This is a genomic window from Perlabentimonas gracilis, from assembly GCF_011174675.1.
Lineage (GTDB): Bacteria > Bacteroidota > Bacteroidia > Bacteroidales > Tenuifilaceae > Perlabentimonas > Perlabentimonas gracilis.
The window spans coordinates 1-46,840 of record NZ_JAANIG010000035.1; the positions used below are offsets into that span (position 1 = coordinate 1).

The 46,840-nt window shown below is 42.9% G+C and carries 45 protein-coding genes; 34 read left to right on the forward strand and 11 right to left on the reverse strand.

The window, feature by feature from the left end; all coding sequences use genetic code 11:
• The first annotated feature begins 258 nt into the window (after positions 1 to 258).
• The 4 genes from G8O23_RS13560 to G8O23_RS13575 all read left to right on the forward strand — a co-directional run bounded on the left by G8O23_RS13560 (position 259) and on the right by G8O23_RS13575 (position 4,052).
• Positions 259 to 933 (forward strand): porin family protein, encoded by a 675-nt coding sequence (locus G8O23_RS13560; protein ID WP_166365734.1) that lies wholly within the window; start codon positions 259 to 261, stop codon positions 931 to 933.
• Positions 934 to 959: 26 nt separating this feature from the next.
• Complete coding sequence (locus G8O23_RS13565) at positions 960 to 1,514, forward strand: DUF7010 family protein (protein WP_166365736.1); 555 nt, start codon at positions 960 to 962, stop codon at positions 1,512 to 1,514.
• Between the two features lie 31 nt (positions 1,515 to 1,545).
• Positions 1,546 to 3,198, forward strand: a complete 1,653-nt coding sequence (locus G8O23_RS13570; RefSeq protein WP_166365738.1) for an NAD+ synthase — start codon at positions 1,546 to 1,548, stop codon at positions 3,196 to 3,198.
• Between the two features lie 152 nt (positions 3,199 to 3,350).
• Positions 3,351 to 4,052 (forward strand): Crp/Fnr family transcriptional regulator, encoded by a 702-nt coding sequence (locus G8O23_RS13575; protein ID WP_166365740.1) that lies wholly within the window; start codon positions 3,351 to 3,353, stop codon positions 4,050 to 4,052.
• 71 nt (positions 4,053 to 4,123) lie between these two features.
• On the opposite strand, the gene G8O23_RS13580 is transcribed toward G8O23_RS13575, so the two are convergent.
• The gene (locus G8O23_RS13580) at positions 4,124 to 4,492 is read right to left on the reverse strand and encodes a DMT family protein (protein WP_166365742.1); all 369 of its coding nucleotides are present in this window, start codon (positions 4,490 to 4,492) and stop codon (positions 4,124 to 4,126) included.
• Between the two features lie 110 nt (positions 4,493 to 4,602).
• Between G8O23_RS13580 and G8O23_RS13585 the strand changes: the two genes are divergently transcribed.
• The 18 genes from G8O23_RS13585 to G8O23_RS13670 all read left to right on the forward strand — a co-directional run bounded on the left by G8O23_RS13585 (position 4,603) and on the right by G8O23_RS13670 (position 17,046).
• On the forward strand, positions 4,603 to 5,184 hold the full coding sequence (locus tag G8O23_RS13585; RefSeq protein WP_166365744.1) for a class I SAM-dependent methyltransferase: 582 nt from the start codon (positions 4,603 to 4,605) through the stop codon (positions 5,182 to 5,184).
• Positions 5,185 to 5,316: 132 nt separating this feature from the next.
• Complete coding sequence (locus G8O23_RS13590) at positions 5,317 to 5,889, forward strand: DUF134 domain-containing protein (protein WP_166365746.1); 573 nt, start codon at positions 5,317 to 5,319, stop codon at positions 5,887 to 5,889.
• A gap of 13 nt (positions 5,890 to 5,902) precedes the next feature.
• Positions 5,903 to 6,217: a NifB/NifX family molybdenum-iron cluster-binding protein gene (locus G8O23_RS13595; protein ID WP_166365748.1), complete on the forward strand. Its 315-nt coding sequence runs from the start codon at positions 5,903 to 5,905 to the stop codon at positions 6,215 to 6,217.
• A gap of 114 nt (positions 6,218 to 6,331) precedes the next feature.
• The gene (locus G8O23_RS13600; protein WP_166365750.1) at positions 6,332 to 6,517 is read left to right on the forward strand and encodes a DUF5320 domain-containing protein; all 186 of its coding nucleotides are present in this window, start codon (positions 6,332 to 6,334) and stop codon (positions 6,515 to 6,517) included.
• Positions 6,518 to 6,642: 125 nt separating this feature from the next.
• Positions 6,643 to 6,876, forward strand: a complete 234-nt coding sequence (locus G8O23_RS13605) for a DUF5320 domain-containing protein (protein WP_166365752.1) — start codon at positions 6,643 to 6,645, stop codon at positions 6,874 to 6,876.
• 205 nt (positions 6,877 to 7,081) lie between these two features.
• The gene (locus G8O23_RS13610) at positions 7,082 to 7,450 is read left to right on the forward strand and encodes a NifB/NifX family molybdenum-iron cluster-binding protein (protein ID WP_166365754.1); all 369 of its coding nucleotides are present in this window, start codon (positions 7,082 to 7,084) and stop codon (positions 7,448 to 7,450) included.
• 11 nt (positions 7,451 to 7,461) lie between these two features.
• The gene (locus G8O23_RS13615) at positions 7,462 to 8,316 is read left to right on the forward strand and encodes a damage-control phosphatase ARMT1 family protein (RefSeq protein WP_262888071.1); all 855 of its coding nucleotides are present in this window, start codon (positions 7,462 to 7,464) and stop codon (positions 8,314 to 8,316) included.
• Between the two features lie 14 nt (positions 8,317 to 8,330).
• Positions 8,331 to 8,774, forward strand: coding sequence for a CGGC domain-containing protein (locus tag G8O23_RS13620; protein WP_166365758.1), 444 nt, complete (start codon positions 8,331 to 8,333; stop codon positions 8,772 to 8,774).
• Complete coding sequence (locus G8O23_RS13625) at positions 8,767 to 9,645, forward strand: nucleotide-binding protein (protein ID WP_166365760.1); 879 nt, start codon at positions 8,767 to 8,769, stop codon at positions 9,643 to 9,645. The genes G8O23_RS13620 and G8O23_RS13625 overlap by 8 nt, the downstream gene beginning before the upstream one ends.
• A 143-nt stretch (positions 9,646 to 9,788) precedes the next feature.
• A complete protein-coding gene (locus tag G8O23_RS13630; protein WP_166365762.1) occupies positions 9,789 to 10,652 on the forward strand; it encodes a 4Fe-4S binding protein in 864 nt (287 codons plus the stop codon).
• 1 nt (position 10,653) lies between these two features.
• A complete protein-coding gene (locus G8O23_RS13635) occupies positions 10,654 to 11,586 on the forward strand; it encodes a radical SAM protein (RefSeq protein ID WP_166365764.1) in 933 nt (310 codons plus the stop codon).
• 6 nt (positions 11,587 to 11,592) lie between these two features.
• Entirely contained in the window at positions 11,593 to 12,123 is a 531-nt protein-coding gene (gene def, locus G8O23_RS13640) for a peptide deformylase (protein WP_166365766.1), read from the forward strand.
• 3 nt (positions 12,124 to 12,126) lie between these two features.
• The gene (locus tag G8O23_RS13645) at positions 12,127 to 12,915 is read left to right on the forward strand and encodes a DUF4405 domain-containing protein (RefSeq protein WP_166365768.1); all 789 of its coding nucleotides are present in this window, start codon (positions 12,127 to 12,129) and stop codon (positions 12,913 to 12,915) included.
• Positions 12,915 to 13,523: a DUF169 domain-containing protein gene (locus tag G8O23_RS13650; RefSeq protein WP_166365770.1), complete on the forward strand. Its 609-nt coding sequence runs from the start codon at positions 12,915 to 12,917 to the stop codon at positions 13,521 to 13,523. The genes G8O23_RS13645 and G8O23_RS13650 overlap by 1 nt, the downstream gene beginning before the upstream one ends.
• 6 nt (positions 13,524 to 13,529) lie before the next feature.
• On the forward strand, positions 13,530 to 14,048 hold the full coding sequence (gene cobO / locus G8O23_RS13655) for a cob(I)yrinic acid a,c-diamide adenosyltransferase (RefSeq protein ID WP_166365772.1): 519 nt from the start codon (positions 13,530 to 13,532) through the stop codon (positions 14,046 to 14,048).
• Between the two features lie 26 nt (positions 14,049 to 14,074).
• Positions 14,075 to 15,439 carry an FAD-dependent oxidoreductase gene (locus G8O23_RS13660; RefSeq protein WP_166365774.1) on the forward strand — a complete coding sequence of 455 codons (1,365 nt, stop codon included), beginning with the start codon at positions 14,075 to 14,077 and terminating at the stop codon, positions 15,437 to 15,439.
• Positions 15,440 to 15,447: 8 nt separating this feature from the next.
• Positions 15,448 to 16,248 (forward strand): Mrp/NBP35 family ATP-binding protein, encoded by an 801-nt coding sequence (locus tag G8O23_RS13665; protein WP_166365776.1) that lies wholly within the window; start codon positions 15,448 to 15,450, stop codon positions 16,246 to 16,248.
• 18 nt (positions 16,249 to 16,266) lie between these two features.
• The gene (locus tag G8O23_RS13670) at positions 16,267 to 17,046 is read left to right on the forward strand and encodes an MBL fold metallo-hydrolase (protein ID WP_166365778.1); all 780 of its coding nucleotides are present in this window, start codon (positions 16,267 to 16,269) and stop codon (positions 17,044 to 17,046) included.
• Positions 17,047 to 17,048: 2 nt separating this feature from the next.
• Here G8O23_RS13670 and G8O23_RS13675 read toward each other — a convergent pair whose 3' ends face one another.
• From G8O23_RS13675 to omp85, 3 genes are all read right to left on the reverse strand, one after another.
• A complete protein-coding gene (locus G8O23_RS13675) occupies positions 17,049 to 19,013 on the reverse strand; it encodes a glycoside hydrolase family 97 protein (protein WP_166365780.1) in 1,965 nt (654 codons plus the stop codon).
• Between the two features lie 122 nt (positions 19,014 to 19,135).
• Entirely contained in the window at positions 19,136 to 22,303 is a 3,168-nt protein-coding gene (locus tag G8O23_RS13680) for a glycoside hydrolase family 2 TIM barrel-domain containing protein (RefSeq protein WP_166365783.1), read from the reverse strand.
• A gap of 11 nt (positions 22,304 to 22,314) precedes the next feature.
• Complete coding sequence (gene omp85 / locus G8O23_RS13685) at positions 22,315 to 23,616, reverse strand: Omp85 family outer membrane protein (RefSeq protein WP_166365785.1); 1,302 nt, start codon at positions 23,614 to 23,616, stop codon at positions 22,315 to 22,317.
• Between the two features lie 311 nt (positions 23,617 to 23,927).
• On the opposite strand from omp85, the gene G8O23_RS13690 reads away from it, so the two are divergent.
• The 5 genes from G8O23_RS13690 (at position 23,928) to G8O23_RS13710 (ending at position 28,555) form a co-directional block, all read left to right on the forward strand.
• The gene (locus G8O23_RS13690) at positions 23,928 to 24,932 is read left to right on the forward strand and encodes a GntR family transcriptional regulator (protein ID WP_166365787.1); all 1,005 of its coding nucleotides are present in this window, start codon (positions 23,928 to 23,930) and stop codon (positions 24,930 to 24,932) included.
• A gap of 56 nt (positions 24,933 to 24,988) precedes the next feature.
• Positions 24,989 to 26,626 (forward strand): sodium/sugar symporter, encoded by a 1,638-nt coding sequence (locus G8O23_RS13695; protein WP_166365789.1) that lies wholly within the window; start codon positions 24,989 to 24,991, stop codon positions 26,624 to 26,626.
• Positions 26,627 to 26,687: 61 nt separating this feature from the next.
• A complete protein-coding gene (locus G8O23_RS13700) occupies positions 26,688 to 27,845 on the forward strand; it encodes a galactokinase (RefSeq protein ID WP_219932526.1) in 1,158 nt (385 codons plus the stop codon).
• A gap of 55 nt (positions 27,846 to 27,900) precedes the next feature.
• On the forward strand, positions 27,901 to 28,227 hold the full coding sequence (locus G8O23_RS13705; RefSeq protein WP_235942291.1) for a nucleotidyltransferase family protein: 327 nt from the start codon (positions 27,901 to 27,903) through the stop codon (positions 28,225 to 28,227).
• The gene (locus G8O23_RS13710) at positions 28,217 to 28,555 is read left to right on the forward strand and encodes a HepT-like ribonuclease domain-containing protein (protein ID WP_166365791.1); all 339 of its coding nucleotides are present in this window, start codon (positions 28,217 to 28,219) and stop codon (positions 28,553 to 28,555) included. The genes G8O23_RS13705 and G8O23_RS13710 overlap by 11 nt, the downstream gene beginning before the upstream one ends.
• 177 nt (positions 28,556 to 28,732) lie before the next feature.
• Here the strand turns inward: G8O23_RS13710 and G8O23_RS13715 are convergent, their stop codons facing one another.
• From G8O23_RS13715 to G8O23_RS13725, 3 genes are read right to left on the reverse strand one after another with little or no spacing between them, the layout of a single operon-like run.
• Entirely contained in the window at positions 28,733 to 29,392 is a 660-nt protein-coding gene (locus tag G8O23_RS13715) for a carotenoid biosynthesis protein (protein ID WP_166365793.1), read from the reverse strand.
• 1 nt (position 29,393) lies between these two features.
• Complete coding sequence (gene crtD / locus G8O23_RS13720; RefSeq protein ID WP_166365795.1) at positions 29,394 to 30,854, reverse strand: 1-hydroxycarotenoid 3,4-desaturase CrtD; 1,461 nt, start codon at positions 30,852 to 30,854, stop codon at positions 29,394 to 29,396.
• 43 nt (positions 30,855 to 30,897) lie between these two features.
• Positions 30,898 to 32,808 carry a RecQ family ATP-dependent DNA helicase gene (locus G8O23_RS13725; protein WP_166365797.1) on the reverse strand — a complete coding sequence of 637 codons (1,911 nt, stop codon included), beginning with the start codon at positions 32,806 to 32,808 and terminating at the stop codon, positions 30,898 to 30,900.
• 134 nt (positions 32,809 to 32,942) lie between these two features.
• Here G8O23_RS13725 and guaB point away from each other — a divergent pair, with 134 nt between their 5' ends.
• The 5 genes from guaB (at position 32,943) to G8O23_RS13750 (ending at position 40,472) form a co-directional block, all read left to right on the forward strand.
• Positions 32,943 to 34,415 (forward strand): IMP dehydrogenase, encoded by a 1,473-nt coding sequence (gene guaB, locus G8O23_RS13730; protein ID WP_166365799.1) that lies wholly within the window; start codon positions 32,943 to 32,945, stop codon positions 34,413 to 34,415.
• Between the two features lie 38 nt (positions 34,416 to 34,453).
• On the forward strand, positions 34,454 to 36,418 hold the full coding sequence (locus tag G8O23_RS13735) for a peptidylprolyl isomerase (protein ID WP_166365801.1): 1,965 nt from the start codon (positions 34,454 to 34,456) through the stop codon (positions 36,416 to 36,418).
• Positions 36,419 to 36,493: 75 nt separating this feature from the next.
• Entirely contained in the window at positions 36,494 to 37,354 is an 861-nt protein-coding gene (locus G8O23_RS13740; RefSeq protein WP_166365803.1) for a hypothetical protein, read from the forward strand.
• Between the two features lie 14 nt (positions 37,355 to 37,368).
• The gene (locus tag G8O23_RS13745) at positions 37,369 to 38,727 is read left to right on the forward strand and encodes a peptidylprolyl isomerase (protein WP_166365805.1); all 1,359 of its coding nucleotides are present in this window, start codon (positions 37,369 to 37,371) and stop codon (positions 38,725 to 38,727) included.
• Between the two features lie 17 nt (positions 38,728 to 38,744).
• Positions 38,745 to 40,472, forward strand: a complete 1,728-nt coding sequence (locus tag G8O23_RS13750) for an OstA-like protein (RefSeq protein WP_166365807.1) — start codon at positions 38,745 to 38,747, stop codon at positions 40,470 to 40,472.
• On the opposite strand, the gene G8O23_RS13755 is transcribed toward G8O23_RS13750, so the two are convergent.
• The 4 genes from G8O23_RS13755 to G8O23_RS13770 all read right to left on the reverse strand — a co-directional run bounded on the left by G8O23_RS13755 (position 40,453) and on the right by G8O23_RS13770 (position 43,568).
• Positions 40,453 to 40,674: a DUF2795 domain-containing protein gene (locus G8O23_RS13755; RefSeq protein WP_166365809.1), complete on the reverse strand. Its 222-nt coding sequence runs from the start codon at positions 40,672 to 40,674 to the stop codon at positions 40,453 to 40,455. The two genes, G8O23_RS13750 and G8O23_RS13755, sit on opposite strands and share 20 nt — an antisense overlap.
• A 75-nt stretch (positions 40,675 to 40,749) precedes the next feature.
• Complete coding sequence (locus G8O23_RS13760; protein WP_166365811.1) at positions 40,750 to 41,301, reverse strand: cob(I)yrinic acid a,c-diamide adenosyltransferase; 552 nt, start codon at positions 41,299 to 41,301, stop codon at positions 40,750 to 40,752.
• Positions 41,302 to 41,989: 688 nt separating this feature from the next.
• The gene (locus G8O23_RS13765; RefSeq protein WP_166365812.1) at positions 41,990 to 42,721 is read right to left on the reverse strand and encodes an ABC transporter ATP-binding protein; all 732 of its coding nucleotides are present in this window, start codon (positions 42,719 to 42,721) and stop codon (positions 41,990 to 41,992) included.
• A gap of 46 nt (positions 42,722 to 42,767) precedes the next feature.
• The gene (locus G8O23_RS13770) at positions 42,768 to 43,568 is read right to left on the reverse strand and encodes an O-methyltransferase (RefSeq protein WP_166365814.1); all 801 of its coding nucleotides are present in this window, start codon (positions 43,566 to 43,568) and stop codon (positions 42,768 to 42,770) included.
• Positions 43,569 to 43,713: 145 nt separating this feature from the next.
• On the opposite strand from G8O23_RS13770, the gene recG reads away from it, so the two are divergent.
• Positions 43,714 to 45,819 carry an ATP-dependent DNA helicase RecG gene (gene recG / locus G8O23_RS13775; RefSeq protein WP_166365816.1) on the forward strand — a complete coding sequence of 702 codons (2,106 nt, stop codon included), beginning with the start codon at positions 43,714 to 43,716 and terminating at the stop codon, positions 45,817 to 45,819.
• A gap of 13 nt (positions 45,820 to 45,832) precedes the next feature.
• Positions 45,833 to 46,720: an SPL family radical SAM protein gene (locus G8O23_RS13780; protein WP_166365818.1), complete on the forward strand. Its 888-nt coding sequence runs from the start codon at positions 45,833 to 45,835 to the stop codon at positions 46,718 to 46,720.
• Positions 46,721 to 46,840 lie beyond the last annotated feature (120 nt).

Here is a 46,840-nt window from a genome sequence, read left to right on the forward strand (position 1 = left end):
GGGGTGAAGGCGGCGTAGCCGCCTTCACCCCCTCACCCCATACAGCGTAACAGCCTGTCATTTCGAGCGAAGCGAGAAATCTATTACATTATTATCATTGTAAAAAAGACTTAGTCGGACACTAGTGAAAAATTATAATTTAAACTTAAACAGTTTCTTAGATATTTTCTATGTTGGCTTAATGTTTGCTTAAAAAATATATTTTTAAACCCAAACTTTTAAAATAACTTTGCCAACACTGACAAACACTTACACTATATGAAAACTAAAGGTGCAATTCTATCTGCTTTCATCGTAATTTTTACGCTAACCTCATTGGAGCTAAAAGCTCAGTATATCGCCTTTGGCGTGTATGGCGAGCCTCAGCTATCATGGTATAGATCAGACACCAAAGCATTTTCATCCGATGGCGTTGTTGTTGGGTTTAATGCAGGTTTTAGCCTCGAAAGGTATTTTGCCGATAGGTATGCCCTAACCACTGGTGCTTCCATTGCCAATATTGGAGGTAATTTTGTATTTAATAATGCTGGCGACTCAATTGTCACCCTCGATGACGTGTACTATGTAAATCAAGGTGTTAGCGCCAAGGTTAAGGGGCAGTACATCAGCATCCCGCTGGGCCTTAAGTTCAAAACCAATGAGATTGGGTACACCACCTTTTATGCCGATTTGGGTTTAAAAGCAAATGTAAGGCTTAAGGGCTTTGCATGGATAGACGAAATGGATGTTGACCGTGAGGTGCTCGAGAAAACTCATATGCAGTTTGCATACATATCGTACTATTTTGGTGCTGGTGTACAGTATTCATTAGGAGGGCCGTCCGCTATCCTTGTAGGCCTCACTTTTTCCAATGGGCTTACCCATCCTCTTAAAGAGTCGTACAAAGGATTGAATGTGGGTACTTTTGGGCTAAAAGTGGGTTTAGTTTTTTAATGTCAACTTTGTAAACTATCCCGTTTATGGATGAAAAAGAACTGGCTGGTCTGAAGTACGAGCTTTCAGTTAAGGCCAAAAATGGAGTTGATTTTATCATCTCATCAAGCTTTATTTGGATACTAATTGCAATCATCTGGAGTCTTTCACTCGATTCGTATAACAAGAGCGTACTTACCTTTATGGTGGGTGCATTAATGCTTCCAATAGCCTTGCTAATGTCGAAGGTGCTGAAAACCCAATGGAAAATTGCTGGCAATCCATTGCAACCCTTAGGCTTGTGGTTAAATTTTGCCCAGCTATTCTACTTTCCATTTCTGATCTTTATGCTCATTAAAATGCCAAGCCATTTTGTTATGACCTATGCAATTATCACTGGTGCACATCTTTTCCCATACGCTTGGTTTTACAACGAAAAATCATACGCTATTGGGGCAGGAGTTATCTCTGTGGGGTCTTTGATTTTAGGTTTAACCCTAAATTCCTCAAGAGCCTTCATTTTACCCCTAATGGTAGCCATGGCTATGGTCTTCTTGGCTGTGATTTTAGCAAGGTCGTATCGAAATAAAATATCAATGTAAAAGGTTCTATTGCACAATATCTGGTACTATTATGAAAATTGCCCTTGCACAGCTTAACTATACGGTCAATTATTTTGACCTTAATGTTCAAAAAATTATCGACGCTATCGATTCTGCCAAGAATCGCGGTGCCGAACTTGTGATCTTTTCTGAGTTGGCTATATGTGGATACGCCCCACAGGATCTGTTAACTCGCCCCGATTTTATTGAACGTTGTGGAATGGCGATGGATAAGGTTGCCGAGGCGTGTAATGGGGTTGCAGCAATTGTGGGTGGCCCCAGCTACAACAACAACCCGACTGGTAAACCTCTTTTCAACTCTGCATTCTTCTTAAAAGATGGTAAAGTACAAAGCACCCATAACAAGGCACTGCTTCCAACCTACGATATTTTTGATGAGTATAGATATTTTGAGCCCAGTCGTAGTTTTCAGGTAGCCGAGCTAAATGGTAAGCGTTTGGCCATTACGGTATGCGAGGATGTATGGGACGACCAGCCTCCCTCATCGGGAATGGGGCGTGGCAAGCTATACTCAATGTCGCCTATGCAGGAGTTAACCAAACAGCAACCCGACATTATTATCAATGTGGCAGCATCTCCCTTTGCCTGTGGCAATCTTAGCCGGCGGCTATCTGTATTCCAAGGTAATGTGAAACGATATGGAATGCCCCTTATTACCGTAAATCAGGTAGGTGCCAATAACGATTTAGTCTTCGATGGACGATCCCTGGCCATAAACGCCAACGGTTCTGTTGCCCTTAAGATGAAGGATTTTGAGGAGGACATTCAAATTGTTGACACCGATGATTTGGAGGCGAACCAAACCGAGCAGCAGATTGAGGCAGAAGACAGTATTGCCTTAATTCATGATGGACTTGTACTTGGTATTCGTGATTACTTTGCCAAGCTGGGTTTTACAAAGACTACATTAGGATTATCAGGAGGTATCGATTCGGCAGTAACGCTTGTATTGGCTCAAAGAGCATTGGGTAGCGATAATATTAGGGTACTTCTGTTGCCCTCGCAATATTCATCGGATCATTCAATAGATGATGCCAAATCGCTGGCCGAGAACCTAAATGTCCAGTACGACATTGTGAGCATTGCTAATACATTTGATACGCTTCGCGCTGGTATGGCGGATATCTTTAGGGATCAGCCCGAGAACCTGACTGAGGAGAATATTCAGGCACGTATCAGGGGTGTGATGCTGATGGCGCTATCCAATAAGTTTGGCCATTTACTTTTGAATACATCCAATAAAAGCGAATCAGCAGTGGGTTACGGAACTTTGTACGGCGATATGTGTGGAGCCTTATCGGTGCTTGGTGATGTTTACAAAACACAGGTTTTTGAACTTGCCCATTACATCAATAGGGAAGGGGAAATTATCCCTTTAAATACCATAGCCAAACCACCATCAGCTGAACTTAGGCCAAACCAAAAGGATTCCGATTCGCTGCCCGAGTACGATGTGCTTGACCAGATACTTTTCCAATATATTGAGGAGCACAAGTCGCAGGACGAGATAATTGCCATGGGATTTAGTGCCGAGCTGGTTATCAGAACTCTCAGAATGGTTAACATTAGTGAGTATAAGCGATATCAAACGGCACCAATTCTAAGGGTTTCATCTAAGGCCTTTGGTTCAGGCCGCCGAATGCCACTTGTTGCAAAGTACTAGATTGAGCAATTTTTTCCTTTTTCTGCTGTAAAACATTTTTGTTATCTTTGCAGATCTTTTAATCAACCCTTTTAATTGTCTTTTATTGTTCTTTGTTGATTATTAGATTCTTAATTGCAATCGTTTGTTGGATTTAAAAAAATAATATAAGTATGGCCCATCCAACCATTGATATCCAAAGTGCCTTTGAGGGCGTCTGTTCCCTTTTCAATAATCTAAGAGCACGTGAAAAAGAGCAACTATTCAGGGGTTTCTCTTGTTCTTACTACCGCAAGGGCGAAATTATTTATCGCGATGGCGATGTGCCCAAGGGGTTGGTTTGCCTAACAAAAGGAAAAGTTAAGATATTTAAAGAGGGTGTAGGGGGGCGCGATCAAATTGTGCGAATGGCCAAACCCGTAGGTTTTATTGGATATAGAGCTCTTCTTGCCGATGAGAATCATATTGCCTCTGCCGAAGCGCTGGAGGATTGTATAATCGCCACTATCGACAAGAGTGCATTCATAAAAATTCTTCAGTCGAATGCCCCGTTGACTTATCATATACTAAAATCCGTCGCAACGGAGTTGGGGATGTCCAATAGCCGTACCGTTACGCTTACCCAAAAGCACATTCGCGGTCGACTGGCAGAGTCGCTTGTTTTTCTTCGCGACACCTATGGTTTCGAGGAGGATAATCAAACCCTTAGGGTGTATCTATCGAGAGAAGATTTGGCAAACCTTTCGAATATGACCACATCCAATGCTATTAGAACCCTTTCGGCTTTTGCCAACGAGGAGATCCTTGAACTTGATGGTAGACGGGTGAAGATAATTGACCCCTATAAGCTTGAGAGAATAAGCGATTTAGGTTAATTACACTTACAACATACAGAAGAAGGGGCGCAAAATTTTGCGCCCCTTTTCTTTATTTCTATAGCAATGAGCTACTTCTTAAATATAAAGAATACTGCAAGTACTAGGAACACAAATCCGATTAGGTGATTCATCCTAAACGATTCGGTTTTAAAAACCAGTAGGGTAAAAATCATAAAAACTATAAGCGTAATAACCTCCTGAATTACCTTTAACTCCACTAACGAGAAAGGGCCTCCGTTTCCCTTAAAGCCAATTCTATTTGCTGGAACTTGGAATATGTACTCATAAAAAGCGATTCCCCAGCTTATCAGAATAATTGAGAATAGCCCTAGTCCCTGCGACCAGCTCATCTCCTTAAATTTAAGATGGCCATACCATGCAAGGGTCATGAAGGTGTTCGATAGCACCAGCAGAATTATTGTGTATATTGCACTCATATGTTTTTGAGAAAAAGTGAGCAAATATATGCAAAAAGCAATTTGGTTGTCCCTTTGCACATTATCATATGTAAACTTGTGAAATTATTTTCAACCCATACAACTAAATTATGGCATATAAGAACTGGTACGATATTTTAATATCACCCTTGCTTAGCGGACTAACTAAACGGATTGCTTTGCAAATTGAGGAGGGAGCCAATCTTCTTGAGGTTGGATGTGGAACCGGTGAGTTGGCCAGCGCTCTCCACTATAAGGGGGTAAAATCATACCTAGGCGTAGATTTAACTCCAAAGATGATTGAAGCAGCAAGAGGTAAGGTTGCTCATCCAAACTTTACATTTATTGCTGATGATTTTCTCATAATCAATATCAACTCCCAATTCAATTACGCTGTATTTTCAATGATTATTCATTCAGTAGATGAGGAACTTGCCAATAGACTTATTTGTAAAGCAAAGGCTTTGAGTAGTATGATTGTATTTGCAGATTATCTTGTGCCTCAGCCCAAAGGATTTAAGGGGTTTTTGGTTAAATTGATAGAAAGGCTTGCAGGCAAAGAGCATTACACAAATTTTACCTATTTCAAAAGTTTAGGAGGAATCGACCACTTCGTGAGAACCAACAAGCTTACTATTGTTAAACAGCTCGATTATGAGGTATTCAGAATAGTTGTTACAGCAGTAGCCTAGATATTGCAGATTATCATTACGTAAAGGGCTGGAAATTTTCAGCCTTTTTTTTTTGTGAAATAATAGAAGAAAATTTTGCCAAATGAACATATGTTCATTAACTTTGCAGTGAACAAATGTCAATAATGCTGTATGTCGCCACGAATAAAAAAGCCTAGAAAGGTTGTGAATCCGCCGCCCATTAAGGGCTTTAAGCCCTACGGCCCCGATTTGGATAAAGCAGGGAAAGAGCCAGTACTTATGCATTTCGAGGAGTATGAAGCCTTAAGGTTGTGCGATTACGATATGTACAACCACCATCAGGCATCGGCAGCCATGGGTGTTTCGCGGCCAACCTTTACTCGCATTTATGCTTCGGCAAGGCAAAAGGTGGCAAAAGCATTTGCCGAGGGACGACAGATAAGTATCGACGGGGGGAAGGTTTATTTCGATAGCGATTGGTACAGCTGCAAAAGTTGTAAGTGCTATTTCAACAATCCGCAAAAGGATGTTCAGATTACCCAATGCCCTCTGTGCGGAAGTGATAAGGTTTTAAGCTGCGATGTGGAGACCGACTGCCTTGATGCAGAAAATGAGCGTTGCGCCGATTTTTGTGTATGCGTAGGATGTGGATATGAGGTTTTGCACAATCACGGTAAGCCTTGCAATCACTACGTTTGTCCGCAGTGTGGTAAGCGTATGACCAGGAAACAGAAATCTAACTAAAATTATATATCCTATGAAAGTTGCAATTACATCAACTGGTGATTCTTTAGATTCTAAGCTCGATGAACGTTTTGGTCGCTGCTCATTCTTTGTGGTTTACGATACCGAGAGTAAATCAACAGAATTTATTCCCAACCCAAACAAGGAGGCTGAGAATGGTGCAGGACCCGCATCGGTTCAGGTGGTTGCTTCCCGCAACGTGAGCAAAATTGTGTCGGGCGAATTTGGTATGAAGATAAAATCGTTGGTAGATAGCCTGCAAATACAGATGATTGTTGTGAAAGAACCCAAAACCATTAGGGAGATAATACAGATGTTGAATCATTGATGAATAACGAATATCGATTGAAGATTTTTGATTTACGAGTTTAAAAAACATCCAAAATCAAATCTAAGATCTTCAATCTTCAATCGGTATTCTTAAATCAAAGAGGAGGAACTTATGCCAAAAATGGATGGAACAGGCCCCGAGGGGAAAGGTTCTCGCTCAGGCCGAAAATTAGGAGAGTGCGCAGATTTAGCTGAAATCGAAAAACTTGCCAAACTTGGCAAGGGAATGGGCAAAGGCCGTAAATCAGGTTCTGGGCAGGGAAAGGGAAAGAGGCTGAGGAGCGGGGAGAAGGGGTGAATGTTTTAAAATAAAATAATTTCGAATTTCGATTAACGAATTATGATTTAGGAAGTTAACATCTCAAATAAATCATAAATCTAAAATCGTTAATCAGAGTTCTTAAATCAAAAGAGGAGGTCGTTATGCCAGGATTAAACCAAACAGGTCCAGTTGGACAAGGTCCAATGACTGGCCGCAGAATGGGAAAATGCACCAATTTTGGTGCTGGAAAAATTACTCAAACCGATGAGCCTAACCAGGCTCCCGAAAATATGCCTCAAGGCTTTGGCCGAGGAATGGGTTTTGGCCGAGGTGCTCGTGGTCGAGGTTTTCGTGGCCGAGGATTAGGCCAGCAGAATAGGTTTAGAGGAGTTTAAACTTAATTTTTTAGTATTCATAAGGCTCTCTAAAAAGTGAAGAATTAATTAAATTTTCTTTGTGTTCCTTTGAGACTTCTTTGTGTATCCTTTGTGCTATAATTAGTTAGGGGTATCGCAAAAGACACAAAATCCTCACAGACTCCCACAAAGTTACTTTTCAGACAGCCTTATGAGTGAAAACAAAAACCATTAACCAATTAAAATGAACAAAAAAATTGCCTTACCATTAGAGAATGGTATCCTTTGCGCCCACTTTGGGCATTGCCAACAGTTTGCTGTTGTTGAAGTTAAAGATGGAGCTATCGCCGATATTCAATTACACACGCCCCCCGAGCACGTGCCAGGCTTATATCCACGTTGGGTTGCTCAGTTTGGCGTTTCGGATGTTATTGCCGGCGGAATGGGGCAGAAAGCAATCGCCCTATTTCATGAGCAGAATATCAACGTGTTTATTGGTGCGCCTATGATCGAGCCCAAAGAAATCGTTTCACAATTTATCGACAATAAGTTAGAGCTAAGCGCTAACTACTGCAATCACGGAGAAGGCCACGATCACGGTTGTAGCCATTAATTTTTGCATGTATGGTTGATCAAAGGTGCGTTCCCTGTTTTTTGACAACTTATAAGCGCCTATTCCGGAAATTTGATGTAAGCGAAACGCAGCAAAAGGTTTTTCTCGAGTATTTCTATACTACCATTGAAAATGATGGTAGCGGATTTGCACCCATTATTCAAAGGAATCTGAATAAAACATTTTGTCGAATCCTAAATATTGAAGACCCCTTTAAGGAGGAGAAGGACGAAAGTAATAGGGTTGCCCTTGAACTTTACGATAAGTGGAAACCCAAGGTTATCGAATCGGAAAGCCCATTCAATTTGGCTCTAAAGCTAGCCATAGCTGGCAATATTATGGATTACGGCGCCAGCAAAAGTTTCGATATTCATAAAACCATAGATAGGGTTATTGCTTCCGATTTTACAGTTGATAAATCGGAGCTGCTTAAGCAAGGATTAAAGAAAGCCCGCAAGGTGCTTTACCTTGGCGATAATGCTGGCGAAATTGTGTTCGACAGGCTGTTTATAGAAACCATTATGCACGGCAATATCAACTTTGCTGTTAAGGGTGAACACGTGTTGAATGATGTAACAATGGACGATTCGGTTCAGGTGGGAATGCATTACGCTGCCGATGTAATATCCAACGGCTACGATGCTCCCTCAACCATCCTCGAAAGGTGTAGCAGGGAGTTTCAGGAAGATTTCCGTTCGGCTGACCTAATTATATCAAAAGGGCAGGGTAATTTGGAAGGATTACTGAGCGAGAGTGATCCAAGGATATTCTTTTTGCTAATGGTTAAGTGCGATTTAATTGCCGAGACCTTAGGGGTTAAAAAAGGCGATTTTGTTGTCTTTAATCAACTTAAGCAAAGTAACTAAACCAATATAGTGCTATGGAAAAAGTGAAAATTGGTATTATAATTTGCCACAGGTACCATACCTGTGCAGGAGGCAAGTGTTTTCGCTCATTAAAAAGCCGTGAGGGGGCATTTGATCGTTACAAGGATATGGATGTTGAGGTGGTGGGTTACACCACTTGTGGCGGCTGTCCCGGTGGGAATGTGGAGTATGCACCCGAGGAGATGAAGAAAAATGGGGCATCCATTATCCATTTGGCCACTGGTTTGGTTGTTGGCTACCCGCCTTGCCCAAGGTTAAAGCACTTCATGGAGTTTATCCCCGAAAAGTTTGGACTCGAAGTGGTGGTTGGAACTCATCCAATACCTCAAAAATACTATACTACACACTCAAACCTTAAAACTTGGAACTCACCATTGTATCAAAAGGTAATTCAACCAACCCTTACAACTGAGGAAATGAGACTTAAGTATGACTAGTAACACAAACTATAAAATTGCCATTGCCAGTGGCAAGGGAGGTACGGGTAAAACCCTTGTGTCAACCAGCCTTTTTTACAGCTTGCAACAAAACGGAGTACCCGTTACCCTTATCGATTGCGATGCTGAGGAACCAAACGATATGGTTTTTTTCAACGCCGAGGCAACAAGGACGTTGGATGTAACCCAGCTTGTGCCTGTAATCGACGAGAGCAAGTGCACCTATTGTGGCCGATGCCATGACTATTGCGCCTACAACGCAATATTTATTATCCCGCCATCAAAAATAATTAAGGTGATGGAAGACCTGTGTCATGGTTGCGGCGCTTGTTCCGTAGCCTGTAACGATGGTGCCATAACCGAGAAGCTGGTATCGCTTGGCGAGATAAAATACTACCCCATGACCAGCACTTCGCAGGTGGTTGAGGCCAGGGTGTATGTTGGCGTTTACTCGCCAGTATCGGTAATTAAAAAGGCAATAAACTCTGTCGATAGTAATCAGCTTATCCTTATGGATTCGCCTCCAGGTACTTCATGCCCGTTTATTCAAACCGTTTCGCATGCCGATTATATTATCCTTATTACCGAACCTACACCTTTTGGGTTAAGCGATTTAAAACAATCGGTTGATACCTTACGAACCATGGGGAAAGCTTGCGGTGTAATTATAAATCGCGCCGGTTTAGGCGATAAGGCGGTTTACCAATATCTTGAGGACGAGAAAATTCCCTTGCTAATGGAAATCCCTTTTGATAGGGACATAGCATCAATCTACTCAAAAGGGAATATTGTAGCCAAAGAGAAACCCGAGTTGCAGCAAAAGCTAATTGATGTGTTTGAATTGGTGTGTGATAGTATAGCTGGCAGATGAATTTGACCTACTTATATATAGCCCCGACCTTTAGGTTGGGGTGAAATGAGGAAAGTTTTAAGCCTCGCAAATTTTAAGAATGATTGAAAATTGAATTTGCTTGCGACGCAATTAAGTTTTAAACATTGAAACATTGTTATAACATGGAAGTAGCCATTATTAGCGGCAAAGGCGGAACCGGAAAAAGTAGCATCAGCGCAGCGTTTGCAACGCTGTCGGAGCAAGTGCTACTAGCCGATTGCGATGTGGATGCTGCAAATTTATATATCATATTTAATCCAACGCACAGTGAGGAGCAGGTGTACATAGCCGGCCAAACTGCTGTTATCAATTACGATAAGTGTATCCATTGTGGTTTGTGTATGGATTATTGCCGTTTCGATGCCATTAGCAATAACAACGGACGGATTGAGATTTCCGAAACATCATGCGATGGTTGCCAGCTATGCTCGCGTGTATGCCCACAAAACGCCATAATTATGGTCGATAACGATAAGAGTAGGATGTACTCGGGCGATTTTCGAAATGGGAAAATGGTTTACGGGCGACTTGCTCCCGGCGAGGAGAACTCAGGCAAGCTGGTTAATATGGTGCGCGAAAAGGCAAAGCAGGTTGCAACGGAGAATAACCTTAAAAATATTGTTATCGATGGCCCTCCGGGCATTGGCTGCGCTGTAATATCATCAATTACTGGGGTTGATCACGTGCTAATTGTAACCGAACCAACCATATCGGGTTTGCATGATTTGAAGCGTACCCTCGAGATGGTATCGAAATTTAACCTCAAGCCTTGGGTGCTGGTCAATAAGTTCGATTTGAATGCCGATATGGCCCAGGAGATTGAAATGTACTGCACTCAAAACAATGTATCAATAGCCGGGAGGTTGCCCTTCGATAGCGTTGTAGTTGACGCAATGGTGAACTGCAAAAGTATTATTGAGTGGGCACCCGATTCGGAGATTAGCCATTCCATTAAATCAATTTGGAACAAAATAGCTAGCAACTAGCATGATTTGTTTTGGCCCCATACCCTCTCGCCGATTAGGCAAAAGCCTCGGAATAAATAATATTCCCGAGCAAAAAATATGCTCGTATTCTTGCGTTTATTGCCAGGTTGGAGCAAAACAAAAGTATAGCATAAGTAGGGAGTTTTTTTACCAGCCAAAACAAATACTTGAGGGGGTCGAAAATCAATTATCCAAGTTAGCAGCAAACGATAAACCCGATTTTCTCACCTTTGTAGCCAATGGTGAGCCAACGCTTGATGAGAATTTGGGCGAATCCATTGAGCTGCTTAAGCAACTCAAAATCCCCATTGCCGTTATTACAAACGGTTCGCTCATTGCCAACCCTGATGTAAGAGCCGATTTGATGCTTGCCGACTGGGTATCGATAAAGATTGATACCGCCAGCGAAGCTATTTGGAGAAAGTTAAACCGACCACACCCCAATTTGGATTTCGATAAAATTATCGAGGGAATAAGAACCTTTGCTAAACAATTTGAAGGCATGCTGGCCACTGAGACAATGCTTGTTGATGGCATAAATGATATTCCTTATGATCTGGAGCGTACAGCTCATAATGTTTTTATGGCCAATCCGTCCAAAGCATATATTTCCATTCCTACCAGGCCTCCAGCCATTTCAATAGTAAGACCATCATCGGCAGAATCAGCAAATAATGCCTATCAGATATTTACTAGGTTGGGACTAAATACTGAACTTATCCTGGGGTTCGAGGGTACCAACACCGGGTTTACTGGGAATGCAACCGACGATATCCTGAATATTTGTGCAGTTCACCCCTTAAGGGAGGATACAATGCGTGAGCTATTGGCCAACGATAAGGCCGATTACTCAGTTTTGGAGGGATTGCTGAACGAGCAAAAGATTGTGGAGCTAGAGTACGACTCCATGAAGTACTATCTCCGAAAACGTTGAAATACTATGAAGGCAAAAGTGTTAACATACGGTTCGCCAACCCTGCGAAAGCATGCTGAGGATGTAAGTGATTTTTCTTCCGAGCTGGTTAAAAATCTATTCGATACCCTTGCTGTGGAAGGTGGAATAGGGTTGGCCGCTCCCCAAATAGGCGTACTGCAGAGAGTATTCATAATCAGCACGGAACCCTTAGCCGACGATGATTCATCGGTTGAGAGTTTTAAGCGGGTTGTAATCAATCCAGAAATAACAGAGGTTAGCAAGGAAATATCGATGTACAATGAGGGATGCCTTAGTATTCCTGAACTTTTCGAGATGGTTGAACGCCCAAAATCCATCCGGGTAAGATATTTCGACGAGAATATGAACGAAATATGTAGACAAATAGATGGGATAGAAGCCAGGATATTTCAGCATGAGTACGATCATCTGGAGGGAATCCTGTTTGTCGATCGAATTAGTCCCATTCGTAAAGCAATTATTGCTAATAAGCTAAAACGCCTACATCGGATATCAAAAAACGCTAAAAGAGGATAGGCTATGAACAGTTTTATAAAATTTTGTAGAGATAGAGCGAAGCTAAACCTTACCATTGATATTATCCTATTCCTGCTACTTATGGCAATGGCCGGGATGGGGTTTCTTATTAAGTACACCTTGCTCTCGGGCGAAAAGCGTAATGCGTTGTATGGCGAGAACATTAACCTGGAGTTTTTGGGTATGGATAGGCATGAGTGGGGTACAATCCATCTTATTATTAGCTTAGCTTTCGTGGTTTTCATGGTGCTCCACATCATCTTCCATTGGAAAATGGTTGTTTGCTTTTTCAAAAGGCTGTTCCCAAAGCGAACCCCACGCATTCTATTCAGTATTTTAATATCAGTTGTTGGTGTGCTTCTTTTTGTGTTTGCATTCATCATTAATCCAACACAGGTGCATTACGGTAATTTATATCGTCATAGAACCATTGAAACAGTTGGAGTTGTATATAATATAATTCCTGATGAGTTGGTAAAGGAGGCAGGAGTAGATGCTGAAATAGAAGTGTTTGACCAACCAACTGAATCAGCAAAAGGCAAGGGACAGAATAGTAATGAGCAAAAGCTGAAGAAGAACCGTAATAGTATTGAGGAGTACGAGGTGCTCGGCACTCAAACTATTGGTGATGTTGCAACTAAGTACAATGTTCCAAGCCAGTACATCTGCCGGGAGCTGGGAGTGCCATCCCATTCCGATAGCCAAAGGCTGGGACGCCTACGTAAACGCTACAACTTCTCCATGTCGGATGTAAGTAGAGCGATTGTTAAGTATAAAAGTGAGGAAGAGTAATGATTTCTGATCTGAAAAAACTATATGGGCCAAAATGTTTAGGCCTAAAGGTAAATTATACCGAGAGTAATTTCTACTCTCCATCGAAACCCATTAGGTTTTGTGAGGCTGTAAACGATGCCTTTAAAACACCCCTGTTGTTCGATCCCAAGAACCTTATTTGCCATGGGGCTAAGCGTAGTATGGGTTTACTTATGGACGACAAGGATTTGATTAAGCACATTTCAGCCGAAAGCGATATTGCAATGCAAACGGTTAAAAAAGCGCTTGTTGATATACCCCGAATGAATACTCCAATTCACAATATCCTAATGGGAATTGATGAGAAGATGGAGAGGACCATTCGCCCCGATTTGTACATAATGTATTTAAGCCCTAGGCAAGTGATGAATCTTATGAGGAGCAATACTCTTAAAACTAATGAGTTCCCTGTTGTTAAGCCATTCACCTTCCTATCAATTTGCGGCAATGTTTTTATCAGCACTTTCAAATCGGCCAATATGAGCATCTCGTTTGGCTGTCCCGAGTCGCGAAAGTACGCAGGCTTAAAAGATAATCAGCTGGTTGTGGGGCTTCCCTATAGTCAGGCAATTCAAATGTTTAGCTAGGTACTTATGGACGAAAAAGGCTACATACATCTATACACCGGCAATGGTAAGGGTAAAACCACTGCTGCCATTGGTTTGGCCATTAGGGCTGTTGGTGCTGGTAAGCGTGTTTATATTGGCCAGTTTGTAAAGGGAATGCACTACGCCGAGCTCGGTGCGCTCAAGCGTTTCCCCGAGATTGAGGTTAGGCAATTTGGGCTCGACTGTTTCATTAAGAATAAGCCAACCCAAAAGGATATTGATGCAGCCCGAAAAGGGCTCGATGCAGTGAAGCTAATTATTGACGAGAACATATTTGATGTGGTAATTCTCGACGAAATTTGCATCGCCTTGTACTACAAACTATTTGAGGTTAGTGAGGTGCTTGAATTGGTAAAATCAAAACCTAGCGCAATGGAAATTGTGCTTACTGGTCGTTACGCCCCGCAGGAGCTAATTGATATTGCCCACTTGGTTACCGAGATGAAGGAGATAAAGCATTACTATAAAATTGGAGTTGAAGCCCGTAAGGGTGTTGAGTATTGAATATTAACACTAAATAATAACAATTAATGAAGAGCACAGATGTTTTAATTATTGGTGGAAGCGCAGCTGGAATGGTTGCAGCAGTTACCGGGAGGGCTCATTGGCCTGAGAAGAGTTTTATTCTTGTAAAGAAGCAGAAGGACGTGATGGTGCCTTGTGGTATCCCTTACATCTTTGGTACGCTGGGTAGCAGTGAGAAAAACCTAATGCCTGTGGATACTATGATGGAGAAAAATGGGGTTGAGTCAATAGTTGACGAGGCAACTGCAATTGACACCCAGAAGAAGATCGTGACCTTTGCCAGTGGCGAGCAGATAGCCTATCAAAAGCTTTTGGTTGCAACTGGTTCAACACCTATTAAACCTAAGTGGTTAGGGGGAGCCGATTTAGAGAATGTATTTGTTGTCCCCAAGGATAGGCAATACCTCGATGGCATAAAGGATAAACTTGGGTCGGTAAAAAATATTGCAGTAATAGGTGCTGGCTTTATTGGTGTTGAGCTATCCGATGAGTTAAAAAAACACGGTTACAATGTAACGCTCATCGAAAAATTACCTCATATCCTAAACCTTGCGTTCGATGCCGAATTTGCAGAAAAAATTCATGCAATGCTTACCGAGCGGGGAGTAAATGTAATTGCCGGAACTGGCATTAAGCGTGTGTTGGGAAATGGTAAGGTTGAGGAGATAGAGCTGGAGAACGGACAGATTCTATCAATGGATGCTGTTGTTCTATCGATGGGGTACAAGCCCAATAGCGAGTTAGCAAAAAGCTCAGGTATCCAAGTAGATGAGGATAACTTTATTGCTGTTGATGAGTACATGCGCTCGCATACCCCCGATGTGTTTGCCATTGGCGACTGCGCTCAGAAGCGCGATTTTGTTACCCGTCGTCGTGTGCCAACGATGCTAGCATCAACGGCTTGTGCCGAGGCTCGTATTGCTGGAATGAACCTATTCAATCTGCACGTGGTGAAAACCTTTAGCGGAACCATTGCTATATACTCAACGGCGTTAAATAGCACAGGTTTTGGAACTGCCGGTCTAACCGAACAGAGAGCCAGCGAGGAGGGTATCGACACGTTAGTAGGTGTTTTTGAAGGCGTAAACCGTCACCCCGGCAATTTACCCGGTGCACATAAGCAAATTGTGAAGCTAATTGCAGCCAAGAATTCTGGAGTTATCATTGGTGGTGAGGTTATTGGTGGAACCGAGGCCGGTGAACTTACCAACGTTATTGGTTTGGCAATTCAGAATCGTATGTCGGTTAACTCCCTGCTCACTATGCAAATAGGAACACATCCATGCTTAACCGCTTCGCCTGCTGCATATCCGCTAATTAAAGCAGCCGAGCAAATCTCAAATAAGATGCTAAAACTAATGAAATCGTAGTAAATATTATGAATGCCTTTGAAAAAATTAGCTTACCCACTGTGAAAAATGTTATTGCCGTTGCCTCTGGTAAAGGTGGAGTTGGTAAATCAACCGTTTCGGCCAATTTGGCCATTGCCCTTGTTAGGCAGGGGTATAATGTTGCGCTGGTAGATGCCGATATCTTTGGCCCATCAATCCCTCGTATGTTCGGTGTTGAGAGTGCCCAGCCTGAGGTATTAAATGATGGCGAAATGGATATGATGTTTCCAATCGAAAAGTTTGGGGTAAAAATTATGTCCATTGGTTTTTTTGTGAAAACCAATCAGGGCCTAATTTGGCGTGGGCCAATGGCTGCCAACGCCATGACCCAGCTGCTGGAGAATACTCACTGGGGCGATACGGATTACATGATTATCGATTTCCCTCCGGGAACAAGTGATATTCAGCTAACCACGGTACAAAAGCTCCATATTAGCGGATCGATAATTGTAACCACACCGCAGGAAATTGCGCTAAACGATGCCCGCAAGGCAGCTTCGCTATTCAATAATAAGGATTTGAAGGTGCCAATTCTGGGAGTTGTGGAGAATATGTCATGGTTCACACCAAAACCTCACCCCGAGGAGAAGTACTTTATATTTGGTGAGGGTGGTGGGCAACGTCTAGCCAATGAGCTGGGTGTGCCTGTGCTTGGCCAAATTCCCCTTATTGCCGAGGTTGGTGAAGCAGCCGACAAGGGCCTAAGCGTTTATAGCCAAAGCGACAAGGTGGCTGTTGAGGCTTTTGATGGAATAGTGGAGGCAATAATTGAAAAATCGAAAGTCTAATCTAAATTATCTATCTGCATGACCATATCAATACTTATTGATAACGCTCCCGGCGTGAGTACCAAGGCCGAGTTTGGCCTCTCTTACTTCATTGAGCATAATGGAAGACATATACTTTTTGACACAGCCCAAACCGATCTTTTTGTAGCAAACGCTACGGCAATGGGTATTGATGTTCAGAAAGCAGATTTCATAGTCCTTAGCCATGGTCATTACGACCATGGCGATGGGCTGAAAAACCTACAGGGAGGCAACTTGATTTGCCACCCCGGTTGCTTTGTGAAGCGTTTTGGCAAAAATAGCCGGAACTATATTGGCCTAAACCAGAGTAGGGCGGAGGTTGCTATTCGGTTTAATCTTGTAACATCGGCCAAACCATACGAGTTGTTCGATGGTGCATACTTTCTGGGCGAAATTCCTCGCCTAGCAAGCTTCGAGTCGCAAACCACATCCTTTTCGTTTGAGGATGGTAGCCCCGATTTTGTGATGGACGATAGCGCCCTGGCGCTAAAAACCGATAATGGCATTTTTGTGGTAACGGGTTGCGGGCATTCGGGCATTGTTAATACCCTTGAGTATGCCAAAAAGGTAACGGGTGACAATCGTATCCTTGGCATCATGGGCGGATTCCATCTTAAGCATAACAACTTGCAAACGCAAGAAACCATTGCTTATCTAAAAAAGAACAACGTGAAGCACGTTATGCCATCGCACTGTACCGCTTTGCCAGCATTGGCAGAGTTTCACAGGGTATTTGCTGTAAAAGAGATTAGAACGGGTGATGTATTCTCGTTCTAAGCTTACTCAATATCCTTCTCGATAGCCATTACAAAGCCGCCAAGTGCGGGTATGGTATGCTCAAAATTCTGGTTGCTGTCCAATTCAAGTGTTTCGGTTTTCAAATCCGAAGCATTATCGCCATTAGTAATTAAAGATGCTTTGTACTTCTGATTTTTTAGGAAGGAGAGGGGAAACTTTACCGTTTGCTCTTTTGTTCCGGCCATTCCGCCAATGTACCATTTTTCGCCGTATCGGCGGGCAATAACTATAACCTCTCCAATTTTCCCCACAAGTGGAATCGACTCATCCCAAGTAACCGGCACTTTCGATAGGAAGTTCAATGCAATCTCGTCTTGTTCGTATAAGGTAGGCGAGTCGGCCAGCATTTGAACTCCACCATGGTAAACAATGTACATTGCCAATTGCTGAGCACGGGTGCTCATGGAGTGGGGATTATCCCAAGATTTCTTAAAGGTTTCAGGGGGCATGTATCGCATCGATCCCGGTGTGTAGTCCATTGACCCCACTATGTTTCGTACAAACGGAATGGTAAGGTTGTGCTCGGGTGTACACTTATCGGAGAACTTGTTGTACTCAAGCCCCAACACAGCCTCAATATTTACCACATTTGGAAATGTTCTGTCTATTCCTGTGGGCTTGTACATACCGTGTAGGTTAAGCAGTAGGTTCCGCTTGGCACACTCCTCGGCAAGCCGATTGATAAAGTCGACCATCCGCTGATCGGTACGATCAAAAAAATCGACCTTCAAACCTGCAATCCCCAGTTGTTGAAACATATCGAGATGGGCTGTAAAGTCTTTGTCGATAGTATTCCACATGGCCCATAGGAATATACCAACCCCTTTTTCGTTAGCATATTGAATTACTTTCTCAACATCCAAATCTTTATTGATTCTGTTGAAGTCCCAAAGCTTCGACCAGCCATCATCGATATTAACATATTCAATACCATGCTTTGCCGCAAAATCAATTTTGTACTTGTAGGTTTGGGTGTTAATTCCAGGCTTGAAACTTACTCCCTGAAGATTCCAGTTATGATACCAATCCCAAACCACCTTTCCAGGTTTAACCCAGCTAAAATCCATTGTTGGCTCGTTGGCTAATTGATATACTAGGGTGTTGTTAAGAATATCAACATCTGAGTCAGCTATCATTATAACCCGCCAGGGAAAATCCCTTTTACCCTCCGATTTTGCAATGAAATCCTCAGTGCTTTTCACAACCATTCTGGAGAGTTGAGGCCATTTTACCAAACGCCATCTACCCAGTATTTCCTGCTTTTCCTTTTTAGGATACTTTGGGAAAACTCCTGAAAACACCTGTTTGCCTGTTTTCTTTAAGAACATTCCTGGGTATTCAAACAGGTTCGATTCGGAAATTACCACCACATGCTGTTGAGGGGTGGTGTACATTATTGGCGTGTGCGCCAATTTGTCATTGTCAATCTTACTCACATCATTGGGTAAGTAGTTTGGCTCAAATGGGGTTAGAAAACTTTTGGTTTCGGGGTAATAGACAGTTGATTCCAAGGGCATGTTGAATTCGGCTGTTTCGTCGAAAACCATAAGTTCACCATCAATTTCGGTAGTAAATCGCCATGCAGCACCACTATTGTAGGCGCGGAACTGAACCGATACATTCTCTGGATACGATAGGGTAATCTGAGAATATTCATCGGTAATACCTGAGGTTATACCCCACAAAGGTTTAATCTCACCCTTACTATTTGTTTGGGTAACTGTAGGCTTTTCATTGAAAGTTGCCTCCGTAAACTTATTGGTTTTTAGTGCAATTCTCGAATTCTGGATTATTGTAATATCACTCTTCTGCACGGAGTAAACCAGTCCATTGTCAATGTTTATTGTAACCACTAGCCTCTCGTTTGGCGAGATAAGTTGATGGCTTTGGGCTGATATTGTTTTTGCAATTAGCAAAATTGCAATTATTACAAATGTGTGCTTCATATTATTCTATTTTTTTGAACACTGATAACACCGATTCAAATGATTGACAGTAATTATCATTTTATTTAAATCTAATATCTGCGCGAATCTGTTATATCAGTGTTATCAGCGTTCAATAGGGTTTACTTACTTTCAATAAAAGGCGATATTGTAAAGCTAAGCTCAAACTTCCTCCCTTTTACTATATAATCTTTATGATAGTTGTAGAAAAAGTTTTCGCTACCCAAGGCATTTTGAAACAGGTCGATATATAAATAATTTTTTGGTGATTCCTTTAATTGGTATGTATGGGTTGCATTGGTTAGGGTCTGCAATGAGTATGGATGAATGCTAAAGTTGAACCCATTACCATTTACCTCAATGCCCATAGTATCATTTGATACTATCACCCGGTCAACATCGTATCGATTACCATTCTCCTGAGGCTTGATGTATGGCGTAACCATTTCGCTTATGGTGCTATTGTAAAGCCCCCAATGTGCAGCATAGCTGCGGTCGCGGTAATTCTCGTGTGGGCCACGTCCTAACCATTGAACTTGCTCAAACTCCTTTGGTAGGGTTATCATCATTCCTACCTTTGGAATGTTGAGTTTGCGCCAAGGACGTTTCACCTTAACTTTTAAATCGATATCAATTTCTCCATTTGGCTTTATTGAGTGGGTAATTGTATTTACAAATTTCGATTTTGTACCCTGTAGCACCTGTCTTGTTGTAATAGTAATTCTATTGTTATTGCTATTAATCTTCAAATTCGATTGGGTAACTTCAAGATTATTCAGCCCATACTTTTCCCATATTTTTGCATGGAAAGTAAAGCGAGGATCGGGGTTGAACTCAGTGCCCAAATCGTTGCTGGTAGGTGCACGCCATAGGTTTACCTCTGGCCCTTTTTCAGTAACTAGTTTTCCATCAACAATCCATTTGCCTATGGTTCCTGTTTTTTTGTCGAACTCAATGCTAAATCCATCGCCAGCAACAAGCCAGTTTTCGCCATTTTCCGAAAGTTGTAATTCTTTAGCAGTGTTTGCCGCTTTTTCCAATTCATCAGTTCTCCATGGTAACTCAAACTGTTCCTTTGCCACCTCGTGACCTTTGCTAGCCCAAGGGGCATCATCTTTTAGCTTAAGGCTAAGGTTGATAAAGTAGCGTGCTCCGTTTTTTACTTCTGGTTTTGTATAGGGAATTGTGATGGTTTTACTATTGCCTGCCACATTACTAGGCATTTCAAATGTACCTTGCCTAATGGCAATTCCGTTTTCAGTAATTTCCCACTCTAAGTAAAATTTGTTTAGGTTGATAAATGAGTAGGTGTTTGCAATAGCTATAGTGCCGTTGGCGGGGTTAAAATTGTTGAATTTTACATATTGCTGAACCTTTTTCACTTCGGCTAATGCTGGCTTTGGATTTCGGTCGGGGAACACTAACCCGTTTAGGCAAAAATCTTTATCGTTTGGCGTATCACCAAAATCACCTCCATAGGCAAAGTATGGCTGTCCCTCAGGTGTATGTTTAACGAGCCCCTGATCTACCCAGTCCCAAATGTAGCCACCAATCATCCGTGGATGGCTTTCGAACAAGTCCCAGTACTCCTTAAAATGACCGTTGCTATTGCCCATTGCGTGTGAGTACTCGCAGATAAGGATTGGCCTTTCGGCCTTGTCGAGTTTGGCCATCTGCTTTAACCTGTCGAGGCTGGGGTACATGGTTGCATTAAAATCGTAGTCGGTAAGGGCTTTACCCCATTGTAGGGCAGAGATCATTCGCCTGATCTTTTCGAAAAATCCAACACCATCAAAACTTAACGGGCGCTTTAGCGCTTTGCTTTCGTAGTGAATGGGGCGATTTTGTGAATCGAGTGTACGAATTGTGTCAGCCATGGCGCGCATATTGGGTCCATCGCCCGACTCGTTTCCCAACGACCAGATGATTACCGATGGATGGTTCCGATCGCGCATTACCATCGATACTCCCCGGTCCACAATGGCCTTGCGCCACTCGGGGTAAAGCACTGGCGATTGGTTTAGGTTTTGCCACAGGTAGTGCGACTCCACGTTGGCCTCGTCCATAACGTAAAGCCCGTACTTGTCGCACATCTCCAGAAAGTAGGGGTGACTTGGGTAGTGAGCCATTCTAACGGCGTTGAAGTTATTTTGCTTCATCAGCTTAACATCAAGTTCCATCGATTCTTTGGTTACCGTGCGCCCGTTGTATGGGTCAACCTCATGGCGGTTCACACCCTTAATGGTTATCGATTGTCCGTTTACCCAGAGCTGCCCATCGGCAATTTTAACATCCCTAAAGCCAATGGTTTGATGGTAGTACTCATTATTTACTCTTAGTACTAGCTGATAAAGGTTTGGCTCCTCGGCGCTCCAAAGCTTTGGGTTGTCAATTTCTTTTGATATTTCGAAGGATAGCTCCCCATTTGTATTGGATATATTGGTTGCACCTTCAAAAACTATGTTCCCTTGGGTATCAATAAGTTTTGAGGTGATTTGTTGGGTTGGACTCTCGCTTGTATTTGTAACTAATCCTTTAATTATCAGATTCGATTTTGCGTAATTATCGCTAAAGGTTGTATTTACCGACAAATCCCATAAAGCTTGCTTGGGCAACGAGTATAGGAAAACATCCCGGAAAATTCCGCTCATTCGCCAAAAATCTTGGTTCTCGATGTAGCTCCCATCGGACCAGCGAATTACCTTGGCGGCAAGCAAATTATCACCTTTTTTTAGGGCTGATGTTATGTCGAACTCGGCTGGGGTCATACTCCCTTGGCTGTAGCCAATATACTGTCCGTTGAGGTATAGCTCCATGGCAGACTGCACGCCAGCAAAATGGATAATTACCTGTCGCCCGTCCCAACCACTGGGAACACTAAACAATTGTCTATACAATCCGGTTTCGTTGCCTTCAACAGGTACAATGGGCGGGTTTATTGGAAAAGGATGCACTTGGTTTGTATAGATAGGTGTTCCAAAACCCTTGGTTTGCCAGTTTGAGGGAACAATGATTTTGTCCCAGTCACTATCATCAAAATCGGGTTGGGTGAAACTTGCGGGTGAATTGTTGGGGTTTGTTAAAAACTTGAATTTCCAAAGTCCATTGAGCATCTTGAAATAGTCGGATTGCTCATTGTTGACTCCAAATGCGGGCTGCTCTGCAAACGGGATTAATAGCGTGTTAGCAGGAAGCTTGTTTTCGCCAATAAATTCTGGGTTTTGCCACTTTTGGGCTATTACACCTGAGACCAGCAGTGCAAGTAACGAAATGAGAATCGATTTCTTCATAACTCAATATTTTAGAATAAATACCCAATAGCTATGTACATACCCGATGTGCCGTAGTTTTTGTCCATTGCCAGGCCGTAATCGGCTGAAACAACAAAGTTCTCGTTCATAACCAGCTTTAACCCACCGCCAATGGTGTAGAATAGCTCATTGCTTTCGTCTGCAAAAAAACGATCTTGGATGGCCTGTGGTACGCTCGATAGGTCAAGATTATAGCCCTGTAAAACGCTACCCGCATCGGCAAAGGCGTTTAAGCCAACGTAAAAGTTTTGTCCAATGGCATTAAATCTAAATGCTTTCCATCGTAATTCAAAGTTACCTATTGCAGTATGCCTTCCAACTACTCGGTTCATTAACACGCCCCGAACGGTTTTCACACCACCAAAGCCCTCAATACAATCCCTTGTGGTTAGGTGTTGGCGACTATAGAATGGTACATCTCCAAAATTTCCCTCGTACCAAAGGCGATATGCAAACGAGAGTTTCTCCTCCACTAGTGTGAAATATTGGCGATGAGTAAATGCAATTCGAGCAAAGTTGGTAGGATTGCCAAAAAACTTGGGCGCACCACGGAATAGTATTTCAGTCCACATTCCGCGCATGGGGTTGGTTAGCCTATCGCGCGAGTCGTATGCAACTCCAACTTTAATGCTGTTATCGAAACCTCCATCTTTAACGTTTTGGTCAATCAGACCCCATTCCACAAAATGGTCGTACAGCAAATTGGCGTCGGGTAAAATATCATCACCCTCCTTCTTCCTTTTAAGGTGATCAATATCTACTGTTGATATTTGGTACCAGCCCAAATCTAAACCAGCTATCCAGTTAAATTTCGAGTCGGCAATCTTATCCTCCACAAGCACATCAACCTTGGTTTGCCCGCGGTCGAGCCTGTAAAATACCTGCGAAATAAAATCGTCGGCTCCATTAGTTTCAAAATTGGAGTTGTAAATAGTTTGTGCTCCATTAAATCCGTAAAAAGGGTAGGTTCTGTTGCGGTTGTAGCTAAACCGACCAATAAAATGCTTTTCAGGAATAAGCGAGTACGAATCGAAAAACGCAATGGCATCCATGCTCCCACGTGTGTAGGCCGAGAGTTGCAGGTAAAGGCTATGGTCGTAATCGGGGAAACGCGAACCATCGCCGTAGTCGAAAAGGTTTACAATTCCGCCATACATTAGCCCAAGGTTCGAGTCGAATCCCAGGGCAGGTAGTACTCCAAAGTTCCATCCCATTTTTGGCTCATTCTCTTGGGAGAACGCGGTTAAACCTATGGTAAATGCTAAAATAATTAGTAAGCCTTGCTTTTTCATTGGGTTATAGTTTAGGTTTTGCTAATTTTTACAAAATACTTTGAAGCTAAAGTATGTAATTTTTTTATAACAGGTATGAACTGGTAGGTAAAAAATAAATATTTTATGTATTACTTATATGCGCCATTTGTTATTATTACGGATTTTATTGACAAAAAATGTATTCAAAAAATAGATTTTATCTATATGTATAGTAGTTTATTATGTTCTACTTTTGATTCTGTTAAAGGGAAAAGATAAATTTTTGGCTTCATATTTCATCTTTCATTAAAAAAATGTAATATTGCCAACCGGTACATACTAGTTTAAGCATGTCGCAAAAGATTTTAAATATTGATAGGGATTCGCCAGAATCGAAATATAGGCAGATTGTAAACTCTGTTCTAGATTCAGTAGCAAGTGGAGATCTAAGCGTTGGTGATCAGCTACCAAGCGTGAATGACCTTTGCAAGGCTTGGGGCTATTCGCGCGATACGGTTCTTAATGCCTACGCCGAGCTAAAATCCATTGGAGTACTAAAGGCCATTCCGGGCAAGGGTTACTATATTGAATCAACGCAAGCCAACATTACTCACAAGGTTTTACTGCTTTTCGATGAGTTAAATCCGTTTAAGGAGGAACTTTACAATTCCTTCCTTACAGCACTAGGCAACGATACTTTTGTAGATATTTATTTTCATCACTTCAATCGTAAGGTTTTCGATAGCCTGCTAAGCGAGAATAATGGACTCTACACCACTTATGTGGTTATGCCTGCTAAGTTTACTGGAACAGCGGCACTACTTCAAAGTTTAAAGGGCAGGGTTATTGTACTGGACCAGTTGCCCAATGATTTAGCGGGATTGTTCCCTGCGGTTTATCAAAATTTTGAGAATGATACTTACCAGTCGCTGCTATCGGGGAGGGAATTAATATCAAAATACAACAAATTGATAATGGTTTACCCAGGTGGTAAGGAGCCCGAGGGGCAATTTAAGGGCTTTATGAGGTTTTCTCAGGAGGAGGGAGTTCCGTTTGAGCTAATTAGCGATTTAAACAATAGGCAGGTGACCAGGGGAGAGTGTTACATTGTGATTTGGGATAGGGATTTGGTAAAGGTTGTTAAGGCATCGCAAGAGGCAAATATAGAGATTGGTCGCGATGTGGGGATTATATCGTATAACGATACTCCGCTAAAACAGGTTGTGGCCAATGGGGTTACAACCATATCAACCGATTTTGTTGCCATGGGCAAAACGCTAGCTCAGCTGGTAATGTCTAAAAAACGAAATCAGGTTCAGAATCCCTCATCGCTAATTGTGAGAGGGTCGTTGTAGTGTAAATCATATTTTGTAGCTTTATAAGCATCATATTTTAACTAACAGACAATACTATGGGTTTCTCAACTCTCGATTACATCATCTTTGCAGCTTACGCGCTGTTAATTCTATCGGTAGGCCTTTGGGTGTCGCGCAGTAAGAATGGCGAAAAGAAAAGCGCCGAGGATTACTTCCTCGCCAGCAAAAGTTTGCCCTTTTGGGCCATTGGTGCATCGCTAATTGCTGCCAATATATCAGCAGAGCAGTTTATCGGTATGTCGGGTTCTGGTTTTGCCATTGGGCTGGCCATTGCCTCGTACGAGTGGATGGCAGCTCTTACGCTTATAGTGGTAGCTAAGTTTTTCCTACCCATTTTTATTAAGCAAGGGTTATTTACCATTCCCCAGTTTATCGAGAAGCGTTTCAACACCAATCTAAAAACTATTCTGGCCATATTCTGGGTATCGCTATTCATATTTGTGAATCTAACATCGGTGCTGTTTTTGGGTGCCAAAGCGCTCGACACCATATTGGGTACAGGCGATGGATCGATGATAATGTACTTTATAATTGGGCTAGCCTGTTTTGCTGCGGCATACTCCATTTGGGGAGGGCTTTCGGCCGTTGCGTGGACCGATGTAATTCAGGTGGTGCTGTTGGTGGCGGGAGGCTTTATTACAACGCTCATTGCGCTGAACCATGTAACCCCCGATGGGGGTATTTTTGCGGGTTTAGATCATATCTACACTACGGCAGGTGATAAGTTTCATATGATTCTTAAGCGCGATAACCCGGAGTTTATGAACCTGCCTGGTATTGGTGTTCTCATCGGCGGTATGTGGGTAGCCAATATATACTACTGGGGGTTTAATCAGTACATTATTCAGCGAGCCTTGGCGGCCAAATCGCTTCGCGAGGCGCAGAAGGGCTTGGCATTTGCTGCTTTCCTAAAGTTATTGCTACCATTATTTGTGGTAATTCCCGGAATTATTGCCTTTGTAATGTTTACCCAACCCGAGGGAACAGCCATAATCGATGGCGTAAAAGCCGATTTTCTTCGCCCCGATGGATCGGTTAACTTCGATATTTCTTATCCATGGCTAATCAAATCGTTTATCCCAGTTGGGATAAAAGGCTTGGTTGTGGCAGCTTTGTCTGCCGCCATAGTTTCTTCCTTGGCATCAATGCTAAACTCTACAGCAACCATTTTTACTATGGATATTTATAAGCCATACATCTCAAAAAAAACAGATGGCTCCGATTTGGTTCCCGTTGGACGTATTGCCGTTATTGTTTCGTTGGCCATTGCGGTGCTGGTAGCACCAGCTTTGGATACAATGCCCCAGATGTTTCAGTACATTCAGGAGTACACAGGAGTGGTTAGTCCAGGTATCCTCGCCGTATTCCTCATGGGATTGTTCTGGAAGAAATCCAACAGCAAGGGAGCTATCATTGGAGTTATATCATCTATCCCTGTGGCATTGCTGCTCAAGTTTTTACCCATCGAAATGCCTTTCCTCGATCAAATGATGTATACCTGCCTAATCACTATGGTGGTTATAATTATGGTAAGCTTGCTAACGGCCAAAACCGATGAGGATCCAAAGTCAATTCCGTTGCCAAAGGAAACCTTTAAAACGGGGAAGAACTTTAATATTGCAGCCTATGCAATACTACTAATTCTGGTTGTACTATACACCGTGTTTTGGTAGTGGCAAATTCATATTAGATAAATGCTAGTAAAACGTGTCCATAATCAAAGTTTTAAAGTGAATGATATTAGATAAAGTAAGGGAATCGTTTGTCGAAAGATTTGGTAAGGATTTTAGGCTATTTTCAGCACCCGGCAGAATTAATATAATTGGCGAGCATACCGATTATAACAACGGTTTTGTGCTTCCGGCAGCTATCGATAAGTGTATATACCTAGCTATACAGCCTAATGGGAGCGAGGCTTATAATATTTTTTCGGTTGATTTTCAGCAAGCCACAACTTTTTCTGTGGCCGATACAGCTGAAGATTTACCTCATTGGGCTAAGTTTCCATTTGGCGTTATACAAGAACTCAAAAATCTTGGCCACTATATGGGTGGTTTTAACGCGGTATTCGGTGGCGATATTCCCTCGGGTGCTGGCTTATCGTCCTCGGCTGCTCTCGAGAGTGCTTTTGCATACGCAATCAGAAACATTTTTAATTTTGATATTGATAACCTAACTCTGGCTAAAATAGGGCAGAAGGCTGAACACAATTACGTGGGTGTAATGTGCGGTATCATGGATCAGTTCGCATCCATTTTTGGGAAACAGGGGCACGCCATTCTTCTCGATTGTCGTTCGTTAGAGTACAAGTACTTACCCATTAAAATTGACGATTATGAATTTGTGCTGGCCGATACCAAGGTGAAGCACAGCCTTGCCTCATCGGAGTATAACCGGCGTAAATGGAATTGCGAGGAGGGGGTTATGATGCTAAGCTCACAAATGCCCCAGGTTAGGAGTTTACGCGACGTGCGCTCAAAGGATGTTTATCCCTACAAAGGCATTTTGGGAGAGGAAGTTTTTTTGAGGTGTGAGTATGTAACAGAGGAGATTGAGCGTGTTGTGCAGGCTGCTGATGCCATTGACAATGGTAACTTGCAGCTGCTGGGTGAGTTGATGTACCAGTCGCATGAGGGCTTACGAGCAAAATACCACGTGAGTTGCGATGAACTAGATGCACTGGTAGAGGCCACAAAAAACATCGAGGGCGTGTTGGGATCAAGGATGATGGGCGGTGGGTTTGGTGGTTGCACCATTAACCTAGTAAGAAAGGATGAGGTATCTACCTTCAAGGAACTAGTCTCAACGTATTTTACCAATAAGTTTGGGTATGCCCCCGATTTTATTGAGGTCAATATTGGCGGTGGGGCTAGGGAAGTAGTATTATCCTAAAGTTACAGGCAAACTCTGACGGAAAAATCGGAGCCGTTCTCAAAAATTTGTATCTTTGAAAAAAAAGAATAGGATGCAGCAGCTTATAGAGAAACGGAAGAAGGACTTGATTGCATTATGTAAGGCACTTAACATCAAAAGGCTTTACGCCTTTGGATCAGTCGTGTCAGACAAGTTTAGAGATGATAGCGACATCGACTTTTTAATTTCATTTGCTGAAAACTTGTCCGTTGAAGAATACACGCAAAACTACTTCACCCTTCACTACAAGCTTAGAGAACTTTTTGACAGGGAAATCGACATTGTGACCGAAAGAACGCTCTCTAATCCCTACTTTATTGAAAGCATCAACGAATCGAAGCAACTGATTTATGAAGCGTGAAGCCAAAAAATATCTCTTCGACATTAAAACGTCCGTTGAATCAATTTTTGACTTCCTCGGGGAAAAGAGAAACTTTTTCGAATACCAGAATAACAAGCTGCTAAGACGAGGAATTGAGCGAGAAATTGAAATAATTGGAGAAGCGATGAACCGTATTATGAAAATCGCCCCGGATATCCAAATAGAGAATGCTAGGCAAATTGTGGACACCAGGAACTGGGTTATACGCGGGTACGACAAAGTGGACGATGTGGTTATCTGGGGAATCATTTCCAATCACCTGCCGAAGCTCAGGAAAGAGGTAGAAGATCTATTGACAAAAGAATAAAAAGCCAGCCTGTAACAAGGGGTGTACCCAACCAGCCTGCCGGCTGGCAGGTGTGGGGGATGTGATGACTTCGGGTAAGCAGAGCCCCCACAGGGCGACCCTAACGGCCGATGACGACGCTGTGCCACGCCATCCCCCACTGCTCAAAATCCCCAACCGTTGTATTTGCCTAAATCATCACAAATTACCAAACGCAATCATAAGGTTTAGCAAGGCAAAAAATAACAGCTGGCAAACCAGCACAATGGTGCTTAGTGGGTTATTACTATTCTTAACGTATTTCCCCAAAAGCATTACAAGGGGGAATGAGATGATAAACCATGCGATGTAGTTTTGTAGAGGAGGTGTAACGGTTTTCCAGCTCCACATATCAAGCCTTATGGCAACGGGTTCTAGCAATATATCGTAAATAACCATGAGCAGAGCTCCTGCAAAACCCAATCGCCAAATGTTGATAATTTTCGATCGTAACACCATGGTAATTAGGTAAACCGAAATCATCCAGTTAACCACCATGGCTATGGGAGTTGCCCAAACTTTTGGCCCCAGCGATGGTCCATAGGCATAGCCACCAAAAATTACTCCCGTATTCGTACCAATGGCTTCAACCGTCCAGCCGGCAACTCCCACAGCAAGAATGGCAAGCCAGAATTTCCAGCTGTAGGGTCGATGAAATATCAATAAAATTGCAAGCGTAAGGGTAGTGAATACCCAGCTCAGCTGAAATACTTGAGGGTTATCGCGCATAATCCACAGCCCAGGAATAGAAATGCCGTACCCACCAATAATTAGTGTTAGGGCCAGATGTTGCTTGTATTTATCAAGGAACGATTTCATGCTATATGGGTTTTATCATATTATCAACAATTTTTGCCGAGGCAAGGCATAGCGGTATGCCGCCCCCAGGGTGAACGCTTCCGCCAACAAAGTATAGCCCCTTAATGCTCTTTGAGCGGTTTGGATGTCTGCTAAAGGCAGCAAATCGATTGTTTGAACTTATGCCGTACAGAGCACCGCGATACGATCCCGTTTTTTGCTCTATCATTGGAGGATTTAATATCTCCTCGCACAAAATTTTTGGTTCAATATCAATATTAAGTTCCCTTTTTATTTTGGCAATGATATTGTTTTTGGTTCGGGCTGTTAGCTCCTTCCAGTCCTGTCCGTAATCGGGGGGTACATTCACCATCACAAACCAGTTCTCATGCCCTTCTGGGGCATCGCTAGGCACGGCCTTACTGCTGATAAAGATGTAAACCGTTGGATCGTTAGTTATGCTTTTCTGCCCAAGCATTTCAAATTCCTTAGCATAGTTGCTGCTAAATAGGATGTTATGTACGTCCAACTGAGAGTGCGTTCCTTTTACACCCCAGTAGAAGATTAGCGCCGACGATGAGGGCTCATGGCGTTTGTAAAACCAGCTAAGCTTGTTTTGGGGCATATGTTTTGGGTAGGAGGTAAAGATATCGGTATTGTTTATCACCAGATCGTAGGCGTTGGCTAGTCCATTTGCCTTAATGCCAGTTACTTTACCTTTGTTGTATTCTATCCTTTGAACCGGACAGCTCATTTCAAAGGTTACCCCAAGCTTCTGTGCCAGTTCATACATCGATTGGGCAATGGAGTACATTCCCTTTTTGGGGAAATAGGCGCCAATATTATGTTCAAGATGAGGAATAATGGTTAGCGTACCCGGTGCTTTATAGGGGTTGGAACCATTGTAAGTGGCAAAGCGATTAAAAAGCTGAATGGTTTCCTTCTGCTTGAAACTCCTTTTGTTAACCTTGTGCATAGTCTCAAAAGCTTTCAGCTTTTTTAGGTTCATGCCAATCCTCTTTGCCTCTTCCGATTTAAATCCTGCCCAAGTGGGGAAGGGGCTAAACATGAATAGGTTTGCCGTAAGGTTATATAGTTCCTCGCATTCGGTTAGGTAGTTTTCAATATTTATGGCGGGTTCACTAAGACCGGTTTCAGCTTCGTGGGCAAACCGTTTGGGATCGGCCCATGAATTCAGAACCTTTCCGTTGGGGTAAAAATATCGGGTAACATTCTCTAGCTGCTTGTATTCAAATGTGTTTGAATATCCCTCACCAGCAATATCGAATAGTTCATCAACTAGGTTAGGCAATGTGAAAAGCGAAGGGCCTGTATCGAAGCGGAATTCGCCCATTCGCAGCTGGTTTAGTTTGCCCCCAATATTTTGCGATTGCTCAAAAACAGTGACTTTGTATCCTTTTACAGACAGGCGTATGGCTGTTGCCAATCCACCTACACCAGAACCAATAATTGCTGCTTTCAAATCTGTTTGATTTTAAATAATAAAACTAATTAAAAACAACGAGTTACACGGTTTTGTTCCAAAATAAAAGTTCACTGCTATCCTTTACTATTTTTTTGTTGTCTAATAGCCAACGAATTACCCTGGTTGTTTTATCTGGTGGAGACTTTATAGAATCAACCAGAGCCTCAAGCGATTTTCCTTCGGTTAGTATGTTTGTTTTTATTTGCTCAAGTATTTGATCGAATTGATACTTGCTCATATCCAGCTCATTTCGCGAGGTGCACACATCGCACTTCCCACATCGGGTGGCATTCTTCTCACCAAAGTACTCAAGCAAGGCCATGCTGCGGCATTTGGCTGTTCCCGAGGCATAGTTCACCATGGCTTCAATTCGCTTGGTGTACCTTTCTTTTCTAAGGTTATAGTTTTCGGGGCTAATTCGTAGGTTTTTGTCATCCAATCGTTCTTCAGTGAAGATTATGAGCGGTGTCTTTTTTCGGGGGATATAGTTTATTATCTTCGCTCTGCTGAGCTTAATCAGGCTTTCTGTAACCTCGGGTAGCTGTTTGCCGGAGATTCGGGCTAAATGCTTTTCGTCAATCTTCACATAATCGTTGAACAGACCGGCGTAGTTCCTAAGCAGCACCTTAATAAAATGATCCATTTCGGCATGGGCTACCTGGTATTTGTAGAGTTCATTCTTAGTTGCGGTAACCATTATACGGCTTGGGTTATCAAGCTCATCGGTAAGTTCGATGTAGCCCTCAAGTTCCAAAAACTTTAGGCTACTAAAAGCGTGGGCAAAGTTAAACTTGTAGGCTGTTGCAAATTCAATAAGATTAAAATCGTAAACCTCGCCCTTACCAGCACCTATGGCAACACCCAGGAATGAGCATAGGGCTTGGTAACTTCTTTTAATTTCCTCTGGTTCGGGGAACGAGGTTTGTGTTCGTTGTTCTACCTTAGCTTTGTCCGATTCGTTGTACAGAAGGATGGCATAGGCTAGCTTCCCGTCGCGGCCACCTCGACCAGCCTCCTGAAAGTAGGCTTCTGGTGAGTCGGGCAGATCCATATGCACCACAAAGCGCACATCGGGTTTGTCAATTCCCATTCCAAAAGCATTGGTCGATACAATTATGCGGGTTCTGTCGTGCTGCCAATCGTCTTGCTTTGCGTTTCGCTCCTCGGAGCTAAGCCCTGCGTGGTAGTAATCGGCAGTAATTCCTTCGTTTTGGAGCATCAGAGCAATTTCCTTGGTTTTAAGCCTGTTCCTAACGTATACAACTCCAGTACCTGGAAGCCCGTTTACAATTTTTAGCAGATGCTTATTCTTGTCCTCAACATTCCGAACAAGGTAAACCAGGTTCTTACGTTCAAAGCTCATTTTTACAACGTGCTTTTGCGTAAAACCCAATCGTTCCTGGATATCTTCAACCACCTCAGGTGTTGCCGTGGCAGTAACCGCTAGGAATGGTACATCGGGTAGTAGCTCTCGGAGTTCAACAATCTTAAGGTATGATGGTCTGAAATCGTAACCCCACTGCGATATACAGTGCGATTCGTCTATTGCAACAAGGTTCACATTCATTTTGCGCAACCTCATTCTAAACAGGTCGGTTCCAAGACGTTCGGGCGATAGGTAAAGGAATTTATAATCGCCATAAGCACAGTTATCGAGCGTTACCTCCAACTCGTGTCGTTTCATCCCCGAGTGCAGTGCTGCAGCTTTAATCCCTCTTTTTTTCAGGTTTTCAACCTGATCCTTCATAAGGGCAATTAGCGGTGTTACCACTAGGCATAACCCCTCCTTTGCCATGGCCGGAACCTGAAAGGTTATTGATTTGCCTCCGCCCGTTGGCATCAAGGCAAGAGTATCCTTCCCGCTATACACCGATTCAATTATCTCCTGTTGAACTGCTCGGAATGAAGTAAAGCCCCAGTATTGATATAGTATTTTTTCGAATTGATTCAACCTGCAAGTCAAATTATGGTTTCATACAAAAGTAACCCGAAATGTTATTAGTACAAGCGTAATATCTGAAAAGAAGCCCCTTGTTAATGAGTTTTTTTGTAACTTGGCGGGCGAAAAAATAAAAACCTACCACCATGTCATTTGCAAACGAAAAAGTTGTTGCTGAGGGCCTTACGTTCGACGACGTGCTTTTGGTTCCTGCATATTCTCAGGTTCTTCCACGAGATGTTGACATCTCCACAAATTTCTCGAGGAATATTAAGATAAATTCACCCATTGTCTCGGCTGCCATGGATACCGTTACCGAAGCGGGTGTTGCCATAGCAATTGCCCGCGAGGGAGGAATTGGCGTTATACATAAGAACATGTCCATTGAAGCACAGGCTAGCCAGGTGCGAATCGTGAAACGTGCCGAGAGCGGTATGATTTACGACCCAGTTACCATTAGCCCCGATGCAACAATTGGTGATGCGCTTAAGCTGATGAAGGACTATAAAATCGGTGGAATTCCTGTGGTGAATGAGGGTAAAGTTCTAATTGGTATTGTTACCAATCGCGACCTGCGGTTCCAACGTAAACTAGAGGCACCTATTAAAAATGTAATGACCTCGGAAGGTTTAATTACTACAACCAAAACCATTACTCTCGAAGAGGCTGAAGCCATACTACAAGAGCATAAAATAGAAAAATTGCCCGTTGTTGATGAGAATTTTCGTTTAGCCGGATTGCTCACATACAAAGACATCACCAAAGCTAAGGATAATCCCCATGCTTGTAAAGATTCCAAAGGGAGGTTGCGTGTAGCCGCAGGTGTGGGGGTTACTCACGACACACTCGAGCGCATTCGGGCTTTGGTACAAGCCAAGGTCGATGCCATAGTTATTGATACAGCGCACGGCCACTCTCGAGGTGTACTTGAGATGTTAACTAAGGTAAAGTCAGAATTTCCCGAACTCGAGGTGGTTGTGGGGAATATTGCCACAGCTGAGGCTGCTCTCGAACTGGTTAAGGCAGGTGCCGACTCTGTTAAGGTGGGAATAGGTCCTGGCTCTATCTGTACTACTCGTGTTATTGCAGGTGTAGGTGTACCTCAGCTTAATGCCATTTACGATGTGGCCAAAGCCCTGAAGGGTACTGGTGTGCCTGTTATTGCCGATGGCGGAATTCGTTACTCTGGTGATATTGTTAAGGCATTGGCTGCTGGAGCTGACTCAATTATGGCTGGCTCAATGTTTGCTGGTGTTGATGAGTCGCCCGGAGAAACCATAATTTACAACGGGCGTAAGTTTAAGTCGTACCGTGGTATGGGTTCACTTGAGGCAATGCAGCAGGGGTCAAAGGATAGGTATTTCCAGGATGTAGAGGACGATATCCAGAAGCTAGTGCCCGAGGGCATAGTGGCTCGTGTGCCATACAAAGGCACCCTAAAAGAAGTCTTATATCAGATGATTGGTGGTTTACGCGCCGGTATGGGGTACTGTGGTGCACCTAGTATCGAAAAGCTGAAGGATGCCCAATTTGTGCGAATAACCAATGCAGGAATTGCCGAAAGCCATCCGCATGATGTGGCCATTACTCGCGAGGCACCAAACTATAGCCGATCCTAGTAGTGCCCAAAAACCATTAATTCTAATAAACCAACGTTATGAACCGTACTTTTTTTATCATTGTCGCTTGCGTTCTAGGTAGCTTGTCTTCCATAGCGCAAACCAAGGACGAGATTCTGCTCACTGTGGCTGGAGAGTCGGTTAGCCGTTACGTGTTCGAGCAAATTTACCTTAAGAATAGCCAGATGATGGCCGATACCGATAAGAAAAGCCTCGATGAGTATCTGGATCTATTTATTGTTTACAAGCTAAAGGTTGCCGATGCTAAAGCACAAGGGCTAAACAAAACCACCGATTTTGAAGAAGAGTTGGCAAGCTATCGAAAGCAGCTGGTTCAACCACACCTAATTGACAAGCAGGAGCAGGAAAGGTTGCTAAAGGAAGCGTATGGTAGATTGAAGAAGGAGGTTAATGCTAGCCATATACTCATTGCCATACCCGAGAATGCTACACCTGAAGATACAACCGCTATCTATAATAAAACCATAAATATTCGAAATAGAATATTATCGGGCGAAGCGTTCGAGTCGGTGGCTCGCGCCACAAGTGATGATCCATCGGTAAAGATGAATGGTGGTAATTTAGGATATTTTTCCGCTTTTCAAATGGTGTATCCATTTGAGAACGCTGCTTACAATACGCCAGTGGGACAAATATCAATGCCCATACGCTCTCGCTTTGGCTATCATATAGTAAAGGTGAACAGCACCCGGCCATCGCCTGGTCAGGTTAAGGTTTCGCATATAATGATTGCCTCACCTCAAAACGCAACTTCAGAGCAAAGTGCAAGCGCAAAGCATTTGGCCGATTCTGTATACGCCTTAGTGTTAACCAACGAGAATTTTGAGAGGTTAGCGCAGCAGTTTAGCCAGGACCCTGGGAGTGCACAGAATGGTGGTGAATTACCGTGGTTTGGGATGCGACAAATGCCACCCCAGTTTGAGAAAGCAGCATTCTCGCTTCAAAATCCAGGCGAAGTTACCCCACCCGTGCAAACTCAATTTGGGTGGCATATCATTAAGCTATTGGATAAACGAGGCGTTGGGTCGTTTGATGAGGTTGCTCCTGAGCTTAAGGCACGACTGGCACGAGATGAGAGAGGCCGGGTTAGCCAACAGGTTTTTATTGAACAGCTAAAGCAAAAGTACAATTTTGAGCTAGATACCAATGCGCTTCAAACAATGGTGTTACTGCTCGATTCATCGTATTATGATGGAAGCTGGAGCCTCCCCAGCATGTATAGCAATCGGTTCATCTTTGGTTTTGCAGGAAAATCGCACACCATGTCGGAACTTGCTCATAAAATTCTGAAAGATAGAAATAGAAATATTGATGTACCTTTTGCCGTAGTAGTAGATAGATGCTATAACGAGCTGGTTACCGAAACTATTCTTTCCTACGAAGAGCAAAAGCTAATAAAAGAGAATCGTGAGATTAAGTATCTCCTCATGGAGTACTACGACGGCATACTGCTTTTCGAGATAATGAATCAGAACGTATGGGCTCGCTCTTCCAGCGACGAAAAGGGGCTCGAGGAGTTTTATCAGAAGAATATTTTAAGCTATTCATGGGATGAAAGGGTGTATGTTCAAAAGTTTTCATCAACCCACAGAAGAACCATAAAAAGAGCAAAAAGGTACATTACCTCTAGGCGTGGGCAAGGAGCCTCCGACCAAGCCATTGTGAACCGTTACATTAGCCGAGGCGATACCCTGCTGGCCATCGATAACAATGCTGTTATGCCCAACGATGATCTTATAAAAGGTTATGCTAGCTGGGAGGATCAGCTCTCTGAAACCAAGGAGAATAATGGCGAATACTATTTCATTCGCTATACCAAAACGGTTCAAAATGACCCTATCCCCTTGAGCGAAATTAGAGGACAAGTTATTGCAGATTACCAGGAATACCTTGAGCAACAGTGGGTAGAGTCGCTAAGGCAAAAGTATCCTGTGGAGGTGAATAAGAAGGTTTATCAAAAAGTTATTTCTAACCTTAATTAGCTTTATTCACTGAATAATTTTATAAACCTTTGTGTTTTCCATTTAGTAATAGAATAGTTTCCTAACAGAACAGAAATGCGAATCCTATCCATATCATTATTCACCTTACTTGCCGCAGGTTTGCTGCTACCGAGTTGCTTGAAAACCGACACCAATAATAGCAAGGTTTTGGCAACCGTGTATGGTAAGAACTTATACTTCTCTGAGGTTGAGGATATGTTTCCCGATAATATTTCCAAAGAGGATAGCCTTCAGATAATTATGGGATATGTTGACCGCTGGGTTCGTAAGCAGCTGCTCCTCAATCGTGCCGAGAAGAACCTAAGCGAAAACCAGAAGAATGTATCCAAGCAGCTCGATGATTACCGCTCTTCACTACTTATCTTTAAATACGAGCAAGAGTTTATCCGCCAAAAGTTAGATACCGTAATCCCCTTTGACGAGATAGAAGAGTTTTACAACGAAAATTCCTCTAACTTCAGCCTAAACGAGGGCATAGTTAAGGCTTTGTTCATAAAAATTCGACTCGACGACCCATACTACGATAGGATAAAGGCTCTGTACAAGTCTAATAAGGAGGAGGATATTCAGAACCTCGACAATATGGCCTATCAGGTGGCCATTAAGTACGATTATTTTAACGATCGGTGGATTCCATTCTCCCGGATTATCAGGGAGCTGCCAGAGCCCATTAACAATCCCGATCATTTTCTGCTTCGCAATCGTAGCATTGAGATGACGGATGATAAACACGCATACCTAGTGAACCTGAGGGATGTGCTGGCAAAGGGCGAACAAGCACCCATTGATTTCGAGGCAAATAGTATTCGTAATATAATTCTAAACAAGCGCAAGCAACGGTTGATACTAGACCTTGAGACTAATATCTACAACGATGCTCGAAACCATAAAAATTTTGAAATTTATATAGATTAACATAACGTATTACAATGAAAATTAGAGCAATATTCAGATCCCTACTTGCAGTTCCAGCATTTATTTTTCTTTTATCAGCACAAAGTCTTAACGCTCAGTTTGTAGTCGATCAAGTGATTGGCGTGGTGGGAAGTGAGAAGATTTTGCTTTCCGACGTTGAGCAGGAACTCCTACGTATGCAGATGCAGGGCGTAACAGCTGAAGGCGACATGAAATGCAGCATATTTGAGGAACAGATGATCCATAAATTGTTGCTTCATCAGGCTGCAATTGATAGTATTGAGGTAACCCCATCAATGGTTGAGGGAGAGATGGAGCGAAGGTTACGCTACTTTATTAATCAGATTGGCTCAGAAGATGCTCTCGAGAAATATTTCAACAAAACGATGTTCCAAATCAGGGCCGACCTCAGAATTTCCATCAGAGAAGGTTTATTGGCTCAGCAGGTACAAGGTAAAATTGTTGAGAATGTAACCGTTACCCCATCGGAAGTAAGGCGATTTTATCGTGATATTCCACAGGATAGCCTACCCATTATCCCCGATCAGTATCAGGTTCGCCAAATCGTTATGTACCCACCAGCAGGTGAGGATGCTAAGTTTGCTGTACGCGAGCAGCTACTCGACATTAGGGAGCGAGTGCTTAAAGGCGAGCGATTCTCTACTCTCGCCGTGGCCTATTCCGAAGACAGAGCTACCGCAACCCGTGGGGGCGAACTTGGGTTTATGTCGCGTGAGCAGCTGGTTAAATCCTTTGCCGATGTTGCTTTTAACCTTCGAGAGGGGCAGGTTAGCCAGATTGTTGAATCGGAGTATGGATTTCATATTATCCAGATGATTGAGCGCCGTAACGATCAGGTAAACGTTAGGCATATTCTTATGAGACCTTCCTATTCACCCGACCAGCTACTTAAAGCACAAACCAAGCTCGATAGTATTTCCAATCTAATCAAAACCGATACGTTAACTTTTCGGCGGGCTGCCCAAATGTTCTCTGAGGATGAGAATACACGGCTAAGCGGAGGGCTTATGATTAATCCTCAATCAAATACATCACTTTTTGAGCGCGAGCATTTCTTGCCAGCCGACTTTTACGTTATTCGAAACCTTAAACCAGGCGAGATTAGCCAGCCATTTGAATCGCGCGATGAGCACGCCAATGTTGTGTATAAGCTGGTGATGATTAGTAAAATAATTCCCCAGCACAGGGCTAACCTTGACGATGATTACGCCATCATTCAGCAAATGACGAAGATGGGAAAGCAGCATGAGGTATTTATGGACTGGGTTAAATCAAAGGTGAAAACCACCTATGTTCGCATCGATCCTTCCTACAGAAACTGTAGCTTCGAAATGGATGGATGGTTGCGATAGTTGCCAATCCAACGGGTATGCGAGTACTGAAAATGGCTCTTGCTGTGCTTACCATTACCCTGTTACAGGGTAGTGGTAAAACTCTTTTTGCTCAACAAAAAAGGGAGGTCTTCATTAACCATGCTGACAGCATGCGCAACCTAAAGGTCGATGGTAAGGATATCCGTCGATTGCTTGGGAATGTCTCCATTCGGCACGAGGAAACAACCATCACATGCGACAGCCTATACGATTATGTAGGCCTGAATAAATTCGATGCGTATAGCAATGTGAAAGTGTTTCAGGAAACCACCACGCTCTATGGCGACACCCTCAACTTTAATGGTGTAACCAAGAGGGGTAAGGTACGTGGCAAGGTGGTTAGAATGGTAGATGAGGAAACAACCATGGTTACGCGTTTTCTCGATTTTGAAACCGTCAACAAAACGGTTAACTACTACGGGGGCGCAGTAATTAATACCACCGATTCCCGATTTTCAAGCGACAGGGGCAAGTACTACTCTAACCAGAAGCGCTTTGTTGCTGCGGGTAACGTGGCATATATCGATCCAGATATCCTTTTAAATACCGATTCGCTTGAGTACTATACCGAGGTTGAGTTGATAAAGTTTTATGGCTCAACCCGTATTTACAATGAGGAGAACTACCTGTACAGCGAAAGAGGACAACATAATAGGGATACTCAGGAGTCTGAATTTCATATCAATGCTTTTATCGATAATGGAGACCAGAAGCTATATGGCAACAGCATTTTTTACGATAGGAACACAGGTGTATCAATAATTGAGGGAAATGGACTAGTTATTGATACCACCCAGCGTATAAATATATACGGTCAGCATTTAACCTATAATCAGAAAACGGAATTTGCTGAGGTTAAGCATGAACCTTTGGCAATGCTTGTGTCTGAACAATCGGACACGCTTTATCTTCGTGCCGATAGGCTTTTGGGTATATCTGTAAAGGATACAGTTTATACCGATTCCACGTTGTATAATCAGCTTGTTGGGGTGGGAGATGTTCGATTTTTCCGACATGATATTCAAGGTGTTTGTGATTCAATGCTTTACCATAGTGTCGACTCGATACTTTATATGCACAAAGACCCAATTTTGTGGAATTCCGAAAATCAGCTGACCGCTGATAACGTAAGCATCGAGTTTAGGAACGAAACGATCCACAGAATGAAATTCACAGGATCATCTTTTGTGACTTCGCAAGAGGATTCAATTCGATTTAATCAGATAAAGGGGCGTGATATGGTTGGTTTCTTCACCAATGGCAAGTTGACTCGTCTTGATGTGAATGGTAATGGGGAGACAGTTTACTACGGTCGTGATAAGGGTGAACTTGTGGGAGTAAATAAAGCCGAGAGCAGTAGGCTATCCATTGGGATTAAAGATAATAAGGTTGTAAGCATAATGTTTCGCGAAAGCCCAGTTGCCACACTGTTCCCTATCGATAAGGTAGAGCTGCAGGATGTAATGATTAAGGGATTTGCTTGGCATACCGATAAACGCCCCCAGTCGCCAGACGATATAATACCAACAGGCCTTGATGTAAACTTTTATCTACCCATCCTGAGCAAGGCAGACAGGTATAGAGCCCAAAAAAGAAACCCTGCCGAATCGCTTGACGATTTAGCAGGGGAAAAAATTGAAGAGATTACTTTGGATAAAGGGCTTGAACTAAAGAAACCTAATCTTTCTAACGATTTAAAACGGGTTAGTATTCATCCTCATTAAAGAAAAAGTCTTCCTTGGTTGGATAATCGGGCCAAATATCCTCAATGCTCTCATAGATGTCACCCTCATCCTCCAGCTCCTGTAGGTTTTCTATAACCTCAAGCGGAGCACCTGATCGGATAGCAAAATCGATAAGCTCATCCTTAGTTGCGGGCCAAGGGGCATCTTCAAGTTTTGATGCTAATTCTAGTGTCCAATACATATAGATAATCTAATTAATTGATATACAAATATTTAAGCGTTAGCCTATTAATGCAAATATATAAAAAAAACTAAATCATACTCTAGGTTCCCAAGGAATTTGCTCAATTTTAAGGTTTTTAGCTAACAATCGTGATAATGTGAAGAAAAAATCGCTTAACCTGTTGATGTACTTTACAACATTCTCGGGCAAAGGCGAGCTTTCAGCAACACTTATGGCTAAACGTTCGGCTCTACGACATATTGTGCGAGCCACATGGCAAAGTGAAACGGCCTGATGACCACCCGGAAGTACAAATGAGATTAGCGGCTCAAGCTGCGAGTCCATTTCGTCTATTTGCTGCTCTAGGAATTCTATGTCCGCATCGGAAATAGCTGGTAACTTCACCTTGCAGTCGGAACAATCCGCTGCCAGAACAGAGGCACAGCTCATCAACCTGTCGAGCACTTCGGCTAGTACTACCCTCCAATATCCATCAACGGCCTCCTGGTCGCGAAGCAGGGCAACAAAAGCCATAAGCTCGTCTACCGTGCCGTAGGCATCTATTCGTGGATGATTCTTTGGCACTCTTTTGCCGCCAATTAGCGAGGTGGCTCCTTTGTCGCCTGTTTTTGTATATATTTTCATAGCTACTTGCTAAACGTTTGTTGGTAGTAATGCTGTACGACCAAAATTGTTCAATGGTTACTTATGTTTTGTTGATTTTAAGTGAAATTATCTCTATTTACTATACAGCACAACTACCATGTTATGTATAAATCCAAATCGGCTTCAAAGGTAGCGTATTCTTCAGAATCGAAAGCAACGCTTTCGCTATCTCCAATATCGTAGATCCACTCGTAGGTTGTTCGTGTGTAATTTAGGGTTCGGTTCGAAACTACTGCAGTAGCTCTAAACTTTAACCCTATTGTTGATTTGGCAAGGGTTATTAGCTTGTGTCTGAGTTCAAACTATGGGATTGTGTAAAGCTTGGGTTTCGGGTAACCGTGTATTCGTATAGCCGTTTGTAATTCCCGTTAATCTCTTTTGCACTATGCTGGTGTTAAATTTTTCCGTCTAGCCAACACCAACGTGAGCCCTTTGGTTCACTGCCAACCAGCTGTTGCTATAGGCAAATTTGGAACCCAGTGCAACCCCCCGCATTGTAAAACTTTGCCTGCCTGTAGTTCGAGTTCAAATCGGTAATAAGATCAGCATCGTTATCCCAATGGAACTCGTTGAGATCGTTTATATACTGTGGATAACCCAGGACGCTTACGCCAAATCCAAAGAGGTTATATGGCAAGTTGCAAATACAAATCGCCCCATCGCGCTACTACTCTTCTCTAAGTACCACCTCTTGCTTCATGGTGGGGTTTGAGTTAACTTCGTCCGACTCAATTATACCATCCCTAAGCCTAATTATTCGGCGTGCATGAAGCGCAATGTCCTCCTCATGGGTAACAACAATAATGGTGTTTCCTTGGTTGTAAATATCCTCAAACAGGTTCATAATGTCAATTGAGGTTTTCGAATCGAGGTTTCCCGTAGGCTCGTCGGCCAGAATTATTGAGGGGTCGTTTACCAACGCCCTTGCCACGGCAACCCTTTGGCGTTGTCCGCCCGATAGCTCGTTGGGCTTGTGTTCCATCCTGTCGGTGAGGCTAACTTTACCTAGTGCCCCTTCGGCCATTTTAAGCCTTTCGGGTTTGCCAATTCCTGCATAAATCAAGGGAAGCATAACATTTTCAAGAGCGGAATAGCGGGGGAGGAGGTTGAATGTTTGGAAAACAAACCCAATCTCTTTGTTCCTAATCTCGGCTAACCTATCGTCCTCCAGCTTGCTAACATCAGTACCGTTAAGTACGTATTTTCCTGAGGTGGGGGTGTCAAGGCATCCAAGAATATTCATTAGAGTAGACTTGCCAGATCCCGAAGGCCCCATAATGGCAACATATTCGTTTTCATAAATTTGTAATGAAACACCTTCAAGAGCTTTAACAACAACAGTTCCTACTTTGTAGTACTTTTTGATATTCTCTATGTCAATTAGAATCTTTTTATCCATTGATGTCCGATTAAAAAAATTATGTTGGTTTGACTAAGCAAACCTACTAAAAGTTTATCTTAAAATGCTGTTTAAATATCCCTTTTCTAAAAAAAACTACTCCCAAATGAAATAGATCAATGCTAATGCTTACGCTCGAATGCTTTGCAATTACGTTCCACGCCTTAAACATTTCTCTGCTCCAACGAATATCATCAAACACAAAAATTGAGTTCTCGTTTACTTTTTTTAGGCACTGTTTAAAGTAGCGCAGGGTGGGTTCTGCCTTATGGTTTCCATCAAAAAATACAAGGTCAAGGACAGGCAGCTGGTTTAGGGCTTTGTTTAAACCTTGTTCAAAATCGCCCTCAATAAGTTCAATGTTTTTAAAGTTAAACAAATCGAAAGAGTTTTTAGCCAATTCTGCACGTTGCCAGTCGCCTTCAATGGTTAGTACCATTGCGTCGGGATTAGAGCTGGCAAGGTACATAGCGCTTATGCCAACCGAGGTGCCTAGCTCCAAAATGCTTTTCGAATTATTCCACTTAGCCAACCGGTATAAAAAGGCCCCATTTTTTGGAGATACTGACGATTTTCTGATAACGGCTCCTAATGTCTCCGATCGTTTCATCATCCTGCTTCCTGCACCATAATCACTTGGGGCAAGGCTAATCGACGAATCGATTTGCCAATTTCTGAGCCATTCTACCTCATTGGGCTGTTCGTAGTTGTTCTTATTGCAAAGCACTGCTCTTGAGAACTCGTACACCATAGGAGAGTGAACTCCGTGTCCCGACCGCGGTTTGGCCGTACATTTAAAAAGGATGTAATCCTTGGTAATGTTTAGTAAATGAGCAATGTCTGTCACTGTAATTCGTTTTTGTCAGCCAATACTAATTTAGCGATTAAAAGATGGCTTTATTGTGTTTACCTTCTATTTTTTTGAAAAACTTTTGCAGGGGCAATTTTTCATAAAACAATAGATTTTATGCTGCATTTTATATTTTTGCATTATGGCGATAAGTCTTTCCACGGATATAATGTATTTGGCTGGAGTTGGCCCCAAGCGAGCAGAGCTGCTTAAGGCAGAACTAAGTATTCACACCTTTGGCGATTTGCTCTACTACTTTCCCTTTAGGTACGTGGATAGATCGAGATTCTACAAGATTTCAGAAATTTCTGAGGATTTGCCATATATACAGGTTGTTGGTAAAATAGTCCGGTTTCAGGAAGTGGGTGTTGGACGAAAGAAAAGGCTTACAGCAATTTTTACCGATGGAACCGGAACGCTTGAGTTGGTTTGGTTCAAAGGTTTAAAATGGGTCGTCAAATCGATTAAGCCCAACGTTACTTACGTAGTTTTTGGGAAGCCAAATCTTTTTGGTGGAAAGTTTAATATTGCCCACCCCGAGGTTGAGGATTATAAGTCGGATCAAGAGAATTTAGGATCGGCCTTGCAGCCGGTTTACAATACCACAGAGAAGCTTAAAAGCAGCTTTGTTACCTCTAAAACCATTCTTAAACTTCAGCAGGTATTAAATGGTGCTATAAGCGATATTGTGCAGGAAACCCTTCCTCCATATCTTATAGAGAGGGTAAAGCTAATGACTCTTAGGGAAGCGCTCTGCAACATTCACTTTCCGTCGTCGGTATCGCTACTTAAAAAAGCCGAAGCGAGGCTTAAGTTTGAGGAACTATTCTACGTGCAGCTAAATTTGCTTTACCAAAAAAACACTCGATACCTTAAGGTTCAGGGTAACGTTTTTAGTCAGGTTGGTGAAGCATTTAACCGATTCTATGCAGAAAAGTTACCCTTTGCGCTAACCGATGCGCAGAAAAGGGTAATAAAGGAAATCAGGCGCGATATGGGCTCGGGAAAGCAGATGAACAGGCTTTTGCAAGGCGATGTGGGCAGCGGCAAAACATTGGTGGCACTTATGTCAATGCTTATTGCGGTCGACAATGGCTACCAAGCCTGCATTATGGCTCCCACCGAAATCTTGGCAACTCAGCACTACGAGACCATCTCAGGAATGCTCCACGGGTTAGGTATTAATGTAGGTTTGCTTACAGGAAGCACCAAGCGCAGCGAGCGAGCGCCGCTCCATGCGCAGCTCGAGGGTGGCTCCATGCATTTGCTCATAGGCACACATGCCCTGATAGAGGATGTGGTACAGTTCCACAACCTTGGGTTAGTAGTTATCGATGAACAGCAGCGCTTTGGTGTAGCCCAACGGGCCAAGCTTTGGCAAAAGAACGACAAGCCACCCCACGTATTGGTGATGACTGCTACCCCAATTCCACGTACCCTAGCCATGACCATTTATGGTGATTTGGAGGTAAGTGTAATCGATCAAATGCCTCCTGGTCGAAAACCCATTAAAACCATTCATTATACCGATGCCAAGCGTAACCTTGTGTTTGGGCTAATGCGCGAACAAATTAAGCAAGGAAGACAGGTGTACGTGGTGTACCCACTGATCAATGAATCGGAGAAGATGGATTATAAAGATTTAATGGATGGTTACGAAAGCATTGCTAGGGCATTTCCTCCTCCTCAGTACGTTACGGTTGTTGTTCATGGCAAGATGAAACCCCAGGAGAAGGATGAATCTATGCAGCTATTTGCCAGTGGTAAAGCCCACATAATGGTTGCCACCACGGTTATTGAGGTAGGCGTGAACGTTCCCAACGCTACGGTTATGGTAATAGAGAGTGCCGAACGATTTGGCCTTTCGCAGCTGCACCAGCTTCGGGGAAGGGTAGGGCGTGGAGCCGACGAGAGCTACTGCGTGCTTATGTCAGGGGTTAAACTTACCAACGAGTCGCGCAAGCGTATGCAAACAATGGTAGCTACCAACGATGGTTTCGAGATTGCCGAGGTGGATATGCAGATTCGTGGCCCTGGCGATATCGAAGGAACACAGCAGAGTGGGTTACCTTTCGATTTTAAAATTGCATCGCTGAGTAAGGATGGTCAAATACTTCAGTTTGCCCGGCAAGTTGCTAGCGATATTATTGATGAGGATAAAGCCCTTACAAATCCTAAAAACCAAATCCTTTTCAGGCAAATTGAGCAGATGACGCAGGAAAGGATAAGTTTTGGGCAGATTAGCTAGAGGCATTATAGGTATGACCAGCAACAGCACAATTCAATATATTCAGGCCAAATCCATTCTTTCCAAGGTAAAGGGTACCGACTCCTACTTTGGCATTACCTACAACATGAATTTGTACCGAGGATGCCAGCATGGATGCATATACTGCGACACCCGCAGCGATTGCTACGGAGTTGGCGATATCTCACAAATAAGGGTAAAGCAGAATGCTATCGAGTTGCTAAATATTGAATTGGCAGCCAAAAGACGGAGGCGAGCAACCATTGGCACTGGCTCAATGAACGACCCCTATATGCCCATTGAGAAAAACGTTGGTTTAACCCGAAAGGCGCTTGAGGTAATTGCTAAAAATCGTTTTCCGGCACATATTATTACAAAAGGTGATTTGGTAACCCGCGATATTGATGTGATACAAGAAATTGCTAAGGTATACGCTGCCGTTAGTTTCACCATTACCACCCACAACGATGAGTTGGGGCGCAAGGTGGAACCCTTTGCTCCAGCAACATCCAAGCGTTATAATGCTATAGAGCAGCTGGCTAAGAATGGTATTTATGCTGGTGTTACTATGATGCCCCTGCTTCCCTTTATAAACGATAGTACTGAAAATATTCAGCACATCATCAAATCGGCCAGCGATGCTGGGGCAAAGTATATAATCCCCATGTTTGGTTTAACTCTTAGAGCTGGTTCTCGCGAGTATTTTTACAATGCACTTGATGCTAATCTACCTCTTCAAAAAACTAAATATGTTAAGGCTTTTGGATTAAGCTACGAATGTTGGTCTCCACAATACAAAAGATTATCGAAAGTATTCCACGAGGAGTGCAGTAGATTGGGAATGCCAAGTAGGATGGAGTTTTTTCAATCGCACGAGCCAAAGCAGCTCGATCTGTTTTAAGATTATTGCGCAAATTGCTAGCCCAGCGGCGGGGCGATGTTATTGGGCGAGTTGATGAGCTTGTGGATGGACTTATCGTTGAGGCGTTTTATTCGCTTCTCCTCGATGATGGCCTCGCGC

What these genes read in the sequence shown, in the direction of transcription:
- G8O23_RS13710 (WP_166365791.1), top strand. Translation starts at nt 28,217, where the DNA reads ATGAAGCGTGAAGCCAAAAAATATCTCTTCGACATTAAAACGTCCGTT.
- G8O23_RS13695 (WP_166365789.1), top strand. Translation starts at nt 24,989, where the DNA reads ATGGGTTTCTCAACTCTCGATTACATCATCTTTGCAGCTTACGCGCTG.
- G8O23_RS13670 (WP_166365778.1), top strand. Translation starts at nt 16,267, where the DNA reads ATGACCATATCAATACTTATTGATAACGCTCCCGGCGTGAGTACCAAG.
- G8O23_RS13580 (WP_166365742.1), bottom strand. Translation starts at nt 4,492, where the DNA reads ATGAGTGCAATATACACAATAATTCTGCTGGTGCTATCGAACACCTTC.
- G8O23_RS13610 (WP_166365754.1), top strand. Translation starts at nt 7,082, where the DNA reads ATGAACAAAAAAATTGCCTTACCATTAGAGAATGGTATCCTTTGCGCC.
- G8O23_RS13560 (WP_166365734.1), top strand. Translation starts at nt 259, where the DNA reads ATGAAAACTAAAGGTGCAATTCTATCTGCTTTCATCGTAATTTTTACG.
- G8O23_RS13565 (WP_166365736.1), top strand. Translation starts at nt 960, where the DNA reads ATGGATGAAAAAGAACTGGCTGGTCTGAAGTACGAGCTTTCAGTTAAG.
- G8O23_RS13660 (WP_166365774.1), top strand. Translation starts at nt 14,075, where the DNA reads ATGAAGAGCACAGATGTTTTAATTATTGGTGGAAGCGCAGCTGGAATG.
- G8O23_RS13675 (WP_166365780.1), bottom strand. Translation starts at nt 19,013, where the DNA reads ATGAAGCACACATTTGTAATAATTGCAATTTTGCTAATTGCAAAAACA.
- G8O23_RS13700 (WP_219932526.1), top strand. Translation starts at nt 26,688, where the DNA reads ATGATATTAGATAAAGTAAGGGAATCGTTTGTCGAAAGATTTGGTAAG.
- G8O23_RS13665 (WP_166365776.1), top strand. Translation starts at nt 15,448, where the DNA reads ATGAATGCCTTTGAAAAAATTAGCTTACCCACTGTGAAAAATGTTATT.
- G8O23_RS13585 (WP_166365744.1), top strand. Translation starts at nt 4,603, where the DNA reads ATGGCATATAAGAACTGGTACGATATTTTAATATCACCCTTGCTTAGC.
- G8O23_RS13570 (WP_166365738.1), top strand. Translation starts at nt 1,546, where the DNA reads ATGAAAATTGCCCTTGCACAGCTTAACTATACGGTCAATTATTTTGAC.
- G8O23_RS13760 (WP_166365811.1), bottom strand. Translation starts at nt 41,301, where the DNA reads ATGAAAATATATACAAAAACAGGCGACAAAGGAGCCACCTCGCTAATT.
- cobO (WP_166365772.1), top strand. Translation starts at nt 13,530, where the DNA reads ATGGACGAAAAAGGCTACATACATCTATACACCGGCAATGGTAAGGGT.
- G8O23_RS13590 (WP_166365746.1), top strand. Translation starts at nt 5,317, where the DNA reads ATGTCGCCACGAATAAAAAAGCCTAGAAAGGTTGTGAATCCGCCGCCC.
- G8O23_RS13740 (WP_166365803.1), top strand. Translation starts at nt 36,494, where the DNA reads ATGCGAATCCTATCCATATCATTATTCACCTTACTTGCCGCAGGTTTG.
- omp85 (WP_166365785.1), bottom strand. Translation starts at nt 23,616, where the DNA reads ATGAAAAAGCAAGGCTTACTAATTATTTTAGCATTTACCATAGGTTTA.
- G8O23_RS13575 (WP_166365740.1), top strand. Translation starts at nt 3,351, where the DNA reads ATGGCCCATCCAACCATTGATATCCAAAGTGCCTTTGAGGGCGTCTGT.
- G8O23_RS13650 (WP_166365770.1), top strand. Translation starts at nt 12,915, where the DNA reads ATGATTTCTGATCTGAAAAAACTATATGGGCCAAAATGTTTAGGCCTA.
- G8O23_RS13745 (WP_166365805.1), top strand. Translation starts at nt 37,369, where the DNA reads ATGAAAATTAGAGCAATATTCAGATCCCTACTTGCAGTTCCAGCATTT.
- G8O23_RS13715 (WP_166365793.1), bottom strand. Translation starts at nt 29,392, where the DNA reads ATGAAATCGTTCCTTGATAAATACAAGCAACATCTGGCCCTAACACTA.
- recG (WP_166365816.1), top strand. Translation starts at nt 43,714, where the DNA reads ATGGCGATAAGTCTTTCCACGGATATAATGTATTTGGCTGGAGTTGGC.
- guaB (WP_166365799.1), top strand. Translation starts at nt 32,943, where the DNA reads ATGTCATTTGCAAACGAAAAAGTTGTTGCTGAGGGCCTTACGTTCGAC.
- G8O23_RS13765 (WP_166365812.1), bottom strand. Translation starts at nt 42,721, where the DNA reads ATGGATAAAAAGATTCTAATTGACATAGAGAATATCAAAAAGTACTAC.
- G8O23_RS13780 (WP_166365818.1), top strand. Translation starts at nt 45,833, where the DNA reads ATGACCAGCAACAGCACAATTCAATATATTCAGGCCAAATCCATTCTT.
- G8O23_RS13690 (WP_166365787.1), top strand. Translation starts at nt 23,928, where the DNA reads ATGTCGCAAAAGATTTTAAATATTGATAGGGATTCGCCAGAATCGAAA.
- G8O23_RS13600 (WP_166365750.1), top strand. Translation starts at nt 6,332, where the DNA reads ATGCCAAAAATGGATGGAACAGGCCCCGAGGGGAAAGGTTCTCGCTCA.
- G8O23_RS13595 (WP_166365748.1), top strand. Translation starts at nt 5,903, where the DNA reads ATGAAAGTTGCAATTACATCAACTGGTGATTCTTTAGATTCTAAGCTC.
- G8O23_RS13645 (WP_166365768.1), top strand. Translation starts at nt 12,127, where the DNA reads ATGAACAGTTTTATAAAATTTTGTAGAGATAGAGCGAAGCTAAACCTT.
- G8O23_RS13635 (WP_166365764.1), top strand. Translation starts at nt 10,654, where the DNA reads ATGATTTGTTTTGGCCCCATACCCTCTCGCCGATTAGGCAAAAGCCTC.
- G8O23_RS13620 (WP_166365758.1), top strand. Translation starts at nt 8,331, where the DNA reads ATGGAAAAAGTGAAAATTGGTATTATAATTTGCCACAGGTACCATACC.
- G8O23_RS13630 (WP_166365762.1), top strand. Translation starts at nt 9,789, where the DNA reads ATGGAAGTAGCCATTATTAGCGGCAAAGGCGGAACCGGAAAAAGTAGC.
- G8O23_RS13755 (WP_166365809.1), bottom strand. Translation starts at nt 40,674, where the DNA reads ATGTATTGGACACTAGAATTAGCATCAAAACTTGAAGATGCCCCTTGG.
- G8O23_RS13735 (WP_166365801.1), top strand. Translation starts at nt 34,454, where the DNA reads ATGAACCGTACTTTTTTTATCATTGTCGCTTGCGTTCTAGGTAGCTTG.
- G8O23_RS13605 (WP_166365752.1), top strand. Translation starts at nt 6,643, where the DNA reads ATGCCAGGATTAAACCAAACAGGTCCAGTTGGACAAGGTCCAATGACT.
- G8O23_RS13615 (WP_262888071.1), top strand. Translation starts at nt 7,462, where the DNA reads ATGGTTGATCAAAGGTGCGTTCCCTGTTTTTTGACAACTTATAAGCGC.
- G8O23_RS13680 (WP_166365783.1), bottom strand. Translation starts at nt 22,303, where the DNA reads ATGAAGAAATCGATTCTCATTTCGTTACTTGCACTGCTGGTCTCAGGT.
- G8O23_RS13750 (WP_166365807.1), top strand. Translation starts at nt 38,745, where the DNA reads ATGCGAGTACTGAAAATGGCTCTTGCTGTGCTTACCATTACCCTGTTA.
- def (WP_166365766.1), top strand. Translation starts at nt 11,593, where the DNA reads ATGAAGGCAAAAGTGTTAACATACGGTTCGCCAACCCTGCGAAAGCAT.
- G8O23_RS13625 (WP_166365760.1), top strand. Translation starts at nt 8,767, where the DNA reads ATGACTAGTAACACAAACTATAAAATTGCCATTGCCAGTGGCAAGGGA.